Below are 57,671 nucleotides of genomic sequence, written 5' to 3'. Positions count from 1 at the left end.
TAATCCGAGCTCGGGACATTCCACTTCCAGTCCTTCATTGAACAGGAATGAAGCTACATTGGTTAGCCGGACCCATCTCACTTTTCCTTCTTCTATATCATATTCTATATTAACCAATCCGGCAGGTGCTTCCATTCTTACAAAACCTGGCTTTTTCGGTTTGATCAATCCTTTTTCGATAGCAATTGTGATCGTTCCTATAGTACCATGACCGCACATAGGAAGGCAACCGCTGGTTTCGATAAAAAGAACAGCGACATCATTCTCCGGATCATGCGGTGGATAAAGAATGCTTCCGCTCATCATGTCGTGACCTCTCGGTTCGAACATCAGGCCTTTCCTGATCCAGTCGTATTCCCGGAGGAAATGTTGTCTTTTTTCGCTCATATTCTCTCCCGCGAGTGACGGTCCGCCAGCATACACCAGCCTTACCGGGTTGCCACAGGTATGGGCGTCAATACATTTGAAAACTGATCCGCCCAGTTGACCAAAACCCCCGGCTTCAGCGCTTAGAGCTGCGGTTGTTTTATGCTGATTTATAGTCATATTTTTTTGTCTGTTCCGGCTACTCTGATTCCCGGATTTTATTGTTTACATTTGATTTCACAACGATTCTGCATTCTTCAGTATGGAAACCTACGGCAAAATATTGCTGATTGCCATGCCCATTTTTCTCGGGCTGGTTCTTCTTGAAAAATTATATGGTGTTATCAGGGGCAGGGATACTGTCAGGAATATGGATATGGTATCGAGCCTGAGTTCCGGTGTGACGAATGTTACAAAGGATGTTCTTGGTCTTAGCATCGCGATCATCAGCTATAAATGGATGGTAGATCATCTCGCCATCGTTCATATTCCCGGAGGGATTCTTACTTATATCGTTGCATTCCTTGCACTCGATTTTGCCGGTTACTGGGTGCACCGCATTGCACATGAATATAATTTCTTTTGGAACAATCATATCATACATCACAGCAGCGAAGAATTCAATCTTGCATGCGCATTGAGACAAAGCATTTCTGTTTTCTTCAGAATATTTGCTTTTCTGCTTTTACCAGCTGCGCTGCTTGGAGTACCGGAAATCGTTATAGCGGTTGTTGCGCCACTACATTTGTTTGCTCAATTCTGGTATCATACACAGCACATCAAAAAGATGGGGTTTCTTGAGTACATTATCGTCACTCCATCGCATCACCGTGTACATCATGCCATCAATCCGATTTATCTTGATAAGAATTATTCACAGATATTTATTTTCTGGGATAAGCTTTTTGGAACATTCCAGGAAGAATTGCCGGATGTAAAACCTGTGTATGGGATCACCCGTGCAGTTCAGACATGGAACCCGATCAGGATCAATTTTCAGCACATGGTATTGTTGATCAAAGATGCATGGCGGACCAACAGCCGGAAAGATAAATTCAGGATATGGATCATGCCGACGGGTTGGAGACCTGCTGATGTTGCTGAAAAATACCCGGTGAAGAAAATTGAAGATCCTTATAATTTCGAAAAGTATGATCCGCGCGCAAGCAATGCTTTGCACGTATGGGTTTGGGTTCAATTATTAGTCATCCTCGGATTCGTCAGTTATTTCTTCGGAAACATTGCTTCTGTCGGAACTCCACTGATGTTCTATTACGGTGGATTTATTTTCCTCAGCGTGTATGCACTAACGGATCTGATGGACAGAAGTCCCTATGCATTCTTCTGGGAAATCGGCAAGAATGGTTTCGGTTACTATCTTCTGCTACGCACCGGTGACTGGTTTGGTGCAGGGAACTTCGGTAATTACATCGTACCTGTTATACAGGGATATTTCATATTATCGACACTGGTTACCATTTACTTTGTACTGAAGCATTACCAGGAAGATCATTCCGCTTTACCTCAGGCTGCCCACTGATGTCAAAGAACTATTTGTTTTTTGCGATATACTGATCCGTCATCTTCGTCAGAATTTCCATCGTTACTGTTCCTTCTGATAAGATCATATCGTGAAAACTTCTTACGTCGAATTTTTCGCCCAGGACTTCGGTCGCTTTTTTACGCAGCGATTTTATTGTCAGCTCGCCCGTTTTGTACGCAAGAGCTTGTCCGGGCCAGGAGATATACCGGTTGATTTCGGTGTTCACTTCATGCAATGATAAAGCAGTGTTTTCGGATAAATATGTCACCGCCTGGTCACGCGTCCATCCTTTTGCATGAATACCAACGTCAATCACTAACCGACAAGCGCGCCACATGTCGTATGTCAGCTGACCAAAACGACTATAAGGATCTTTATAAAATCCCATTTCATAGCCAAGGAATTCGCAGTATAAACCCCAGCCTTCACCAAATGCATTCACATACAGATTTCTGCGGAATTGCGGAAGATTATCCAGTTCCTGTGTCAATGCAATCTGCAAATGATGACCAGGTACAGCTTCATGCAGTGTTAAAGCTTCGAGTGTGTACAATGTTCTGCTGGGTAAGTTGTAAGTATTTACCCAATAATGTCCAGCACGTTTACTTTTGATGGGAGAACCTGAGTATCTGCCGGCTGTGTACACAGGGGCAAGAGATGCGGGGACAGGTTCAACACCATAAGGCTGGCGTGGAAGTTTTCCAAACAACAACGGAAGCGAGTTGTCTGCTTTTTTTGCAATCCATGCTGCTTCTTTTAAAAGATCATCAGCTGTCTTCGGATAGAAACGCGGATCCGTTCTCAGGAATAAAATGAACTCCTGCAATGATCCTTTGAAGCTGGCTTTGGCCATCACATCCAGCATTTCCTTGTGAATGCGTTCTACTTCTCTCAGTCCTGTAATGAAGACTTCATCAGCATTTGTGTTTAACGTAGTGTAGTGTTTGATGCGTTCATTGTAAAATGCTCTGCCATCGGGCATTTCAGATGCGCCGAGAGTCTTTCGTGTTTTTGGCAGGTACTCATTTTTAAAAAAGTCACTGATCTTTTTGTAAGAAGGGACTACATCATTCATCACCACAGTTCTTGCTTCTGACACCAGCTTATCCCAATCCTGCGCAGCGATGCCTGCGGGTTTATTTTGAAAGGGCTTAAAGAATGCGCTGGAATCAGCAGTGGAAACAATATGCTGATTGTATGTACTCTCATAACCCGTGAAAATAACTGCTGGCTGACTTACGCCAATGCCGAGGCCCTTGCGCATCAATACCAGGTGTTCATCAACATAGCGCCTGATATCGCGCATCCTTTTTATATAATCTTCAAATTCCTTTTTTGTCTGAAGACTGCTGTTTCCCATTTGCGGGAGATAAGTATGAAAGCCACCATCGGCTAGCAATGGATTCAGATAGGATTTATACTTCCAGGTAGAGATATCATCCTCAAAACTGTACAGCAGCAATTCATAATTGATGCGATCAGCAAATGAAAAACCGGCAGTATCCAGCTTCCGCATTTCAGCATCAAGCCTTTGGAAAAAATGATAGTTTCTCTGGTAATCTTCTTCGCCATGGGAACCCAATGGCCTGCCTAGTGTACTATCCCGTTTTGTTTCAGCGGTATTGAAAGAATCAATACGGGTTAGAACATCACGAAGCTTTTTATTTTCGGGTAGTGGTGCCTGCTGAGCATGTCCGGCGACGGCAAACGTCATCAATAAAACCGACAGGCAGATCCTTCTCATTTCAGATGGAATTTTTTGTTGGTTCGTTATTTACCGTTCTGTAGATCTGCAGTGGATTTGCATTTTTAAGTTCATCAGGTAATTGACTGTCCGGCCAGTTCTGGTATGCCAGGGGACGTGCAAAGCGTTTGATGCCATCAGCACCCACTGAAGTAAATCTTGAATCAGTAGTTGCGGGGAATGGTCCGCCATGTTGCATTGCCAAACACACTTCAACACCTGTAGGTACTCCGTTTACAATGAAGCGTCCACATATATTGCTTACTTCGGAAATCAGATCCGGATAATCAAGCATATCTTTTTCTGTGGCCATCAGGGTTGCCGTAAGCTGACCTTCCAGTTTTGAAACAGCTTCCACCATTTCTTTCTCGTCGGCACATTCAATGATCATTGAATACGGTCCGAATACCTCTTCATGCAAAACTGTGTTATTGATAAATACGGACGCTGTTGTGGTTGCAACTGCAGCTTCGCCTTCCAGTTCTCCGGCTTTTACAGTGCTCTCTTTTATCAGCGTATTTCCCTGCTGTGAAAGTGCTTTGGATTTTTTCTCGTGATATGCCTTTGCAATTCCCGGATGTAACATTTTTGCCGGAGCAACTCCCGCAATTTTTTCTCCCAGCACTGTTTTGAATTTTTCAAGTGCGTCGCCTTTGATCCCGAAAATGAGACCCGGATTTGTGCAAAACTGACCAACGCCTAATGTTATTGAACCAGCATACATTTCCGCCGTTTTTTCCGGTTCTTTTTCCATTTGATCAGGTAAAAGAAATACAGGATTAACGCTACTCATTTCAGCAAACACGGGTATGGGTTCTTTTCGCTGATTGGCCCAGTCGAACAACGCTTTTCCGCCTGTATAAGAGCCGGTAAATCCAACCGCCTTCGTACGTTTATGAGTTACAAGTGTTTTGCCTGTTTCTGTGGAAGTACCAAAAACATGAATGAATAAATCTTCGGGCAGGCCACACCGTGAGATTGCTTTCTGGATAGCAGTTGCGACTATAGCTGAAGTTGCAGGATGAGCAGGATGCGCTTTTACTACAACAGAACAACCAGCAGCGAAGGCGCAGGCAGTGTCGCCGCCTGCAGTCGAATAAGCAAATGGAAAATTGGAGGCACCAAAAACAACTACGGGGCCAAGTGGCACCAGCATTTTTCTGATATCCGGTTTTGGTGGATTGCGGTTATTGTCTGCAGTATCAATTCTTGCCTCGAGCCAATCGCCCCGTTCAGCCGCTTCTCCATAACTTTTTAATTGAAATATAGTTCTGTTGCGCTCGTTTTTCAATCTTGCTTCGGGCAGATTGGTTTCCGCCATTGCAGTTGTAATTAGTTCATCGCCCGACGCATCCATCTCTTCCGCAATAATTCGCATAAACGCCGCGCGATCGGACAAAGGTCTTTCACGATAAACGAGAAATGCTTTCCATGATCTTTCCATCAGCGCATCTATTTCAGCAATCGGTGTATCCTTAAAATTCATAATTCAAAAATTTAGGCGGTAAATGTAAAACAGTTCGATTAGACGGTGTCTTATCAAAATTACCTGTTTGTACATCTGCATTGGCAGAGGCAAAACCAGTACATGTTTAAAACGAATCAAAGAGAAAGATAATCCGGCAGTTCGGGCCTTGTCCGGATACCCTCATTGATAACAGCCATCACCTGCTGCCTTTCCACTCCTGTAATTGGAAGCCTCGGCGCACGCACATATTCTGATCCGATACCTGTCGCAGTGGCAGCCAGCTTAATGTATTGGACAAGTTTAGGATGAATGTCCAGTTCCAGTAATGGCATGAACCAGCGATAGATCGAAGTTGCTTCTGCAATTTTTCCGGCTTTTACAAGTCGGTAAATCGCTACGGTTTCGTGGGGAAATGCATCTACAAGACCGGCTACCCAGCCATCTGCGCCCAGGCAGAGTTCTTCCATAGCAAGCGTATCAACGCCACAGAGCAATTTGAACCTGTCACCAAATCGGTTACGCATCCTGGTTACATTGGTCACATCCCGGGTCGACTCTTTTATTGCGGTGATATTTTCACATACGGCCAGCTCCGCAAACATATCAGGAGTTACTTCAATCTTATAATCAACGGGATTATTGTAGATCATTACCGGTAGGGAGGTCGCATTAGCGATCATTGTAAACCATGCAATGGTTTCTCCTTCATCTGATTTATATCTCATCGGCGGTAAGGCCATCAGTCCCTGTACTCCCCATTTTTCTGCATTTTTTACCTGGTTCAATGCTTCCCTCGCTGAACTTTCGGCAATATTCATTACAACTGGTATTTTACCACCGAGCTTTTTCAGCGAATATTCCACGAGCTGTTTCTTCTCTTCCGTTTGCAAGGTACTCGCCTCTCCCAATGTTCCGCCCAGAATGATGCCGTCAACACCAGCATCAAGCTGAGCATCCAGGTTCTTTCCGAAAAGATCCAGATCAGGTTCGTCATTCGCAGTAAAAGGAGTCAATAATGCAGGGAATACGCCATGCCAGGAGAAAGCCATAAAATTTATTTTCTGCAAACCTATTGTCTTTGAATCATTTGGAAACATGCATTTTTAGTCAGCATTGGTACTATTTTATCCTATTTTCCTGGTTTTGCCTGTCTGTTTGAACTAATTTAGCATTGATGCGCATCATTCCGTTTCAGATTCCCAGAACCACGTCAGAAGCATTCCGGTTGCAGACCGATGATCAGCCGAGGCTGTATGATCACCTGCATCAGCATACAGAAATTCAGCTTACTGCCATTGTTTCCAGCGAGGGTACTTTGCTCGCAGGTGAGTTTATGGGGCGCTTTAAACCTGGCGATGTTTTCCTGATCGGTTCAAATCTTCCACATGTATTCAGGAACGATCCGGAATATGGAAAAGGCCAGGCAAATGCAAAAACGATCTCTGTTTATTTTAATGAACACATGCTCGGCGAAACTTTCTGGAACCTTCCTGAGACAAAATCGCTGTTTCAATTATTGAATAATGCACAGCATGCATTTCAGTTGCAGGGCGCAAAGGCGGATCTCGTAATGCAGGAGTTGGAACAGCTTCAGGACAGTGAAGGCATGCATAAAATTCTTCTCTTCCTTCAGGTGCTTAGTCATTTTGAAGATGAAGAAGATTTGGTGATGTTGGCTGGGCAGCGAACCAGGAAGCATTTAAATGTATACGACCAGGAACGAATCAACAGGATTCTGGAGTTTACTTTTTCTGATTTCAATCGCGCCATTACTCTTGAGGAAGTTTCAGCGATCGCAAATCTTTCCGTCGCGGCATTCTGCAAATATTTTAAAACAAGGACCGGGAAATCATACATTACATTTCTTTCAGAGCTGAGAATACAACATGCGTGTAAGCTGTTGAAAGAAACAAAACACTCAGTTATGGACGTTGCATTCATGTCTGGTTTTTCTAATCTCTCGCATTTTAACAGAATATTCAGGAAATATTCTTTTATGACGCCCACGCAATTCCGTGCATGTTAGTTTGATGAAGCACAGTTATCAGATTACAGATCACGTCGCAACTTCTGTGCACTAATTTTATTGCACCCCGGGCTTATTTTTTCATCCGGTTGTTTCTGCGAAAGTTTTTTTTCTGTTGAACATCTAAAGTTTCATGAAACAACGGGGTCTTGTCTGCACCAATATTGCGGTAATCCTACTGCTCTTCAGTACAAATCTGATGTATGGTCAGGATTTACCTGCATTAAGAGGTATGATTACTGACACCAGCACAAAGACTGTGCTTACAGGCGCAACTATCAGGGTTGTTTCAAAAACCGATTCTTCAATTAAACACACCGTCGTAACTGACAGAACAGGTCGTTTTGAAGTTAAGTCATTATCTCCCGGAGATTATCGTGTTCATTTTTCTTTTATTGATTATTCACCTTTTATAAAAGAAATTGCCTATTCAGGTATACCCATCAATCTTGGCAATCTACCCGCTGAAAAACAAGCCAAAGATCTTGCAGGAATCACTATTGTAAGTAAAGCGCCGCCAGTGTCGCAGAAAGGCGATACACTGATGTACAGTGCCAGTCAATTCAAGGTGAATGTGGATGCAAATGCGGAAGACATGATTAAAAAAATGCCAGGGGTAAGCGTAGAAAATGGCGCTGTTAAAGCACAGGGTGAAGATGTTAGGCGCGTTACCATTGATGGTCGCCAGTATTTCGGGGATGATGCAACACTTGCTCTGAGAAATCTTCCGGCAGAAGTGATAGATAAAATACAGGTGTTTGACAGGCTCAGTGACCAGGCTCAATTCACCGGTTTTGATGATGGTCAGACTACTAAGGCCATCAATATTGTTACAAAAGCTGATATGCGTAACAGCCAGTTTGGAAAATTGTATGGTGGTTATGGTACTGATGACAGGTACAGCGCTGGTGGGAATGTGAATATGTTTAATGGGACGAGGAGAATAGCATTGATCGGTATGTCGAACAACATCAATCAGCAGAATTTTTCATCGCAGGATTTATTAGGAGTAACGAGTAATGGTTCCGGTGGTAATCGCGGTGGAAACAGGGGCGGCGGCGGCGGTCGCGGCGGTAATTTCGGCGGAGGTGTGGGTGGTAATTTTGGTGGTGGCAACCAGAATAATTTCCTGATCGGTCAGCAATCGGGTATCAGCAAAACAAATTCATTTGGTATTAACTACAACGATCAATGGAGTAAGAAAACGGAGTTCACCGCCAGCTATTTCTTCAATAACAATAACAACACAACAGAGGAATTAACCAACAGGCAGTATTTTTTAACTCCTGAAACATCCCAGTATTATGATGAATTAAGCAGTTCAAATTCTCAGAACTATAATCATCGCATCGAAATGCGGCTGGATCATAAGTTCGATTCAGCCAATCAATTGATCGTTACTCCTTCAATTAATTTTCAACGAAATAAGTCATATACAGAAATTGCAGGTAAGAACTATTTCACCGCAAATGATCTCATCAGTACATTGCTGAATACAAATCAGCGTACGACTTACGGATACAATATCAACAATAATATCCTGTACCGCCACGCATTTAAAAAGAAAGGTCGCAGTGTAAGTATTGGTTTCTATACGGGTTGGAATGAAAACAACGCTGATCAGTATGTCAATTCATTCAGCGTGTATTATGACGGCTCCGTTAAAAATGACTCTCTGCGCCAGTATAATGATCTCGACAGAAATGGAACCAATTACCGCGTGAACCTGGTGTATACCGAACCCATCGGTAAGAACACACAACTTCAGTTTAATTATAATCCATCGTGGTCCAAAAGTGTGTCTGATCAGATCACTTATCATTTTGACGACATGAGCGGTAAGTACAGTTATTTTGATACGAGTCTTTCAAATGCTTTTATCAGCAATACTACCACTCAAAATGGTGGAGTAAGTATACGAAAAGGTGATCGCAACAAGATGTTCAACATTGGCGTGTCTGTTCAGAATTCGACTCTCGACAACGATCAGCAATATCCTTTTGTAACCAACATCCGCAGAAACTTTTTTAATGTATTGCCAAATGCAATGATCAACTATAAGTTCAACGCAAAGTCCGGTATCCGGGTATTTTATCGTGCCAATACCCAACTGCCTTCTGTATCAAGTTTGCAGGAAGTGATTGACAACAGTAATCCATTGTTCCTGTCAAAAGGGAACAGCAATCTTCAGCAGTCGTATGGACACACACTTTCTGCACGATACAATTTCACGAACAGTCAGAAGTCACAAAGTTTCTTTGCCAACATTTTTGCCACCCGTACGGATAATTATGTTGCCAATGCAACATATATTGCTACACAGGACTCTGTACTAACGCCAACGGTTACCCTTTATAAAGGTTCTCAGTTGGCGACCCCTGTAAACCTGGATGGATACTATAATCTCCGTTCGTTTTTTACCTTCGGAACGCCAATGAAATTCATCAAATCCAATCTGAATCTGAATGCAGGCATCAGTTGGACGAAGGCACCTGGTATTGTGAACAATGTGCACAATGAAACATCAACCATAAACTACAATGCCGGTTTTGTAATTGCGAGTAATATCAGCGAGCGTGTAGATTTCAACATCAACTATAGTGCAAACTATAATGCTGTTGAAAACAGCTATCAGCCCAACCAGAACTACAATTATTTTTCGCATATTGCCGGTGCTCAGTTCAACCTGATGAGTAAAGATGGTTGGGTATTTCAGAATGATATTTCCAATCGTTTATATCGCGGCCTGACAGACGGGTTTAATCAGAATTTCTGGCTCTGGAATGTTGCCGTCGCCAAGAAGTTTTTGAAAAATGATATGGGCGAACTGCGGCTATCCGTCTTCGATCTGTTGAAACAAAACCGGGCCATTACCCGCAATGTCACTGAAAGTTATGTTGAAGACCTTCGCACCCGTGTTTTGCAGCAATATTTCATGCTTACCTTTACGTGGCGTTTTAAGAACTTCGTGAAGAAATAGCTTCGCAAACACAAAAGCGGGAACTTGGTCGAACAGCTTTTAATTGAACGTTTAAAGCAGGGGGAGGAGTCTGCCTTCAAGGATATTGTTGAATCCAGGCAGGGCATGGTCTATAATACCGTTCTTGGTTTGGTTCAAAATGCAGAAGATGCTGAAGATGTAACCCAGGAAGTGTTCATCAAAGTTTTCGAATCCATCCGGCAATTTAAAGGCGAATCGGCCTTTTCCACCTGGTTATACCGCATCGCCGTGACTACATCCCTGGAATTTCTCAGAAAGAAAAGGAGAAAGAAAAGGTTTGCTTTTGTGACCGGCCTTTTTGGCGATAATAACCAGCCTGCTTACGATCCCGCCGACTTTGTGCATCCCGGCATACAGCTGGATAATAGAGAGAATGCCCGGATGTTGTTCCAGGCTATAAAAAAATTGCCTGAAAACCAACGTGTTGCGTTTAGTCTTCACAAAGTTGACGGCCTGAGTTACCAGGAAGTGGCGCAGGTTATGGAAACGACGGTTGCCGCTGTGGAGAGCCTGATTCACCGGGCCAGGCAAAACCTTAAAAAAATGTTGAAAGACCATTACAATGAAAACCGTTAGCGCAATTTTTTTTTTAAATTGACATCTATATAAAAGCAGTATGAACAAGCACTCACATAACGAATCAGATTTCGAGAAAATCCTGTCCAGCCTGGACGGGTTAACTCCTGCTGAACCCAGGCCTTTCTTCTATACAAGGCTTCAGGCCAGGATGATGAAATCGGAACAGTCTTCAATTCAGAGGGCAATGAAGCTCGTTGCAAAGCCTGCATTTGTATTGGGTACCGGGATCCTTGTACTTCTTTTGAATGGTTATATACTCTTTAGTAAACTGGAACAGAAGCAGGTGCAGGCTGAAGAAAGTACCCAGATGCTTGCGAGTGAATATACCAGTCTGAATTCACACTGGAATGAAAATCTGGTTGAGAATCCATGAATAATCTGACAAAAAATAAATGGCTGTTGTTTCTCCTGGGCTTTTTGCTGCTGGCGAACATCACACTTTTGTTGTCCTTTTACGTATTCGGTGAAAGGCCCGCAGGCAGAGGCGATAAAGGCAATCGTTCGCCACAGCCTCCGATTACCGGTTTCCTTTCAAAAGAACTGAAGATGGATGTTGATCAGCAGGCCAAATTAAAATCGTTGAAAGATGAACGTTTTAAAGTTATAAAGCCATTATGGGAAGAGATAAGAAAAACAAAAGATAGTCTTTATCATCAGTTGAAAGATCCAGCTTTTTCAGAAGAAGAGCTTAACGCATTAACCACCCGCCTTTCAGAAAAGAATAAAAGATCCGATGAGTTGGTGTTCCGTTATTTCCAGGAAGTACGGAAACTATGTACACCGGAGCAACAAGTAGGATTTGATACGATTGTGCCGCAGATGCTGAGTCGTAGAGATCAATGGAATAAAGGTCCGCACAAACCAAACAAGTAATAATCCCGCCATTTTACCAGCTGTTTATTGAGCACATTTTTCCACCGGATAACATCCGGGATAGCAGGCTTTTATTTAATCTTTAAAAATAATACATATGAATAAGAGAATCGTCTGGCTTATTTGCTTTTTATTTATCGGTTCCCTCACAACGTTTGCACAGGGTGGTCAACGCAGAACAGTTGAAGAAAGAGTGAAGATGACCATGGATACTTTAAAAGTCAATCTCAAACTTGAAGATGCGCAGGTTAAGCCCACAGAAACTATTTTCACTGATTACTACAAAGAAATGGATGCACTGCGTGAAGGCGGCACACGTCCTGATCGTACAGTCATGGAAGCTAAGATGAACGACAGAGACGAGAAACTGAAAAAGGTTTTAAATGCTGATCAGTTCACCCAGTACAAGGCCTGGGAAAAGGCGCGAATGGAGAGGATGAGAGCAGCGAGAGGCCAGTAACGTGTAACGTTAAACGTAGAATGTTGAACGTAAGACCCTGCGGTTGGAAGCGATTGCTTTGATTGCAGGGTTTTTTATTTGGGTATAACGTATAACGTAGAACGTAAAACGTAGAACCTTGCGGTTTGAAGCGGTTGCTTTGATTGCAGGGTTTTTATTTGGGTTTAACGTTAAATGTAGAACGTAAAACAATGACCATGCATGTGATAACTTTTGCAAAAGACTCAACGCGGATCAAGTAGCAACATTATTTCCGTAAGGGCTGACGTTCTACGTTTAACGTTATACGTTATACTCTCTCCGGCATACTCAACACGAGTACATTTGAATTCCTCAAAACATTTGCAGTTTCGCTTCCTAAAAAAAGCTGATCGAGCCAGGAATGTCTATGCGGAAATGTAACTAAGACCTGAGCATCATTTTCCTGCATATAATCACGAATGGTTTCATAAACATGCAGGTTCGCCTTTTTGTTGATCATCACGGGCTTTGTACCAAATTGCTTTTCGATTTTTCTGATGAATTCATATTCGCCTTCGAGCTCGGTTTCATTTTTCAGATTGACATGAATAGCATTGATCGAAGAATTTAATCTGTCAGCGAAGTTCTTTATATAGGTAAAATGAGATTCAGGAATAGTATCACTAAGGTCGGTAGCAACAACGATTTTCTTAAATTCTTTTGCTTCAAAATCTTCCGGTACCGCGAGTACCGGAACCTCCGGATGTGTGATCAGGTATTTGGCGACACTTCCAAAACGAAATGGTTTTGACTTGCCCGTACCGCGATTTCCTACGATGATCAATTCAGAACCTGCCTGTTTTGCAAAACCCATTATTCCCTGGTAGTATCCACCAGCACTCGCATGAACCTTTATGTCATAATGGTATTCGCCTTTATGCTCGTTTACAAATTCCCAGAGATCGTCTTCGAAATTTTTCCGGTAAGCTTCATATCCTGTGAGCAGTTGGCCTTCTTCATCCGCGATAGCAAAAGGGACATCAAACAAATGGATCAGGTCCAGTTGTGCGAAAAAATGTTTATTGAATTCAAAAACGAATTGGAGCGTATGCGCTGATGTTTCTGAAAAATCGAGAGGAACCAAAAACTTTTTCATGCGGCAAAATTTAAAAATGATTCAAAATGCCGATGCGCTGTTCACCTATGCTCTCATTAACCGAAAAGATCACTGCTCAGGTATCGGTCACCACGATCACAGGCAATAAATACAATGACGCCTTTTTCAATTTCCATGCCCACCTTCAATGCAGCATATGCTGCGCCACCGGAACTCATACCTGCAAAAATACCTTCTTCTTTTGCAAGTCGTCTCGTCATTGCGACAGCATCTTCCTGTGAAATATCAATAATACGATCAACTCTTTCAGGTTCAAAAATTTTCGGAAGATATTCTTTCGGCCAGCGACGGATACCTGGAATAGATGCGTTCTCGGTCGGCTGACAACCTACGATCTGAATAGTGGAATCTTTTTCTTTGAGAAATCGCGAACATCCCATGATCGTTCCTGTTGTTCCCATCGAGCTTACAAAATGGGTTATCGATCCCTCCGTATCGCGCCATATTTCGGGCCCTGTGGATTTATAATGCGACAAAAAATTATCCGGGTTAGCAAACTGGTTGAGCAAATGAAACTCTCCGCTCGCACCTTTTTCATCTGCATAATCGCGGCAGGCTTCTATAGAGTCAAGCAAGGTGACCTTTGCGCCATAAGCTTCCATCGTCAGAACACGTTCTCTCGTGGATGTGGAAGGCATCGCGAGCTCTATCGATACTCCATATAAGTTGGCTAATAATGCAAGTGCGATTCCGGTATTACCACTTGTTGCTTCGATGAGTTTTGAATTCTTATTGATCACACCCCGCTCCATAGCCGAACGGATCATATTTAATGCCGGACGATCTTTTACACTTCCACCAGGATTGTTACCTTCCAGTTTTGCAAATATTCGTACTCCGGGATTTGTATTAAGACGTTGCAATTCCACCATCGGGGTATTGCCAATGATATCAAGAACGGAAGCCATGATGTTAAACTGATTTTATTCTTCTCTCTTCTACTACTACGTCCGGATTATGATACACAAATGATCCGGGAGGAACAGATTTGGTAAGCCAGACGTTTCCTCCGATAATGCTGTTTCTTCCAACAACGGTATCTCCTCCGAGTATCGTCGCATTTGAATACAGGATAACGTGGTCCTCAATAGTCGGATGCCTTTTTATTGATGCCATTTTCTTATCGACGCTTAGTGCGCCGAGCGTAACGCCCTGGTAGATTTTCACGTACTTACCGATTTTCGCTGTTTCGCCGATGACAATACCCGTGCCATGGTCGATCATGAGGTATTCATCGATCTGCGCAGCAGGATGAATATCGATCCCTGTTTTAGAATGCGCCTGTTCGGTGAGGATACGTGGGATCAATGGCACGTCAAGACGGTATAGATTGTGAGCGATACGGTAATAGCTAACCGCAGTAAATCCCGGATACGCGCGGATCACTTCGAATTCACTTTTTGCAGCGGGATCGCCGTTAACGATCGCTTCAATATCAGTATACAAAACCCTGTATAGTTCCGGAATGGATTCAAAAAAGCGTCTTGCAGTCTTTTTATTGTCGCATAGATCGCATTCTTTATTTGCCTGGAGTATCTGGTGGAGTTCTGCTTCAAGCAAACGGAATTCATTATCCAGTTCTGCTTCATCCTTATGCACCAGTGACGAAAGCTCGGGAAACAAAAGACTGATCAGCTTCGATGCCCAATCAGCAATCTTTTCATTGTCGGGAACATAGCCGACCTGGTTTTGTTTTTCAAGTATATGTTTGTATAGTGCACTGGTCATGGTTACCGGCTGTAGTTTGGAGTTAGTCATGATCTGTTAAATTTAGCGGAAAAGCGATTCCGATTTCCGCCGCTCATTAACCTTGGGATAAATTTCACTATTTCTATAGAATTTGTAGAGAATTGAGAAAAATACGTTGAATAAACGAGGTTACAACGCGGGAATTTTCAATGCAGAAAATGCTGCCAGATTTACTAATATAGCCTGCTTTCATGTACTTAAAGTAAATAGCCAACTTCTATAAAGCGATCTTTCGCCCCTTCAGGGCCTGGTTTTCTTTTTTTGATCTTTCGCCACTTTAAGGCTTTGTTCCAAATGTATATTTTCTCTATTATCTTACGCCCCTCCGGGTTCCTGGAAGTCAATTTTACGGCGCGTCAACTCTGATAGTGTAACGTATTTACGCTTGACCAAATACCTGCATTCCGGATTTTCTTAGCGAAACTTGCTTCACATACTATTAATAAAAATAGTTTTAACCTTCTTAGCCCTGAAGGGGCGTGAGAAAATAAAAAAGATGACCAAAAGATTTACCCACCCCTGAAGGGGCGTGAGATCACAAGCGAAGAGCGTTGTTACTAAGGATGAACTACCAGTAGCGAAAGTATATTCCTCCGCTCAATTAAACCATTGCTTACAATTTAAATTGCAACGTCGCGTACCAATTTCTGATATCCGCAGGAATTATCCCCGGCCCGGGATAACCATCAGCCCTGCGCGTGAAATATTTTGCATTTGCCAGGTTATTAATGCCTGCGTAAATCGTAAACCAACGCCAGTTGTAACTCGCGCTGAGATCCATTACGGAAAAGGCCGGAATCACACCATCAACTGCCGTAGGTGTTTGTTCCGTATTCGTTGCGTCAGAATATTGCTTTGCCTGGTATGAACACTGGTACGTAACATTGAAACGCTGGTTGCCGAAACTCACACCCGTTCTCACCATCACCGGCGGTACATTTTCTACAAGCTTATCAGCGATAGCAGTGTTTTTGGTATTCACATACCTTGCATTGATCAGCGAGAAATTGGTATACAACAACAATTTATATTTTGAACGCCCATGGCTCATCGCTTTCAGGATATCTCCTTCGAATAACATCTCAAGGCCAAGGTTCCTGCTGTCTGAAACGTTTGTGCGCAACCGGTAGGTCATGAAACTGGTGTCGGTTACGAATATCGAACCAATGCGATCATTGTATTTGAGATAAAACAAACTGATGTCGGTATAAAACCAGTTCCGGAAATTTCCCCGGAAACCCAATTCCATATTATAACCTGTTTCATCTTTCAGATTAGGATCAACTCTTGCATTCGTGTTGACAATCCTAAGATCATTAAAATTGATTGAACGATAATTCTGCGAAATGTTCGCATACAATTCAAGTCCCTGTCCCAATTTAAGAGAGCTTCCAAGGCCAAGCAAAACAAATGATCTGGGATCTGATGTTGATTCAGGAATTTTTTCGTCAGGGATGAAAATATTGTTTTTGTAATAGTATCCGTCCGCTTTTGTATTGATATGCTCGAATCTTATTCCCGGAGTTACACTCCAGTTTTTTGTGATGTTGAAATTATTTTCTGCAAACAGGGCAAGATTATTTCCTGGAAATTCATAGCTGGATTTATTGGGTTCTGTTCCGAGAAAGTAGAAATCAGGCCCGCTTCCATCATTGGCATCGCCTTGTTTCCTGTCGGTCAAACCACGGTACAGACGAACGCCTGCGAGAAATGTACTTCGCTGGTCGTTAAATAATTTATACTGGTGGATCAGTCGAAGCTCAGAACCAAAATTGCTGTAACGATCACTCATCAGATCTCTGTCTCCACCAAAATCCGGGCGATTAATATAAGTCAGAACACCCAGCGCATCGCGACCGCCCTGCAGGGTATAATTTCTCCAGTTAAATCTTGTGTTTTTATTGAAAGCATAATCAAAATTCAGGCTGATCAGGTTCCAGTTTACTTTGAACCAGTTCCGCGCGCGATTGGACACAGATGGGTCTTCTTCAAACTGCTGATCAGTTAAACCGCCCGGTTGTTGGGCGAGATAAGTCATCAAGGTGTATTCAGCCGTGACCTTGAATTTTGGATTGAATGCATACGACAGGTGGGCATAGGCGTTGTGCTGATCAAAATGACTATTCGGCCTCCAGCTGTCTCCCGTTTTATACTGGTAGAATGCATAGTAGTTTAGTTTATTCTTTGCTACTGTTCCACCAATACTATTGAAGCTGTTGAAAAAATTGAAGGATCCGAAACTCTGCCTGCTGGTGATTTCAAATGGTTTGTTTGTTGGTCCTTCCTTCATTACAAAATTCACAAGCCCTCCGAATTGCGGACCATATTGCAGACTCGCCGCGCCGCGAATGATTTCAATTTTTTCAAGTGCCTCAGTGGAAGGCGTATAATAGCTTTCCGGATAACCGAGGGCATCTGCACTGATATCATATCCATTCTGCCTGATGTTAAAATTGGAAGATCTGTTTGGACTTAAACCTCGACCGCCGATACCCAATTGCAAACCGCCACGATCATATTCCCAGATATTCAGTCCGGGTACCCGCGCATAGATCTGCCTTGTATTGTTGGTTGCAAGATTCGCATTGATATTTTTCAGGTTGATAAACTCCGTTTTTTTGCCGGCATATATTGCTGTACCGGATACATCATTGAGCTTGCCGGAAACAGACTCACTTCTGAAATCGCGAATGAGTATTGTTTCCAGGGCACGACCTGTATCTGCTTCCATATTGATATCAAGTACAAGATTCTTATCGACGATTTGTAAAGAGTGACTGTATTCCCTGAAACCCGAATAATACACTGTTAAAGTATAAGTACCGGGTTGCAATTTGCTGAAACGAAAAAATCCATTGTCATTCGATACGATTGGCTTTTCCTGTCCGGATAACACCACGGTTGCACCAGCGAGTGCTTCATTGCCTGATCTCAAAGTGCCTGACGCAGTAAAATTAGTTTGAGCCGACAATGCATTTATTGAGAGCAACACTATCAGAAAAAATACAACAACACTTTTCATTCAATAACAACTTTAATCTTTAAAAGGCAACACCCATTTATATTGATGCCAGCCTGTCTCTTGTTCATTCAGATCAACCTTGGGATCGATAAACGGCCGCGAAGGTCGTCCATTCAGCGCAACATATACTTCAGCATAAACCTGTGGATGTTTGATTCCGCGCTTTGAATATTCTGAGGCAAGAAAATGAGCATATTTCACCATCATATCCGGTTGAGTACTCATCATCTTTTCCTGCAGGGGTGTAAGAAAACTTTTATTATCTACTTCATAAGCAGATCCATTGGTTTTATCCTTCACAGTAAAATATGCCGTTCCCGCTTTTTCCATCAGCATAACCCGCCAGGAGAAACGATATCCTTGTTCATGCCAGAATAAATTTCCCGGATATGCAATAAAACGCAACGGCACCAGTAGTTGGATTAGGATATACACAATTGCACCAACTTTCAACAGCTCAGGAAACCGGTAGTGATAAACAGCTTTATTTTCTTCTGAAAGTCTGTTGCGATAAGCAGGAATTTTCGACAACATTTTATCATGAAATTCTCCGGAGAAAAATATCAGACTGCTAACGATCATTACATAAGGAAACATACCGATAGCTGGAAAGAATATCGCGGTTGCCCCATGAAATATCAGCACAAATACATAGGCGGATTTTCGTGTTTTCTTATTCAAAAGAAAAAACACAATGCACAGATCGTAAACAGCACCAAACCAGGAAAACAAATAAGCAATCCATTCACTGTACATAAGTTTGCCTATGATTGGTAAATGACTCTTCGCAGGTAACCATGTACGCATGGGTTCGGCGTGTATGAGCCAATCGCTGTTCAGCTTTGCGAGACCAGCGAATATATACACCACTGCCATCTGGAAGCGAATACTGCCGACAACCCAGGCTGGAACCAGCAGGCGGCGTGAAGATGGATTTCTTTTGCAATCAACAGAAAAATCAGCTGCTGCAGGAAGCCATATCATGATAAATGCGACCAGGCTGATAAAGTAGTAGTGATTGAGATAAGTGGTAATATCTATCAGTTCTACATACGTGAATCCAATAAAAAAAACGATCATGGATAACCGATAAAATAGCCCGATCGTTATCAGAACTGTTGATAAGATGATGATAAGAAAGAGAAGATGCATACCGGTTTCTCCGAGTGGTTTGACCCACTCAAAGCCTGTATATGTAAAATGGAATTTAGGCTCGATATATACTGTTGTGACCCAACCACGCCACCAGAACCTCAGGAGACTAAAAAACATCAGCACACCAAAAGTAATTCTGAAACTGACCAGCGGTGCAATAGGAACAGGTCTGTTCCAGAATGAAGTTGGATGATTAGTCACCATCATTATCCATATAGGTTATCTGAACGCCGGTGGCCGATGCCACATCAGTTTTAATCAGTGTTAAAAGCTTCTGAACCTGTTTGTATGCTTCTTCCACGAGTGGCGCATTGTTGATGAATGCCTCTGAAGTCGGTTGTGGAATTGCCTGCAACGCGGAGATCGCAGTTTCAAACTGGTTGACTACGGTGGTATTAAGTTGATCTTTTTTTAACAAGACCAGGTAGTCGGAGATTCCTTTGCCGCTATTACCTATAAAATAGTTTTTCAGGCTTTTGAGGTTAGCAACAGCAAGGTCGCCTGTAATGCCGGAATAGTATCCTTCGCACCGATCTGCAAAAACGATTCCGTTGGATTGTTTGCCAAAAGGCCACCCGATACGCGGTCCTTTCATCGCATCCAATTCAAATGCAAACTGATTTACAAGCGCACCAATGGAGCTTCCTACATCTGTTTTCAACGAAGTGATAAAACTATTGCGATAGGAACCTGTCCATTGAGTTTGTGCGTTTGCAGTCAATGCCTTTATCCTCGAAACAATATCTCGAACATATTTTTTTCTGTTTGCACTATTTGCATCACTGAATTTGGCTACAGCATTCTCAGAAAAAAGGAGATAGTCAAGTGTAGGAAAACCCTGAATACTATCCGAGCTCACAGGCAGATTGAAATTGTAATTGCCCGATTGAATACCTGCTTCAATTTTTGACGGAACAGCAGGAAATGTATTCAGATAGTTATTCAACAGTAAAGCTGCCGAAGGTCCGAAGTAAGCAACTGAAATATTCTGATAGCTTACATATACATTTTTAAAAGACGCTTTCAATGCATTGTGTTTCGTTTGATCAGGTGCATCGAGGAAGGCATGGACTGCAGTTTCCAGCGTTCCAATTTTATCGTTCAAATCAGTAAATGCCGGGATGATGATATTGTCCGAATAATTTTTCAGCATATCAGATTTGAATTCATCTACACCATCTCCTGGTTCCTCGTTTTCGCCACCACCGGTACTGCTTCCCTTGCTACATGCAATAAGCGTGAGCAAAGCAATCAATGTCATTGAAAAGATGGCGACTGTTTTCTTCCTGAACATTACACTTAACATTGAAAAAATTGATTTTATGGTTATCCGGCAAAATATCTACAGCTTTTGACCTGGATCAAAAGCTGTAGACCGGCGAAATGATTTTTTGCATTACTATGGTTGCAATTGGCCATAGCTCGTTGTCAAAATGTTTTGAGCTTCTTTCAGTTTTGTATTCGCAGCATCAGCAGCGAGCTCATAAAAATCGGTATTGAATATGTCAACCAGTTTCTGATAGTTGGCTGCTGTCAGCGGACTTGTTGCGGGTCGATATTTCAATGCAAGTATGAATCCATATCCTTCAGAAAGACTGTGAAATTTCTGGGAGAATTCTGTTTGGGTTTGCGGAATAGTGGAATAGGAGTAAGCCGCAGCAGCCAGTGTCTTCTCTACATATTCCTTAATCACATCGATCGCTTCATCTCTTGTTTCATAATCCTTTGCAGATATTGCCGCGCGACCTTTTCTGAATGCTTCATATATTTTGCCACCGGACTGAATAAATTTTCCTCTTTCAGCAAAGTATCCACCCAGGCCCAAAGGACGATCGGCTTTTACCGGTGCTGTTGAGTAGCTGAAAGATGAATCATAATCCGCGGGAATTCCAACATATCCAAATGCCAGGTCCCAGTGGTGTTCCATTGCAGTACCTAAACCGGTAACAACAGTGTTGTTGTCATCAAGGGGAACCTGGTTCAGGATGCTGATAATATTGTTCATAGTCAATCCACCCATCAAACCTTTGGCAACTGCCTGGTTAAACTCAAGTCCCTTATAGTTGAATATTCTTGTCCCGATTTTTCCGGCAACACCTTGTGAAGCAGGAGTGTTGTAAAATTGGCTTACGACAACCATTGAATCGGCCAATGATTTGAATGCTGCAGCATCAGCTGTTTTGCTCGCAAGGTTATAAGTTGTAAGGGAATTTAACTGATCGAAAGTGTATGGAATATTACTTGCAGTTTCAGCTGTAAATGAACTGTTTGTGTTATTCCACAGATTATTGATGGTATCCTGGCTTAACTGACGAACATTTGATTTCCCAAGTATGCCGGTATATCCAACCCACATGCTGATGCGTGAAGCTGCCTCTTTGTAATCAACATTTGTGAATGTATACGTCTCAGGAACAGTATATACAGGTTTATTTGGGGTAGAGTTATCTTTTTCGCTACAGGAAACAGCCAGAACAGATACAGCGCCGATAAATAAGCTTAAAGCCCGGTTTAGCATATATTTTTTGATTGAGCGGCAAAACTATTTTGAAACCCAAATTCGGGTTTACGAAATACGGAAAAGAGCAGACGGAATAAGGAAAAAATGGGTAAGCGTAACGGGATTGTCACGCCTTTGTCAACAAACTGATAGTTTGGTAGCTGTAAAGAATGGTTTTAAACCCTTGATTGTTAAATCAGGAGGTTTTCCGATAATTTAAAACAGCCCAGCCATTAAAGAAGACAGCAAATCCGCCCATGATCAGGAAATGATTTTTGATATCAGTTAAGCCACTTCCTTTTAGCGTGACCATCCGGATGACATCGATAAAGTAGGTAACCGGACTGGCATGAGCAATCCATTTTGCCCATCCGGGCATACTATCGATCGGAGTAAAAAGTCCACTCATCAACATAAAAATCATCACCATGAAAAAAGCGAGCGACATAGCCTGTTGCTGTGTGGTACTATAAGTAGAGATTAATAAACCGATTCCCAACAATGCGATAAGATAGACAGCCAAAAAACTATACAGTAGCAAAATGCTTCCCACCGGGATAATGCCATATACGAATCTTGCGATCACCCATAGGCCCAGGCTAAAAACAAAAATGCCAATCAACCAGAACGGAATCAGTTTACCAAGAATGAACTGAAATTTTTTTATTGGGGTGACATTAATCTGTTCAATCGTGCCTGCCTCTTTTTCCTTCACAATATTGAGTGCACACATATACGAACCGACCATGGTGACCAGTACGACAAGGATACCAGGAACCATAAAGAACCTGTAATTCAAAAATGGGTTATACCAGTTGACAGGAGCAACATCGATTACTGGATTATTCGCAGTAGCCAGAGAAGGATAATAACGCAAACGCAGATCTGCATTAAAATCCCTGATGACGCCGGCGAGATAAGAACTGCCTACTGTTGCTTTAATTCCGTTTATGGCATTCACTGCAAGAAATAGTTCCTGCTTGTCTTCACGCACCAGGTTCCTTTCAAAATGTTGCGGGATTTCCAGGATGAGATCCGCTTTGTCATTTTCGAACTTTGTAAATGTTTTGTCGTACGACGAATTGTAATCCGCAATATGAAAATAACCTGAAGATGAAATTTTCCCGATCAGTTGCTGAACCATACCGGAATGATCATGATCCACAATAGCAACATTGATATTTTTTATTTCGTAATCCGCAGCCAGAGGAAGTATCAGTAATTGAATGATAGGCACCATGATGATCATCCGGAGGATGGTTGTATTCCGGAATATCTGCCGGAACTCTTTTTGCAGGAGAAATCGAAGCGTTCTCAACTCAATCGGATTTTAAATTTTTGCAGGCTAACGAGTAACAGGAAAACAGTCATTCCCGCAAGAATGAGCGTTTCTTTCCACACGTGAGAAAATCCCAGTCCTTTGATCATGATGTTTTTTACAATCGTATAATACCATTTCGATGGAACGAGGTTAGATATTATTTGCAAAGGTTTTGGCATGTTCTCCAGTGGGAACATAAATCCGGTAAACATTACAGTAGGAAGTAGCAATCCCATAATAGAAATCATCATCGCAGTTTGCTGAGATGATGTGGAATTGGAGATCAGTAATCCCAGTGAAAGAGCGGTAATGATCAGTAGTGTACTTTCTCCAAAAAGCAGAAATACATTTCCTTTTACGGGAAGTCCCAGGAGGTAGACACTCAGCAAAAGAATTATAATGAGATTCACCAGCGATAGTAGCAGGTAGGGGATGGCTTTGGAAATGATTACCAATAGTGGATTCATCGGCGAAACAAGCAGCACCTCCATGGTACCGTTTTCTTTTTCCCTCACGATCGACGCTGAAGTCATCAATACACATATGAGCATGAGTACAAGTGCCATTACACCGGGAACAAAATTAGTTGCTCCTTTGAGGTCCGGGTTATAAATCATCCTGGCGGTTGTGCTGATATTCATTGGCGCATGTTGCAGAGGCTGCATGTCCTGTTGAAAGTCTCGGAGGATATTTGTCGCATAGCTGGTGAGTGTTGTTGCTGTATTGGGATCGGATGCGTCGGCGATGATTTGTACCTGCACCCTTCTTCCAGCTTCCAGATCAGTTTGAAAAGCAGAAGGAAAAATGACGGCAAGTTTAATATCCCCGGACTTGAAGGCTTGCTCTATTTCCTTATGCCCGAGTACAGATTGTTTTATTTCAAAATTTTTACTTGCTGCTATCTTTTCAGTAATGCGCTGTGTAATATCATCTTTTGAATAGTCGCATACCACGATCTTACTGTTTTTGATTTCATTGGTTAAAGCAAAACCGAACAATACTATCTGAATGATCGGCATGCCGAAAAGCAGCAACAAAGTTTTTCTGTCGCGAAAAACGTGATGAAATTCTTTTCTCAGAAATGAAAGAAATTGTTTCATTGGTCCTTGGTTTAATCTGCTGTTCGTTTTGCTCCTCTTGCCAGTTCAAAAAATACTTCGTCCATGGAATCGGTATGGTATTTTTCTTTGAGTATTGATGGTGTGTCGCACTCTTTCATTACTCCATCTACCATCATTGAAATGCGATTGCAGTATTCGGCTTCATCCATATAATGCGTTGTTACAAAACTCGTAATGCCTTTTTCCGACGCGTCGTATATCAGGTCCCAGAACTGTCTTCTCGTTACAGGGTCAACACCGCCAGTAGGTTCATCAAGAAAAACAATTTTAGGATCGTGAATGATCGCGACAGAAAACGCTAGCTTTTGTTTCCATCCCAGTGGTAAAGAACCAACGAGCTTATCCGCCTGCATTTCAAGACCGAGCTGGTGAATAAGGCTGTCGCTTTTACCTTTAATTTCTTTATCCGTCAATCCATAAATGCCACCATAGAATTTGATATTTTCTCGCGGTGTAAGGTCTTCATAGAGAGAAAATTTCTGACTCATATAACCGATATTGCTCTTTACCTTTTCAGTTTGTTTGTAGATGTCAAATCCAGCAACTGTGGCATGTCCAGAAGTTGGAGTCAATAGACCGCAAAGCATTCGGATGGCAGTTGTTTTGCCTGCACCATTGGCTCCCAGAAAACCAAATATTTCACCGGAGTAAACTTCAAAACTGATTTCGTTGGTAGCTATAAAGTCACCGAATTTTTTTGTGAGCTTATCTGTTTTTATTACTACTTCCCGGGTTATCATGATCTTTGGATCTGGTTGTTATGTGGCATGAGGCGGATAAAACAATCTTCGATCGTCGGCGTGATTGCTTTCAATTCTTTGATATGCAGATTTTCTTTTTCAAGCTGACCGATTAGTCTGGTTTGTGTACCAGCGGAATTGTCTTTTAAAGTGATGTGGTGATAATCGCCAAATGCATTACAGGTTTCAACTTCGGGATTCTGTCGCAGTTGTTTCAGAAGTTTTCCCATCTGGTCACCGCGAATAGCAAAAAGCGGATCGGGGAATTGTTGAATGATCTGAGCGGGTGTATCTACCGACATGATTTTTGCATCCTGGATCAATGCGATTCGTTCGCAGAGAGTTGCTTCGTCCATGTAGGGAGTCGAAACCATGATTGTAATACCCTGTTTTTTCAATCGACCCAGCATTTCCCAGAATTCTTTTCTTGATACTGTGTCGACCCCCGTGGTAGGTTCGTCGAGAAAAAGAATGGATGGTTTGTGAATGAGCGCACAACAAAGTGCCAGCTTCTGTTTCATGCCACCAGAAAGTTTTCCGGCACGACGATCTTTGAAAGGTTCGATCTGTACATAAATTTCTTCGATCAGGTATTTATTCTCCTTTATCGTTGTTCCGAAAACCGTCGCAAAAAAGTTAAGATTTTCTTCAACGGTCAGATCCTGGTACAGCGAGAATTTGCCCGGCATGTATCCAACTTTTTTGCGTATCTCCCTGAAGTCCCTCACAACATCAAGACCTAGTACCTGTGCGCTACCGCTGTCTGGAATAAGGAGAGTAGTAAGTATCCTGAACAGACTTGTTTTGCCGGCACCATCGGGCCCGATCAATCCAAAAATTTCGCCCTCATTTACGTCAAAGGAGATTTTGTCCAGCGCTGTAAGTTTGTTTTTACCGACCGGGTATGTCTTTACTAATTGGCTGATCTCTACTGCAGGCATCTGCTAAAAGTTTAATTCGCCGTACATACCGATTTTTAAAAAACCATCGTTGGGCACTGCCACTTTTATCGCATACACCAGGTCCTGCCTTTCTTCTTTCGTCTGTACTGTTTTTGGTGTGAATTCCGCTTTGCTGGAAACCCAGTAGATTATACCGTTATATGGTTTGAAACCACCTTTCCCATCGTCAGATTTCACATTTACTTTCTGACCCAGTTTTACCTGCGCAAGTTGATTGCCGGAGATGTAAGCTCTGAGTATTATCGTATCCAGATTTGCAATTTTGTATAAAGGTTTCCCAATGTTTGCGAGTTCGCCAGTGAATGCATATTGCGTGAGTACTGTTCCCTTTATCGGGTTTACAATATTTCCTTTGCTTATGAGATCCTGAATTTGTGCCACCGATTTTTCCAAAGGATCTTTTTCACTCATTACAGATTTATTCTGGACATTTACGTTTGATTTGTTCAGGGCTATCTGCTGCTGGTACACCTCCAGCTGACGTTTTGCTTCATCAACTTTTGCTGTGATATCATCGAGTTGTTTACGTGTGGCCGCATCCGCTTTCAAAAGATTTGTAGTGCGCTCCTGTTCCTTTTCCAGGTAGGCGATTTGTGTTTTCAAAACAGCAATCTGGTTTTCAATCACGATTGTTTGTGGAGTTGCGGTGTTCAATCGATCTCCAAGAGATTTAATCCTTGCTTCTGTTTGTTGCTTTTGCAATTCAAGATTGGTAACATCGATGTTACCAATAGTCTGACCCGGGTTCAACTGCTGGCCTTCCTTAATCTGCAATGAAAGAATTTGTCCGGCCTGCTGTGATGATACAATGACTTCATCTGCCTCAAAAGTGCCCGACGCATCAAAATCATCTTTATTGTTGCTGCAGGCGCTGAGTATGATTACGGATAACAGGATATAGCTCAATTTTTTCATGGTTATAGTTTTGACTGACCGAGTGTGAACTGGCGATTGAATTGGTTGGAAAGTGATTGTATTTTATGCAACTCCATATTAAGCCTGGCTTGCGAAAGGGTATTGATTTCCTTTAGCAGGTCATTGAGCGTGATCACACCATTTGTATATTTTGCTTCTGCAGTACGGGTGATGCTTTCTTTCAGGCGAACAATTTCCTCATCAGTATTGAGCAGTTGATCCATTTTCAATCTTTCGTTATCCTGTTGAATAACTGAAAAATTATTGTTGAAAAGAAATATTTCCCGGTTCACAGCAGTTTCCTGTTTCTTCAGTTCAAGTGAAGCGATTTCATTTCTATTGGTGTATAGCGATGAAAAATTCCAGTTTAGGCGAAGGCCTGCGACATAATAGGGGGCGAATTCATTCTTCAGCATATTCAATCCTGGTAATCCATAACCTCCCTGTCCGAAAAGACTGATTCTGGGGATGCTTTTGCTTTTTGTGAGCGCCATTTGCTGATCAAGAAGTATTTCCTGCTGAGCAAAAAGTTTCAATTCCGGTCGGTTGTTTTCATGGCTCAGCCAGTTGGTTTCAGCAACAGGTACAGTCAGTTGCTGATCACTGGTGATTTGCCTCCCTGTATATGCGGAAAGCATTTGCAGGTATGCTATACTTGCAGATTCGATTTCGTATTGCCTTTGACGTTGCGTGAGAATTTCTGCCTGCACCTGGTCCGCATCCGATCGGAATGCAGCACCGTTTTCTATCGCGCTTTCCACTCTTATTTTTGTACGGCTCAATTGGGTGATCAGGCTGTCAATCTGATCGTGCTGGATATTTAATAAAAGAACACCGAAGTAAATCTGGTTCAGTTTTTCGCGGATGAGATAAAGATCTTTCTGAATCGATGCGAGCTCAACCTGCGTATTGGCTTTCTGAATTTGTTTTTGCGCGTGTATTGATCCTCCGTCATAAATGTTCTGATATAGATCGGCGGCTATCTTATATTGATCCTTACTCAAAACAGGGTAGAGTATGGGTTGATTCGGAATATGCGGAAGTTGTGTTACATCCGACTGATAACTCGCCTGCCCGGTGATATTCAGTTGCGGATAGTTTCCCGTTCTAATATTAGCGAGAGTATAACTTTCCGATTGTCGGACAAGATCTGCTCGTTTGATTAGCGGATAATTTTTTTCTGCCCAGATATACACACTATCTAAAGTGATAATCTCTTGTGCTGACAATGGGATCGCACAGCAAACGATGGGTATAATAAGTACAGCAAATTTTTTAGATACAGATTGTCTGATCATACTCAACAATTTTATTTCGCGATATAATTCCAGATCATGTCAACAATTATTTTCTTTCTGTTCAGTACGATGTTTTTGAATTCATCATCGGTCCATTCATTCACCTTTTTCAAAAGAGGTTTGCCGAGGAATGGGAATATGGTTAGTCCCTGGATACTCATGAAGAGATCGTAAGCACGAATCGGGTGAATGTTTCCATTGTTTACTTCTTCTTCGATTTGTTTGTCGATGATGCTAAACAGTTTCGCGGGATTTAGTTCTCCGAGATGCGCGAAAACAATATCTCCATTACGGTTGATTTCATTTATTATGAAGATGGGCAGGTCGGGGAAATCCAGAAGCTTCTGTGTGTCGAGTTCAACAATCTTTTCAATTTTCTCCTTCAGCGTCGATCCGGATAAAATTGACGCGGCGATTCCACTGAAAAACTGCATGAATTCACGTTGAAAAACCGCTGTAAACAACTTCTCTTTGCTCCGGAAATAGTAGTTCACCATGGATTTCGTCGTTCCAGCGTCGCTGGCAATTTCCTGCACTGAGGTACCGTCCAATCCTTTCAATTTGAATAGCTTACGAGCCGATTCAAGCACCGCTAACTCCGTATTTTCTTCTTTTTTAGGCATTCGTACACTTGTTTCGAACAGTTGTTCGAATGCAAATATAGAAGAAATTTAATATTGATGAAGAAACCGCCGGATTTTTTTTAACTGAACTGGAATTCTTTTTCCGCTGAAATGTCTACATAAAAAAATCCGCCCGGAAAACTCCTGCTGTTTTGCAATGCTGTTTGAAGTGCTGAAAAACCATTCGATATTAATTTATACTAACGATCATGGATAACATATATGAAGATTATTGTTAACATCGATGCTGTAACTCAGCAAGTAGGAAACAGTATTTCATTCCTTATTGTAAATTCTTTTTTATATTTAGTTATACCTTCTGATCGCTCTTTCCTGCCCCTCCGGTTATTCTTTCAAACTTAAATATTGAGCAATGAAAACCATCACTATCACAGGAGGTAATATTTCTACCGGTGTATTAATTCTTTCAGATAAGGGTCACACCAAGGCTATAAAAGGTGAGCGAATAAGATGGAAAGTAAAGAATACTGCAGATCCCGTGGTATCCATTGAAGGTGTCCCTTTAAAAGCCAATACTACAGATATTTTTTCCGGAGATGATGGAGAACTTCCCAGAAAAGAAGACAGTAAAAACTGGCGTGCCGATATCGCTACTGATGTTCATACCGGTGATGTTTGTGATTACTCTATTGTATGGAAAGACACAGACGGCGTAAGTCACACTTTTGATCCTAAAATCTCAATCAATCCGTCATTTGCTCCTGCATTACTTGTAAGTGTAGTGGTAGGCGCACTCGCTCTCACTTATTTGTTATTCAGACGATTTAGAAGAAACAGATAAAGAGTATTTAACCCGACGATAGTTTACTTCTTTTCCCGTGATGATAAATATGATATTCAATTGACATCCGAATGATTTCTGGAAAAACACATATTGTTTTTATTGGGATGTTGTGGTTCTGTATTTCCCATGCATTTGCTCAGGATCAAAAAATTGCTGACAGTCTTGCGATTATTTACGAACAGAATAATCTTATTGGTACAGAGAAACTTGAATTACTGCGCAACCTCGCTTTCAACGAATCAAGGGATCTTAAAAAAGGTGTAGCGTATGCGGAAGAATTGATCAGTTTATCAGAAACAGCCGGAGACAAGACTTATTTACGACGAGGTTATTCATTAAAAGGAAATAAGGAGAGACTATTGGGTAACCTGGATAAGGCCCTTGCTGATTATTTCAAAAGTGCAGAGATCGCGAAAACAACAAAGCTTGCAAGAGGCGAAGCAGAAGCCTACGGAGCAATTGCTGACACTTATTCGATTGCCGATAATCATGCAAATGCAATGAACTATTACAATAAAGCCATTTCAATTTTGCGGCAGTCCAATGGCGATTCAGGTATTCTCGCGAGTATCATTTCCAACGCAGGAGATGAATACCTGGTCATCAAAAACTATGATTCAGCGCTGATTTATTTTAAGGAAGCTGAGGTGATTTTTGACAAACTCAATCACCTGACCGGAAAAGGATACAGCTTGGGAAACATAGGAATGGTATATGCGAATACCGGCAAAAATGAATTGGCAGAGTTGAAAATGAAACAAGCGATTGAGATACTAACGGAAACGCAGGATTATTACCCGATCTGTGTATACCTGACTTCCATTGCGGACGTATACCTGAACAGAGGTAATCAGAACACAGCAATGAAGTATACATCCAGAAGCCTTGAGTTAGCAGAGCGCTATGGATTAAAGGAGCAGATTGCGGACGCCAGTCTGAAATTGTCAATTCTTTACGAAAAATCGGGAAACACTGAAGCGGCTTTAGGACTCTATAAAAAACATATTATATACAGGGACAGCATGACCAACATCAAGGCTGTGCAAAAAATGGGCGATCTCAGGACTGATTATGAAGTTTCTCAAAAACAGCGGGAAGTGAATATGCTGAACAGGCAAAAAAAGAATGACAGGAATCTGGCAATTTCGCTCGGTATGATTTTACTTCTTGCTATTGTCATCCTGGCGATATTGGTTAGAAATTATCAGGGGAAAAAGAAAGCTTACCAGGTATTGAATCTGCAAAAACAGGAAACTGAGGCGCAGAAGTTGAAAGTGGAAAATACCCTGGTTGAATTGCAGCTTGCGCAGAAACAACTTATTCAAACAGCAAAGTTGGCCTCGCTAGGTGAACTTACTGTAGGAGTCGCGCATGAAATTCAGAATCCGCTGAATTTTGTTACAAATTTTTCTGAAGTAAGTGTTGAGATATTAAATGAACTAAAAGCTGGAATGCTGAATAAGTTAAATGCTTCCGACAAATCGGAAGCCGATGCCCTTATAAATGATCTTACTGATAATCTTAAGAAGATAAATAATCATGGCAAACGTGCAGATTCAATTGTGAAGGGCATGTTGCAACACTCGATGGCTAGCACAGGCAGAAAAGAGCCGGCAAATCTTAATTCTTTAATTGAAGAATACTACCGGTTAAGCTTCAACGCTATCAAGGCGAAGGATAAAGAATTCAAGGTTGATTGTATAAAAGCCCTGGATGAAAAGATAGAAACAGTTGAACTTGTACCACAGGATATCGGACGGGTATTGCTGAACCTGTACAACAATGCTTTTTATTCAATGAGGGAAAAGAAAAAAATGGCTGGTGATTCTTATGAGCCAGCAATTTCGATTAGTACCAACCGGATCGGCAACCGGGTAAAATTATCGATCAAAGACAATGGCCTTGGAATTTCACAAAAGGTTTTGGACAAAATATTTCAACCTTTTTTTACTACAAAACCATCAGGCCAGGGGACAGGACTTGGACTTTCATTAAGCTATGAAATCATCAATGCGCATGGAGGAGAAATAAGAGTTGAATCAAACGAAGGCGAGTTTGCTGAATTTATCATCTGGTTACCGCTGGGGAATGGAAAAAATAATAGCTGAGTTAAACATACAATTGAGCTCCTTCCGGATTAATTAAATCAGGTGCAGGATTTTTTCAGGGTAATTCGGCCACCAGCTCCACTTCGAGTTTCGCGTCTGCCATAAATAACCGTGTTATCTGCACCCATGTAGCCGCAGGGAAATCTCCTTTGTAAAATGCTTTTCTTGCTGCATTGTGGGTCTTCATCAGTTCTATATCAGTAGTGTAAAGATTTTCTTTGACGACATTCTGAAAACTTGCCCCGAAGCTTTTCAGTGACCTTTCCAATGCCCGGTAAACGCCGGTAATTCCCTCGGGGCTGATCTCCCGACTGACGGCTCCCGAGATATACAGCGTCTTTCCCACTTTTACAACCTGCGCATACCCCGCTGATGTATCCTGTTTCTGAGGATTATCCCAATGCCATTTTTCTTTTTTGATATCAGTTGTTTGTGCTAAGCATTTACCGGATGAGAGAATCAAAATGAAAAAAAGGAATTGTTTCATATCTCGATATTTTAAATGATTTACCCAGGTCATGTCAATGTACCATATTAGTAATGATGTTTATCCAAAAGAGAATAGAATATTTAAAGGGAAAGAATTGCTTTTAAATGGTGGGTCTAACGGGATCACCATTGTGCCGAAACTTCTTAAGTCAAATAATTCTCAAGGGCTGCAACTCCGTCATACAGGGAATCGTCGAAATAGATCCCTGCAAATAAAAAAACCCACCGGGATAGTTCCGGCGGGTTTTTGTAGCCCGTACGAGATTCGAACTCGTGATTCCTCCGTGAAAGGGAGGCGTCTTAACCCCTTGACCAACGGGCCGTTTTTCTAAGGGAGTGCAAAGATAATGTTCAACAGAATCCGTGCAAAATTTTTCGCAAAAACCTATTTAATTAAAATATCAGATGCAGAAAACTTCTCCTTTACCTGATTATTGATGTCCATTAAAATGGCAAATCTGTCCTGGCAGGTTGGTTAGCCTGTAGTTGCTTGCCGCAATAATCAGGGTGAGTTTGGAGATCATTAAAAAATTGAAGGAAACCACTGGAGAAGGGTATCCCGAAGGAAAAATCCGAAAGCGTTTCTTTTGCAAATAACGCAACACACTTAGCATTGGTGAGGTAAATCCTGAATATTTTTTTCCCGCTTTCTATTAAAGACCGATCAACTGAGCAAAAATTTTAATATTCATAATTCTCTTAATTGTTGTCCATTTTAGGCCGGAATCGGGTCTTAGCGATAATTTTCAAGCCTTAAAAATTGATGTTTTTGTAATCTTCGAATTAGTACCTTCGGCATCTATTTTTTTAGAAAAATCATTAAAATATGAGTACTGTTAAAGTTGCGATCAATGGATTTGGACGTATCGGCCGCCTGGTGTACCGCCAGATTTATAAAATGGAAGGAATTGACGTGGTTGCGATTAATGATCTTACCAGTCCTAAAGTACTGGCACACCTGCTGAAATATGATACTGCGCAGGGACGATTTGATGAAGAAGTAAAATCCACAGACAGCTCTATTATAGTTAATAAGGACGAAATTAAGATCTACGCTCAGAAAGATCCGGCGCAGATTCCCTGGGGTTCTCATGATGTAGATGTCGTCCTGGAATGTACCGGTTTCTTCACAGATAAAGATAAAGCTGCGGCTCACCTGAAAGCAGGTGCTAAAAAAGTAGTGATCTCTGCGCCGGCTACCGGAGACCTTAAAACTATCGTTTTCAATGTCAACCACGATATTCTGGATGGTTCTGAAACCATCATCTCCTGTGCTTCATGTACCACCAACTGCCTCGCGCCAATGGCGAAAGTGCTGGATGATACTTATGGAATTTTAGGTGGACTGATGACTACGGTACATGCTTATACAAATGATCAGAATACACAGGATGCTCCACATCCTAAGGGTGACCTGCGTCGTGCCCGTGCTGCAGCGCAAAACATCGTTCCGAACAGTACAGGTGCAGCAAAGGCGATCGGCCTTGTTCTCCCAAGCCTGAAGGGCAAACTCGATGGAACCGCTCAACGCGTTCCGACACTCACCGGTTCTCTTACTGAACTCACTACCGTTCTGGGTAGAAAAGTGACTGCGGATGAAGTGAATGCGGCGATGAAAGCAGCGTCAAATGAAAGCTACGGATATACTGAAGACGAGATTGTGAGCAGCGATGTAATTGGAATGAAATTCGGTTCTTTGTTTGATGCTACACAAACAAAAGTATTGCATGTGGGTGATGTTCAACTGGTGAAAACCGTGAGCTGGTACGATAACGAAATGAGTTATGTAAGTCAGCTGGTTCGCACGGTGAACTATTTTGCAAAACAGATCTCTAAATAATTTAAATCACCGGTTGCCGGATATTTCCGGGAACCGGTGTTAATTTCCCCTTATGTCCCGATTTTCGGAAACAAATTTCAACGGTTTGAAAGCGCTGGTGCGTGTGGACTTCAACGTTCCTCTCGATGATAAGTTTGATATTACTGACGACACACGTATGACGGCAGCCTTGCCTACGATCAATAAAGTTCTTAGCGATGGTGGATCCGTAATTTTAATGAGTCACCTGGGGAGACCCAAGGATGGTCCGAGCGACAAGTACTCTTTAAAACATTTGCTGCCTCATCTCAAATCACTTTTGAGTGGCAAAGAAGTGAAGTTTGCTACAGACTGCATCGGAGCAGACGCTGTTGAGGCTGCTAAAAATCTCAAACCCGGAGAGGTTTTATTACTGGAAAATCTTCGTTTTTATAAAGAGGAAGAGAAAGGCGACAAAGGGTTTGCTGAAAAGCTTAGTAAGCTGGGGGATGTTTACATAAATGATGCTTTCGGTACTGCTCATCGGGCACATGCTTCTACCGCAATCATCGCTTCTTTTTTTCCGAAAGACAAACGCATGTTTGGCTTATTGATGGAATCGGAAGTCAATAGCGGACAAAAAGTATTAAATAACGCAGAAAAGCCTTTTGTTGCAATCATCGGAGGCGCCAAAGTTTCTGATAAAATTCTGATCCTCGAAAATCTCCTGGAAAAAGCAACTGACATCATCATCGGTGGCGGTATGGCTTATACTTTCTGCAAAGCAGAAGGTGGAAAGATCGGAAAGTCGCTTTGCGAAGAAGATCGTCTGGATACTGCTCTTCAATTACTCAAAAAAGCAGAAGAAAAAGGTGTCAGCATACATCTTCCTTCAGATTCTGTGATCGCCAGCGAGTTTAATGCCAATGCACAAACGTCAACATCACCCTCCAATGCCATTCCTGATGACTGGATGGGGCTGGATATCGGTTCATATGCGTGCGAGCAATTCGCTAACATCATTCACAAAAGCAAAACGATTTTGTGGAACGGACCGATGGGCGTGTTTGAATTTGAAAAATTTCAGCATGGTACTAAGGAAGTGGCAAAAGCAATCGCTGAAGCAACGCAGAATGGCGCTTATTCACTCGTAGGTGGTGGCGACAGTGTTGCAGCTGTCAATCAGTTCGGTTACTCTGATAAAGTGAGCTATGTATCGACAGGAGGAGGCGCATTGCTCGAATTTTTCGAAGGAAAATCCCTACCCGGCATCGCTGCCATCAGCGAGTAACGTTATACGTTGAACGTTTAACGTTGTACGTGTCACGTGCAACGGTTTAAGCATTTATTATATCTATCATTCTCAATTCTAAAAATCACTAGCCATGTCAAAAAATCTGGGCTTAATTGTCGTTATTGTTGTTTTAGTGTTATTAGGTGGTTGCGGCTGCAGCGGTTATAATAAAATGGTTGGGCTTGACCAGAATGTAAAAGGAAAATGGGGCAATGTCCAGAGTGAATATCAACGTCGCTCCGACCTGATTCCAAACCTTGTCAGTACAGTTCAGGGTGCGGCAAATTTTGAGAAATCAACTTTGGAAGCAGTAGTAAATGCCAGAGCAAAAGCAACACAGACAACAATCGATGCAGGTGATCTTTCGCCAGAGAAGATAGCACAGTTTCAACAGGCGCAGGGTCAGCTTTCAGGCGCATTGAGCCGTTTGCTTGTAGCAGTTGAAGCATATCCCGAATTGAAGGCAAATCAGAATTTCGTAAATCTGCAGACACAGCTGGAAGGAACGGAAAACAGGATCAAAGTATCCCGTAATGATTTCAACACTTCCGTCCAGGAGTACAATACCGTCGTCAAAACTTTCCCGAACAATATCTTTTCAGGTATGTTCGGATTTAAAGAAAAAGGATATTTCTCGTCTGATCCCGGTGCTGAGAAAGCTCCTGAAGTGAAATTCAATTAAGCTGAACAAATAAATAATACAGCCTTGTCCATTTTTTCTTTCAGAAAGAAACAGCCTTTTTTTACTCCTGAAGAAGAAAACAGGATTGTAGAAGCGATTCGTAAGGCAGAGAAGCGAACCAGCGGCGAAATACGTGTTTATGTGGAAAGTCGCTGCCGGTTCGTGGATCCTGTTGATCGCGCTATTGAAATTTTCTATGGTCTGAAAATGGAGAATACCGACGACAGGAATGGTGTTCTCATTTATATAGCGATGAAAGATCACCAGATGGCAGTTTATGGCGATGAAGGCATTCACCTGCGGGTTGGATCCGCATTTTGGAATAAAGAGATTAAAACGATTCTGGAAGAATTTAATGCGGAGCATTATACCGATGGCTTAATCACCATCATCCACGATCTCGGAGAAGCGCTGACGAGCCATTTTCCCTATGAAAAAGAAGACCGTAATGAGTTACCCGATGACATCGTTTTTGGAAAATAAATGAAAAAACTTCTACTTCCCATACTGCTGTTGTTTGTTTCAATAGCCCAGGCCCAGATCGAAAAGGTAATTCCTGATCCAACTGTGCCTCCACGGCTCGTTGTTGATTTTACCAGCACACTGACATTTGATCAGAGGGAATCACTGGAAAGCAAGCTTGTCGCCTACGACGATAGTACTTCTAACCAGATTGTTGTTGTAATTGTACCGTCTACCGGTGATTATGATATTTCTGATTATGCGCTTGCGCTTGGCCGTAAGTGGGGTGTAGGGGGAAAGGAGTTTAATAACGGTATTGTTTTCCTGATCGCAAAAAATGATCGTAAGCTATGGATTGCTACCGGTTATGGACTCGAAGGGGCGATTCCTGATATTACAGCAAAAACGATCATCGATAACGAGGTAGTTCCCCAGTTCAGAGGAGATGATTTTTACCGGGGTATCAGCAACGGTGTAGATGCAATAATCAAAGCTGCTGCAGGCGAATATAAAGCACCGGCAGGCTACAGGAATCGCGGAAAGAAAGAGGGACCAGGAAACTTCATAGGTCTGATCGTCATTTTTATCATCATCATATTTATCATATCACGTCGCGGTGGCGGTGGAAGAGGTGGTTCTTTCATGAGCAGGCGTGGTTATCGCAATATGTCAGGTCCGATCTTCTTCCCGCCGTTGGGTGGAGGTGGCGGATGGGGTGGTGGAAGTTCCGGCGGCGGCGGTGGTGGCGGCTTTGGTGGTTTTGGTGGTGGGAGTTTTGGAGGCGGTGGCGCGGGAGGAAGCTGGTAAAAGTGTAAGGTCATAGGTATTAAATTATAAGTTCACCTCAGCGTGTGACAAATGTATCTAACAATGCGACGAGAGGTAACGTTCATGTTCCGGTAGGAAAACATAATGTTTATAATCGCTCGAAGGGCGTAGATGAGGTAGGAGGTGAGTGATAATTTTCAATTGAAAGTTATCTCTCGCAAGTGCCAGGATATTCGGGATTTTCAAAAATGGTTGTAAACTGCGGGTCTGGTTCCAGATCATTTTCTCCGCCTATTTGGCTTTGTTCGCTACAAAAAACAGATCAATTAAATCGAATAATGACATTTCCTATTAACCGGTAATAATTCTGATTTAAAAATATTCTTAGTCATTTTGTATATACGATGACCTTACGTTATCAGTACTTTTAACTTTCCGCTTTGTACTTTCAACTCCTTCTTACTCCTTACTACTCACTACTTACTTCGAAAAATGTTAGCTTTACAGGATATCGCTATATCCATGAGATTATTCCTGCTGATCGTCACTCTTGGAATTTTTGTTTCTCCGTCTGTTGCGCAGCATCATCATTACATTTATATCCAGACGCAGCCCCAGCAGCCTTTTTACGTCAAAATAAACAATGAGCCTTTAAGCTCGAATACGGCTGGCTTTCTGATCATTCCAAAGCTGATAGATACGACGCATGTCTTCATTATGGGTTTTCCTCAGAATGCATTTCCTGAATATCGCTTTTCATTAAAAGGCCTGAAACAGGATAAAGGATTTACGTTAAAAAATTTTGAGGAGAAGGGTTGGGGACTGATCGATAATCAGACGCAGGAGATACAAATGGGAGAGCGGGTGAATAATGAGAAGCAGGATGTGGAATATGTACCGGCACCACGTACTAATGATGCGTTTACATTGATCCTTGCAGCGGTAATTAATGATCCGGGTCTGCCTGGCACTGATCTCATGAGTTCAAATAACGCTTCGTTCGCAATAAATCTTCCACCCGTTGAAAAAAAGCAGCCACCTAAGGTTGAAGAAAAATCAACAGTAAAGAAGGAAATACCTGCTGAGGTAAAACCAGATACAAAAACAACCGCTCCGCCCGTGGTGATGGACCCGCCGGAAACAAAAAATTCAACAGCGCAGGTTGTCATGAACACTCCTGAAAATGCAAAGAACGGAAAAACCACAAAAGGAGATAAAGCAAAGCCGATCCAGGAACGATATGCCAATTCAACTCCAAAGCAGACCGAACCTGCTGCCGTTAAGAATCCCGCACAACCCGCTGCAGGCAAGCGTTCTGTCAATAAGATATCGGTGTTTGCATCACCTTCAGGAACTCAGTTTTTATTTGCTGACATAAGTGAAAATGGTAAAGCAGATACAGTTGATGTCTTTATCCCGAAAGAATCAGAAGCAGTAGCGTTGGAACAACCGAAACGGGTAACCGAAAAGGCAACGTCAACGGAGAACTTACAAAAGCAGGCACCCGTGATTTCTGAAAATGCAGCCATAGCGAGTCAGAAATCAACTGATGTTGTTCCGGATAGTGCAGGAAAAAATATCCCGGAAAAAACTGGCGCTGTACGAGCGGATTGCAAAAAAATGGCTACGGATAAAGACGTTCAATTGCTGAGAAGAAAGATCGTTGCTATCAGGGAAACAGATGATATGGTAGCAGCTGCGTTAAGGGATTTCAAAGCAAAATGTTATACTGCAGAACAAATAAAAAGTGTTTCCATCGTCTTTATCAGTGATGAGGGAAAGTACAAACTGATGGACGCTGCATATCCGTATGTGTATGACAGTTTCAACTATTCTTCCTTGGAATCATTACTGAGTGACACGTATTATATTACGAGATTCAGATCTCTCCTTAAATAGATTTTGCCAACTACAATCTCCTGCTGATGCCACGTTATTTTCTCGAAGTACGCTATGATGGCAGTAGTTTCAGCGGATTCCAGGTTCAGAAAAATGCCAGAACAATCCAGTCAGAAATAGAAAAAGCTGCAGGCACACTGTTACGCATAACCGTAAATTGTACGGGCTCTTCCCGTACAGATGCAGGGGTTCATGCCATGCAGAATTATTTCCATTTCGATGTGGAGCAGACGCTTGAACCGGGCTTTGTATATCATCTCAATGCAATCCTCCCGAAACAGATTGCCGTAGTGAATTGTACTGCTGTCAGGAAGAAATCCCATTGTCGGTTTGATGCAGTGGCACGTTGGTATAAGTATATGCTCAGTAATCGCAAGGATCCTTTCCTTGTTGATCGTGCATGGTTTTATCCATACCCGATGAATAAAGAATTGCTTGACACGGCAGCTGGGATGGTTAAGCAACAGACAGACTTTACTTCGTTCTCCAAGAGGCATGCTGACACAAAGACGACGATCTGCAGTATATCCAGAAGTGAATGGTTTCAGGAAGAAAACGGATGGGTTTATCATGTAGAAGCAAACCGCTTCTTAAGAGGTATGGTAAGGGGTTTAGTAAGTACTATGGTGCAGGTAGGGAGGCAGAAGATCAGTCTGGAACAATTCAATTCAATACTTCATCACACAGATAATGCCCTGACCAGCTTTACGGCCCCGGGTCATGGGCTATATCTTATGCAGGTCCGATTCCCTGACCAGTATCTCGAAATGAGTGAATAATTGTTGCCTTGATTTTATTCATCAGTACGTAAAAGATTCAACAGATTTTCTCATAAATAGTGTTAATGCTTGGATGGTATCAGGCCGGATGGAGAATCAGGTGTAAATGATATGGTTGAATTTACGGTGGAGGATATGATGATTGGAATTGATATCAAAATTTCTTTTAAAATTTTTTTCGGCTGGAATGCCTGTAAATACTGGGGTTTTGGGAGATGTGAATAACTGCGTGTTACAAAAATTTGGAGTGAATGGATAACCCATCCTATATTTGCAACCCGCTTCGAAAAAAGCGCAGTTCTTCGACAAAAAATCTGGTTCAGTTTTCGAAAAAATTTCGAAAGAAAAATGGGAAAAAATTGAAAAAAGATTTGGTAGATAATTAAAAGCTCCTACCTTTGCACTCCCAATCAAAAAGAGGGCAGCGGAAAAGCTGAAAAGATCTTTGAAAGTTTGGAAAGCAGTAACACATTAAGCCTTGATTTATCAAGGGAAAATGGTAAGGCGAATCAACAATTTAACTTTTGAATTGAGCAAATCGATTCTACATTATTTACAATGGAGAGTTTGATCCTGGCTCAGGATGAACGCTAGCGGCAGGCTTAATACATGCAAGTCGTGGGGCAGCACAAATAGCAATATTGGGTGGCGACCGGCAAACGGGTGCGTAACACGTACGCAACCTTCCCGTTACTGGGGAATAGCCCAGGGAAACTTGGATTAATACCCCATATTATATAGATCAGGCATCTGGTTTATATCAAAGCTTCGGCGGTAACGGATGGGCGTGCGGTTGATTAGGTAGTTGGCGGGGTAACGGCCCACCAAGCCTACGATCAATAGCTGATGTGAGAGCATGATCAGCCACACGGGCACTGAGACACGGGCCCGACTCCTACGGGAGGCAGCAGTAAGGAATATTGGGCAATGGACGCAAGTCTGACCCAGCCATGCCGCGTGAAGGATGAAGGTCCTCTGGATTGTAAACTTCTTTTATCTGGGGCGAAAATCGGGTATTCTTATCCGCTTGACAGTACCAGAGGAATAAGCACCGGCTAACTCCGTGCCAGCAGCCGCGGTAATACGGAGGGTGCAAGCGTTATCCGGATTCACTGGGTTTAAAGGGTGCGTAGGTGGGCAGGTAAGTCAGTGGTGAAATCCCCGAGCTTAACTTGGGAACTGCCGTTGATACTATCTGTCTTGAATATCGTGGAGGTTAGCGGAATATGTCATGTAGCGGTGAAATGCATAGAGATGACATAGAACACCAATTGCGAAGGCAGCTGGCTACACGGTAATTGACACTGAGGCACGAAAGCGTGGGGAGCAAACAGGATTAGATACCCTGGTAGTCCACGCCCTAAACGATGATCACTCGACATCAGCGATACACTGTTGGTGTCTGAGCTAAAGCATTAAGTGATCCACCTGGGAAGTACGATCGCAAGATTGAAACTCAAAGGAATTGGCGGGGGTCCGCACAAGCGGTGGAGCATGTGGTTTAATTCGATGATACGCGAGGAACCTTACCAGGGCTAGAATGCTGGGAGACCGTCCCTGAAAGGGGATTTTGTAGCAATACACTGCCAGTAAGGTGCTGCATGGCTGTCGTCAGCTCGTGCCGTGAGGTGTTGGGTTAAGTCCCGCAACGAGCGCAACCCCTATCACTAGTTGCCATCAGGTAATGCTGGGAACTCTAGTGAAACTGCCGTCGCAAGACGCGAGGAAGGAGGGGATGATGTCAAGTCATCATGGCCTTTATGCCCTGGGCTACACACGTGCTACAATGGGCGCTACAAAGGGTTGCAACATGGCAACATGAAGCTAATCCCAAAAAAGCGCTCTCAGTTCGGATCGCAGTCTGCAACTCGACTGCGTGAAGCTGGAATCGCTAGTAATCGTATATCAGCAATGATACGGTGAATACGTTCCCGGACCTTGCACACACCGCCCGTCAAGCCATGGAAGCCGGGTGTACCTAAAGTCGGTAACCGCAAGGAGCCGCCTAGGGTAAAACTGGTGACTGGGGCTAAGTCGTAACAAGGTAGCCGTATCGGAAGGTGCGGCTGGAATACCTCCTTTTTAGAGTATGATCGTCTTTTTAGTTATTGCTTTCCTACACTTTCTTAGTAAAAACTAGTTCTTTTAAAAGTAAAACCCGATAAGGGGGCTACAAAGATCCGTAGCTCAGCCTGGTTAGAGCACTACACTGATAATGTAGGGGTCACCAGTTCAAATCTGGTCGGGTCTACTGGAAGTTGAAAGCTGAAAGTTTAAAGTTGAAGATTGAAACTGTAAGGTTTTGATGAATGACTGCTGACTTGAGGCTCAAGACTTAAACTTGGGGGGTTAGCTCAGCTGGCCAGAGCATCTGCCTTGCACGCAGAGGGTCATCGGTTCGACTCCGATACTCTCCACAAGAATAGTGGTGGGTATAGATTAGAGAAAGTTCTTTTGAAATATTGATGTTGACGAAAGGTCTGGGGTTCATAACCTAAACATCAGCTGAATCCGCGAAGGCGGAAAGCTCTTTGACATATTGGGAAAAAATTAAGTTGTAAAATCGAGTGACTTTTTGTTAGTGGTGGTAACACTGCTACAATTTCAAATTTTTTAAAGCAAGCAAGGGCACATGGTGGATGCCTTGGCTCTGAGAGGCGATGAAGGACGTGGTAAGCTGCGATAAGCTACGGGGAGCTGCACACAAGCGTAATATCCGTAGATTTCCGAATGGGACAACCCAGCATACTGAAGGTATGTTACTCCGAAAGGAGAGCCAACCCCGAGAACTGAAACATCTAAGTACCGGGAGGAAAAGAAAACAATTGTGATTCCCTGAGTAGTGGCGAGCGAAAAGGGAAAAGCCTAAATTCTGGCAGCGTGCTGCCAGGAGGTTGTAGGGCTGCATTTAGAAGCTGTTATCAAGCTGAATCTTCTGGAAAGTTGAACCATAGCAGGTGATAGTCCTGTAAGCGTACATTAACAGTAACGAGCAGTACCCTGAGTAAGGCGGGACCGGAGAAATCCTGCCTGAATCTGCCGGCACCATCCGGTAAGGCTAAATACTCCTCAGAGACCGATAGTGAACCAGTACCGTAAGGGAAAGGTGAAAAGCACCCCAAACAGGGGAGTGAAATAGTACCTGAAACCGTGTGCCTACAAGCGGTCGGAGCGCGCAAGCGTGACGGCGTGCCTTTTGCATAATGAGCCTACGAGTTGCTCCTCACTGGCAAGGTTAAGTTTTTTAATAACGGAGCCGTAGCGAAAGCGAGTCCAAATAGGGCGACTAGTCAGTGGGGGCAGACGCGAAACTTTGTGATCTATCCATGAGCAGGTTGAAGTTCTGGTAACACAGAATGGAGGACCGAACCCATTAACGTTGAAAAGTTATGGGATGACTTGTGGATAGGGGTGAAAGGCCAATCAAACTGAGAGATAGCTCGTTCTCCCCGAAATGTTTTTAGGAACAGCCTCGGATATAGAAGTTTACTAGAGGTAGAGCTACTGATTGGGCTAGGGGGCTTCACCGCCTACCAAACCCTGACAAACTCCGAATGCTAGTAAATATCTCCGGGAGTGAGGCTGCGGGTGCTAAGATCCGTGGCCGAGAGGGAAATAACCCAGATTAGCAACTAAGGTCCCTAATACGTAGTTAAGTTGATCAAACGAGGTGGGGTTTCTATAACAGCCAGGATGTTGGCTTGGAAGCAGCCATTCATTTAAAGAGTGCGTAACAGCTCACTGGTCGAGAGACCCTGCACGGAAAATGATCGGGCATCAAACTACGAACCGAAGTTCTAAGATTGCCACTTGGTGGTATATCGGTAGGGGAGCATTCTGATCCGCTGCGAAGGTGTATGGTAACGTATGCTGGAGCGTTCAGAAAAGAAAATGTAGGCATAAGTAACGATAAATAAGGTGAAAAACCTTATCGCCGTAAGTCTAAGGTTTCCTGATCAACGTTAATCGGATCAGGGTTAGTCGGGTCCTTAGGTAAACCCGAAAGGGGTAACTGATGGAAAGCTGGTTAATATTCCAGCACCCACTGTAGTTTCGATGGGGTGACGGGGTAGTGAAAGAACCGCGTGGATACGGAATTCCACGTTAAAGCACGTAGTTATATTCTGATCAGGTAAATCCGGTCGGGATGACGAAATGTGATAGTACAGCAAAGCTTCGGCTGCGCTGATAGTGTTCCTAATCAAACCTCCAAGAAAAACCTCTAAGGTTAGGCTACAGCGGCCCGTACCGTAAACCGACACAGGTAGACGGGATGAATATTCTAAGGCGCTCGGGTGAGCCGTGGAGAAGGAACTCGGCAAATTAACGCTGTAACTTCGGGATAAAGCGTACCGCAGTGATGCGGTCTCAGTAAAATGGTTCAACCAACTGTTTAGCAAAAACACAGGGCCCTGCAAAATCGTAAGATGACGTATAGAGCCTGATACCTGCCCGGTGCTGGAAGGTTAAGGAAGGGTGTTCGACGCAAGTCAAAGCTCCTGACTGAAGCCCCAGTAAACGGCGGCCGTAACTATAACGGTCCTAAGGTAGCGAAATTCCTTGTCGGGTAAGTTCCGACCTGCACGAATGGTCTAATGAGTTGAACGCTGTCTCCTCCACGAGCCCGGTGAAATTGTAGTATCGGTGAAGATGCCGGTTACCCGCCACGGGACGGAAAGACCCCGTGAACCTTCACTACAACTTTGCATTGATTTTGAGTTTTAGATGTGTAGCATAGTTGGGAGACTTTGAAGCGGTGCCGCTAGGTGCCGTGGAGTCATCGTTGAAATACCAACCTTCTGACACTTAGAGTCTAATCCCTGACGGGAAACAGTGCATGGTGGGTAGTTTGACTGGGGTGGTCGCCTCCTAAAAAGTAACGGAGGCTCGCAAAGGTACCCTCAGTACGGTTGGTAATCGTACGCAGAGCGCATTAGTATAAGGGTGCTTGACTGTGAGGCACACAAGCCAAGCAGGTGCGAAAGCAGGCTAAAGTGATCCGGCAGTTCTGTATGGAAGGGCTGTCGCTCAAAGGATAAAAGGTACTCCGGGGATAACAGGCTGATCTCCCCCAAGAGCTCATATCGACGGGGAGGTTTGGCACCTCGATGTCGGTTCGTCACATCCTGGGGCTGGAGAAGGTCCCAAGGGTTCGGCTGTTCGCCGATTAAAGTGGCACGTGAACTGGGTTCAGAACGTCGCAAGACAGTTCGGTCCCTATCTGTGGTGGGCGTTAGGAAATTGCAAGGACATGACCTTAGTACGAGAGGACCGGGTCGTACGTACCGCTGGTGTATCTGTTGTGCCGCCAGGTGCAATGCAGAGTAGCTATGTACGGACAGGATAAACGCTGAAAGCATCTAAGCGTGAAACCTTCCTTAAGATGAGTTTCCTTTTAAGGGTCGTCAAAGACTATGACGTTGATAGGCTACAGGTGTAAAAGTGGTAACACTAAAGCCGAGTAGTACTAATTGCCCGTACGCTTTAATTTTATTAAATATTTGCTATTTATAGCAGGTCTTTTTAAGTCACTGATTTTACAACTATCCCAATATGACTTTATTTCACGTTTAACGTTCATCGTTTTACGTACAACGTCTTATGGTGCTTTTGCCGAGGGTGTTCACCTCTTCCCATTCCGAACAGAGAAGTTAAGCCCCTCATGGCCAATGGTACTGGGTTGCGGCCCGGGAGAGTAGGTAGGTGCCATATTTATTTAAAAAAGCCTTTCAGATCTGTTTCTGAGAGGCTTTTTTATTTTCCGTATGTCCATGACACCTCGCAGGTTTAAAACCTGCCAGGTTTTCTAAACCTGGGAGGTCTAAGACCTCCCAGGTTGTTTATAATACATCGAGCTTTTCTGTAAAAATCTCCTGCCACAATTGTACCCCGGCATCAGATCTGTTTCCTCATTTGACTTCAGGGTTGATCAATTTTCACTCTACAAAAATTCAAACTATCCTGCAGGTTGCTGAACCTTGCAGGTCTTAAAACCTGGCAGGTATTTAAAACCTGGGAGGTCTAAGACCTACCAGGTTGTACCTTAAACCTCTTGGAGGTTCAGGTTCAGATTCCATCCAGGTGACAGATAATACCAGCGAAAGGCTTTTCATATTGGAGCGGACTATCGTTTTTATCTGAGAGAAAATAAACACAAAACACCACATGGTGTTTATATCGGACCCTATTATTCATACAATAGTTTTTCATGCGGGAATGACTGGTATATGAACACAAGCTCATTTGCAGGTAATGTTGGGAAAGATCTGATTCTTAGTATTCACACCGTTGGTGTGCAACTTGGTTACCAGTTCATATTCTGGAAAAGACTTGCAGTTGACTTCATTATGTTTGGGCCTGGCGTGGGCATGTATAATCTGAAAGCGGGTATCAACACTGAGTCCTGATCACTAATCCTTATTTTTTCAGAAGCCCAATGAGCTCCTGGCGGACAAATTTCCCGGCTACAATAAGGTAATCTACGAAGGGGAATTTGAGAAGAAAGGTTCTGCCCGAACCACAACTTTGGGCTACCGATTTATGATCAATGTTGCGTTCCGCTTTTAAGAAGAAGTTAAAACTGCGAAAGATTTCCGTTAAACGGTTAAATGGTCCGTTTCCGCATAAGTGCGGATATATTAATAAATGAAAATATACCTTTAGCAATCTAAAACTGCTACAATGAAAATCATTTTTTCAGTACTCCTTATTTTCTGCATTCTCCCGGCATTTAGTCAGGGTGTTCGTTTAAACGGATATGCCTCATATACTTTTGATGATAATGTGGATTCTTACTACGATCCGAATGCTTATTACAACGGCAAAATAAAAGGTGGTTTTATGTGGGGTATAGGACTGGAATATATGCTTCGTGAGAATTATGGGCTTGAATTAAGTTATTTAAGACAGGATACGAAAGCTCCGCTTAATTACTACAATGCAGGTCCTAAGTATACGGATTTCGATCTCGGCGTGAACTATATCATGCTTGGTGGAAATCGCTATCTCCGCAAACCCGAAGGTAAAGTGGAGGGACTTTTTGGGGTTCAATTAGGGATGAACATCATGAACCTGGAAAATCCGGATAATAAAAACAGTTCGAGTAAAACATTTTTTGCCTGGGGCCTTAAAGCAGGCGCAACATTCTGGGCATCAGAAAAAGTCGGTATCAGGCTGCAGGCGAATCTGCTTTCTGCAGTACAATCTGTGGGTGGTGGTTTCTACTTTGGAACAGGGGGTGCCGGTGCGGGCGTTGCCTCCTACTCAACAATCTATCAGTTTGGCCTGGGTGGCGGTATCGTCGTGAATCTTTCAAACAAGAAATAACCAAACATCTTTTTCTCAGATATCTTTAAAGCGCCTGGCACCGGCCAGGCGTTTTTATTTGTGCATCACATGGTCCCGAGATAAGCATATTTTTCACCGGGAAATGTGGAATTCATTTCAGATTCGGGGAAATAATTTCCATTTTTTGATGCATGATCCACTGGAGGATGGTGTCTCGGCCTGTTAGCATAGCCCTTGCATAATTAATTGCATGAAACTCCAGGATTATCTCAAATTGTCGCTTGTACAGCAGGAACTGGTGATGTGGTGCCTTGGTGTTACCGTATCCTTCCGTTCAGATTCCTTCTATGTTTATCAACTCTTCCAGGTCGAGTCCTTTTATGTGGAATTGATCTATAGAAAGATCAGCCGGTCTATAGAAACTATTTTTCCTTTTGAGGATACAAAATACCTTGATCCTTACCTCGAGGATATGGTCATCCGAATAGAGTAACCCTTTAATCAGTGCTGTTTTCCCGGATGGGTTCCGGAAAACTGCAAACCCGTCCTCCTGGAACTACATATAAATCACCGGAGATAAAAATTTTTGCCTTGGTTATCGGCAGAGCCGTGTTCCTGCTATCCTTTTGAGATGACATTACATGTCTGTGGCACTGGCAGTTATTCCCCCTGGTCAAATCATATCCTTGTCCTGGGAGAAAAGAGTATTCCTGTGAGCAAGTTGATTGCAGGGATGTATCCTACGTTGCGAATGCAGGTGGCAATCAGTTGCTACTTGTTGCAGCCATTGAACATTAATCGCAGATAGTTACTCTTCTGTAACAGGAAATATTGTCGGCTGGTAGTGAAATGAATTGAAATGGGTTCTGAATTTTTATAAGTAATGGATACGCTCTTTAGCTGCACAACACATCAGGAGGATTATAATTTATAGAGTTTAAAGTTGCATATCCCAGCGGAAGATTTTCGCCAGACACCATGTTGTTAAATATCAGAATGGATGTTGTATATGCCGCTGAATTCAGTCGCGCTCAAGGAATGCAAACCGTTTGATCCGTGCAGCAATATCAATGCGCAATCATTGGTCGATTATTTCCGATCATTACAACAGCAATAATCTGCTGATGATTGATGAAGTAGAAGATTGCCTTTGTTCCAGATCAGAATTTATAGTTGACAGATAACGATATGCCGTAATCGAATTTGCCGCTGTTTGGGTCCGGAGGGCGATTATCGTAGTTCGAGTACAGGTTAAGATTGACATAGAAATTATGAATCAGTTCATGGGAATAGTTAATCGACCCATCATACCTCACCCTTCCCCATTGCGACAAACTCACAAAGAAGGTCTGGTAAATCCCCAACTGCATATTGAATTTGCGATATTCAAAAAAGTTTATGCGGAACATGTACGGCATTTCCAGGGTAACGGCATCTGTTCCTTCCGTACTTCGTTCCTGGCCAAGTGAAATACCGCTGACAGCCCATACCTGCCAGTTGTTTTTGAGAACCAGTTTGTTGCCGGCTCCCAACATTTCCTGGAACCTTCGGGATATACTTAATTGAAGATTTCGTTGGTATAATAACTGACCTGCGAGAAACCATGGCATCTTCAGGTCAAAGGAGCCAAAAAGCTGTATATTTTCATTGTCGCGCGAGAATGATGAAGTATCGATTGAAGCTAGCATGTTCGCCGTCAGCTGGTACTGTGTTCTGCGATAGGTATAATAAACATTGGCATTTGAATTTAGCTGCCCGATGCCACTGGATTTTGAGAAGCTGAATCCAAGGCCGAAATTCCCGGTAAGTCTTTTGAAAAAGTTCTTCTGAACCGGAGATAACAAGGCGATATCAGTAAGATTGAGGATCACCACAGAGCTTCCATCTACTACTGCCACCTGCCCAGGTTTGTCAGTCTTTCGCAAGGGCGAATAAATTACATGCTTGTCTGTTGTTTCAATTCTGAAAAGATGAGGCCCGGTAGTGACATGTTTGATTTTGTATGCTTTGATGCTTAAAATCTTCAGATCCTTATCATCGATTTTAATGATGCCAAGATTTCCGTTCTTGATGTCACCAATTAACACCTGCCCGTTAAATAAGAAAATGGAATCTCTTTCCTGCGATTTGCCATAGAATCCCAAAGCCAGCAATGATAGAAGAAGAATTATTTTTCGCATAAGCATCTGCACAAACTTACTTGGATTTTGCTGTCAGAGTCATTCCTGCAGAAGTTTCGAAATAAAGAAGCGAATAAATTTCTCTGCCGTTTGATTTTAACATCGGTTTAAAAAGAAATATTTTCCGCCCTTCATCGACTGTTCCGATATTTAAAAATGCAGAAATATTGGCTAATTTAAATGATTAATTATCTACCGTGAGCCTGTATTGAATGGGTAGATTAATTTTTTCTTCACCAAAGTATGTCCGGCTGTTGCAAACTTACAGGCGGGCAATTCGCTGACTAAAATATGAAGTGTCTTCATCCTGGTCATTTATACAGAGGGGTGCTGATAAAAGCATCTTGTAAAGCTTTTGGTGTTGCATCAACAGCAAAGTGGACAGTTACTGTTCGTGAACTATTATTAACCAAACCAGCTCCGGAATATTTCATGTGATTGGCGATCCAGGTACCCGAAGACTTATGCCACCCGGGAAGCCTGGTTTTGTAACTGGATAGTAATGCATCCTGTCATAGTCTTTCGGTTTTGCGTCTGCGGTAGCACTTGTAAGGGTCGAGCAGGTGCTTCCAGTGAAGGCAAGAGTGCTAAGATGGTAATGTTTTCATTAACGACGATTTCTGTGTTATCGGCTTTCCTCACCTTTTTACTGAAAAAAGTGAATCTTACTGATGTGTTTATTGATTTCGTTTCTTTTTTGCCTCTTCTTTAAATTTCTCGCGCAGTTCTGCTTTCTTATCCTGGTAGGTTTTGTACTGATCCGGGTTTAGTACCGAAGAAAGTTCGCTGTCCTTTGCTTTGTCGTTTGCTTTTACAGCTTTTCCTTTTTGCATTTTTGATCCGGAGCTGTTTTTTATTTCTTCATTCTTGTTAGCGTACTTTAAATTGATCTTCTGAACTTCAGGCAGCTGTGCATCAGTGAGAGAAAGATTTGTATTCATCCATTCCGTTAACCGAGCTGCACGTTCTGCAGGAGTTTTACTCGTATCCTGGGAATGTACCGCCTGAAATATCACCACCAGCAAAGTGGAGAGGACAAAACTGCAGATGGTTTTTTTCATAATGAAAATTTTGTTTTGAGCTATTTAATTAGAAGACAAAGCCGATATGTACGATATACCTGAATCCGATGCTAGTTGTTTTTAACGCCCCGTTTGCATCAAGTTGTTTATCACTTAAAACATAATTCATTCCCGGGAAGCGCTGAGTGAGCATATCTTCCACCGCGTCCCTTAACTGGGCACGTTGCTCATCCGTAAGAGTTCCACCAAATTTGGCTTCGATTTTATACACGGATACACCAGGGCCGATCATTACCAGGTCAATTGCAAATCTTTTCCATAGTACAAACTGGTAACCAAGTTCGCCGCCAAATGTGTGAATAGAAAATCTCGTGTCAGATGTACCAACTTGTGCTTGTCCGCCCGTTTTCGTAAAAGTATATTCATTCTCTCTCTCAAAATTGTTATAGGAGTAGTAGGGCCCGATATATAAACCATGAGGAGCGAAGTGTTTGTTTTCTTTCTGAAGATAAAAACGGTAGTCCAGCGAAAAATTAATTCCTGAATTCTTTCGATCTTTTTGCAATTGAAAACTATCATTCGATATGGTGATCAATTTTGGTAGCGACGCCCTGCCAATATTCATCGACATGCTTTGTCTTTTATTAATAAGACGTTCGTACCCGAAAACAACGTACCGATCAACACCAAACAAGGCGGCTCCCGACAAGTTATACCTGATTACATTTTTCAACTGCCTGCGTTTACTGCTGTCCTGTGATTGTGAAAAGCCATGGTATGCATTGAAGCAAATGATAACACAAACCAGGCCTGCAATCGCTGGCTGAAGCTTTTTCATTTTTTACTGTTAAAATGTTTTGACTGTGGTTTCATAACGGAAGTAATTTTCAACCGATGTAACCAGAGGTCCTTATAAAATTATCTCCTGGGAATTATGGATACGAACTAATAAGGTGTATAGGGAAGGAATATTATATTATCGCATTCACCAAGGCAATCAAACGTTTGGCAATATCAACGGCAATTAATAAAACCGAAAATTGTTTCTATTATTTGCCGTTAATACTCTTTCTGATAATAGCAGTACATAAAATTATTCAATTTCTTTTATGAAAAAGTTTTTTTCCAGACTGATCGGTTTTGATTTGACATTTAAAATTATTCCGCCGCTTCAGAAAATGCCCAGGTTATTTACAACTTCTTTATCGCAGGAATGTTCCAGCTCCCATCCAGCATTTCTGTTTTTGGCCAATAGACTCTTAACAACACATTGAAGTCTCCTTTTGGTGCAGGAAGCCAGTTGCTTTCCACCGCTTTCCCAGGTGATTCATTCTGTATAATTATATCGACGGACCCGTCGCTGTTTTTTTTCAGATTACTTCTGTCGCCGATCGCATTTCTGTTGATAGCGTTAGCGACCATATACCCATCAGGATCGTACATAGTCAATGACCAGAATGCGTTTGCCGGAGGTGTTTTGCCTTTATCAAAATGCAGAACATATTTGTTCGCTCCATTCAATGCATTGCCATTTGCATCGACAGATGTTGAAGGATAGATTGCGTCTTCCGGCAGGTTAGCTCCCAATCCCATATAGGCAATCAATGCCCTTTCATTATAATTTGTCCCGTAAGTGCCAATGCCTTTTCTTGAAATGCGCCAGCCATTTTCAAGATTTTGCTGACCACCTTTCAGCAACTGATCAAATGCATCGAAAACTTCTGAAGGAAGATTTTTTATTTTATCAGCAACTCCGGCAGGTAAAGTACTAAGCTCAAATTTTTTCCCCGGCACTACACCTATCTTGACAAATTCTTCCAAAGCAGTTTTGTCTGCCGCAGGAGGAGGATTTTTTTCGAGTAGCTGATTCATGTAATTGAAAAAATCTTCTGTTGATAAACCCTTCACGTAGGCATTTGGATCTCCTTTGGGAACCGAAGGATCGGGTTTGATTTCCGGAGGTGAAAAGGTTTTGCCCCAGAAACTCAGCGGTACAAGCTTGTATTTATGTTGCAAAGGCACTACAATTTTATCGCCATCAGCTTTACTGTTAACCTGCGTTCTTCCTACGAGCCAGACATTATTTGTCGGCGATTTTATTTCTTTCATTCCCTGCGGAATAGTACCTGTCCATTTGGGTCCGGTAACCAGATAAATTCCCGCTTCATTTCCTGTTGTTCTTGTACCTGGAGATGCAAATACATTTGTATAAGCATCAAGCATTGGCATCATGTAATATCTTCCATTAGTAGAAGGAAGAGAAAGAACAACAGGTTGTTCCGAAAGATCCAGCATTGCCGTTGAATAATAGGTATCTGCATTTGGACGAACCACAGATCTGAAATTCGCATCAGGAAAGTTTGATTTGTGATTGAATGTATTGGGTGGAGTAAAAAGTTCACCCGCAGATGGATCCTCAAATTGCCTGCGCGAAACATCCAGTATTACCAATGGCATCCCGTAGATATAGGCCTCTTTCGCAATCCGGACAAGATTGCTGTCTGCATTTGCTACATCCGATGCCACAGTTGCTTCCTCTGTATTTGACTTGTCAGAACTATTTTGATTACATGATATCAGAAACATCAACATAAAAAAAGACAGCGCGACTTTCAACATGATAATAATTTAGATGGTAAAATAGATTATTCTCCTTGCAATTGCTATCAATACATTTTCATTAACTCGTTCATCATTTATCCGGAATCAACACAGATATTGCCTCTACTGCATACCTCTGTTAAAGCCCGTACATTCAGCCCTTCACATTTCGGCATTCGTACTTAGTTCCAGACGACGCCTCAACTGCTACTGCAGCTCACTTATTTTAAATTAGTCAATTGTCCTTCGAAATTCATAGTTCGAATTTACTTCGGAAAAATAACTTTCCAGTCGTTCTTCATATCCACCAGTTTCCAACCATATTTTGGTGCGTCGGTTAAACCTTTATCCAGTTTCCCGATAGGTGAATTGCGATCGTATTTCCATTCACGCACTGAATCCGTATGATGTACAATAATTGCTAATCGTGTGCCCGTTCCCGTTGTTGTCCATTGCAGCATCTGGTAATCACCATCAGAATTGCCGGCGGCAAAAACTGGTCGCTGACCGATATGACGATAAATACCGACAGGCTTTCCAGGTCCGTCATCAAGAAAATCAAATTGCGCCAATCTGTTGATGGATGGAACGCTGTCTTTGTTTAGTCCGTACTGCGCTTTTAAAGAACTACCTACTACCTGGTAGTTGGGAATACCATAAGTTTTTTCTGTCCAAGCACGCATGAAATCAATATCACCACCGGATACAATAAAAGTTTTGAACTGATTTTCGCGGAGGTATTGCAACAATTCCAGCATCGGCTGATAAACCATACTGGTGTAGGGCTTTTTAGAAATGGGATGCCTTGCAGTGTCCATCCATTGCTGAACAATCGTTGTAAACTCAGCGCCTGTCATACCTGCAGAACTTGCATTCATTATTCCAATCAATGCCATCTCGCCCTGGGCAAACACTTTTTTCATATCACCTGCCAGGAGTGATTTAAAAGGCTCTTTATTCTTCCATTCGGGATGTTCAGGCGCAATCTGACGGATACGATCAAACGCAAATATCATCTGGAAATAAAGGGGCTGTTCCGCCCAGAGTGTTCCGTCATTGTCGAAGACGGCAATGCGATCTTCAACCGGAATGAATGCTGCATCTCCCTGTGCTGTGACCTTCCTGACGTAATCGGTAATTGCCGTTTTTGTATCTCCATCATTCCAGCTGGATAAATGTGCTACCGAAACAGGCGCAGCATTGCTTGTAGAATCAATTGTTTCAGTCTCGCTCCCCTCAGATTTGCTTTTACATCGAGTTATTGAAAGGAAAGATGCAGTCAGAATCAAAATCCATTGTAAAGTTTTTTTCATAACTGATGTTTGTGCATTGGCAAAAATCAATTTAAATACCTGGTTGTATGTTTTTCAATAGTGACGATATTTTTCAGCTTTCCTTGTTCCAAACTTCCTTAACCCGAAGAACCAGCCCCGCAATTGTGCGGGACTGGCCGGGCCTCTTAATGATTATTATTTCTTCTTTTTCTTCGCAGGTGCTGGTGCTGCAGGTTTAGGCGCAGCTTCCGCTTCCTGGATGAGCTGAGGCATTATCCTCTTCAACTCACCACCGACTTTGATTCTTTTCAACGTTTCTTCTACAATGGTGGTCGGCGTGAAACTTGGTGGGAATGAGCGTGGTGGATAATCTTTGAATGTTTCCACAAATGCAAATACTTTTTCCATACTACCGTATATAAGGAAAGCCCGGCTTAAAAGCCAGTCCCAATATGTATTGGATGTAATGTCAGCCCGTTCAAAAGGATCCTGGTAAAGATTATATATTTTGGAAAGACGGAGCTTTGTAAATGGTTCTCCCCAAACAAGTAAGGTTCCCGGTGCACGCTGCTCTTCATATACATACTTATAATCACCATCGCGGAAAGCGACCAGGGCGCCATCATCATCTGTATAAAAGAAATTGTCGCGTGCACTTTTAACACCATTGTTGTTTCCAGCAGTTCCCTGTACCGACGTAAGAAATTTTGACTGATCGTATCCGTCCAGGTGAACTTTATAATTGATTCCATTGGCGGTATATCCGGCAGCCAGTTTGGCTTTGATATCAGGTTCTCCTGCGATGGCAGCAAACGTCGGGAGCCAGTCATTATGACTCATGACCTCTGTTGTTACAGTTCCTGCCTTGATGTGACCCGGCCATCTCACGATACAGGGTACACGAAATGCGCCTTCCCAGTTCGTGTTTTTCTCGGAACGATATGGAGTCATCGCTCCGTCGGGCCAGGTGTTCATGTGAGGCCCGTTATCGGTTGAATAAACAACGATGGTATTATTCGCAATTCCCATGTCATCCAGTGCTTTCAGAATTTTTCCGATAGTTTCATCATGCTCTATCATACCGTCAATATATTCGCTGTCGCCGTGTGTGTACCTGCCTCGATGATCTTTTCTTACATGTGTTCGAAGGTGCATCCTGGTGGCATTGAACCAGGTGAAAAAAGGTTTTCCCGCCGCATGCTGGCGTTTCATAAAATCGATCGCGGCATCGGAAGTTTCGTCATCTACAGTTTCCATTCTCTTTATATTCAATGGCCCGGTATCTTCTATTTTTTGTTTACCTACTTTTCCGAAGCGTGGGTCCACAGTAGGATCATCCACACTCGTAGCGACACAACGAAGCACCCCCCTGGGTCCGTATTTTTTCAGATATTCCGGATCTTTTGGATAATCAGGTTGTTCAGGCTCTTCTTCTGCATTGAGATGATACAGGTTTCCAAAAAACTCATCAAAGCCATTCACTGTAGGTAGCGACGGATTTCTGTCGCCGACGTGATTTTTCCCAAACTGCCCGGTTGCATAGCCTAGATTTTTCATAATCCCTCCGATAGAAGGATCCAGCTGGCTCATACCCATGGGAGCGCCGGGAAAGCCAACCTTGGTCAGGCCTGTTCTGATACCATGCTGACCGGTGAGAAATGCAGCGCGGCCTGCAGTACAGGATTGTTCCCCATAATAATGTAGAAATTTTAAACCCTCATTAGCAAGCCGGTCGATGTTTGGTGTTTCATATCCCATCACTCCGCCAGAATAGGAACTAATATTTGTAGTTCCGATATCATCACCCCATAATACCAATATGTTCGGTTTTTGACTTTGTGCAAACAACGCCGGCGTCGCGGCCAAACCCAGCGCCAGCAATTTTAGCGACCGGGAAAAATGAGGTGATTTGTTTTTTGACTTCATGTGTTTTTGGTTTAAAATGTGCTTATAAAAATGATTGTTAAGTCCTGAGTTTTATTTACGCCAGTAGCTTCCAAAAACAATATAATATGCCCAGTTGCCCGGTCCACGCGCAATATCAATCCCGCAACGGAGTTTGAACTTCCTCGCCAATAGATACCTGAACCCTGCCCCGTAATTGTATACCAACTCTGCATCTCCAAACTCACTGTAATCATTAAACGCTTTTCCAAGACCACCGAAGGCCAACAGGCTCCAGCGTCGCACAAAATCCCAGCGCTGTTCAGTTTCGGCAAGGATGTTCACTTTGCCCTGGTAACGCATCGTGGGAATACCGCGTAAATCAATATAGGGCACAATGAAAAAAGGAGGATCGCCAAACATCTGCTGATAGTCCACACGAAAACCGCTGATCCAGTTTTTCCCTGATTCTTTTCGATGAAAGACAGGAACATACCAGTACATATAACTGTTGAGCCGTTGATAGTCGTAACTGCTGCCAAAAATGTTGTCACTGAAGTTGACATGCGCATGCAACTTAACTCCCCGGTCAGGTGTGAAAATATTATCTCTTGAATCGTATTCACCTACCACACCCAATTCTCCCACATTGCTTTTTACTTCTTTGTCTTTGACAAAATCCGGGAGTTGAGATCCATTCTGCAACTTCAGCTTTACATTAAGAGACAGGTATTGTATTCCCACCTGGAAACGGGGATCATGCAACTGTCTGCCGAGGTACCCATAAGCCAGGATTGTTTTCAGGTTGAAGCCGAATTGTTTTTCGCCCTGGCTGGCTATCTCACGATAATAGTCCATGTTAACATTCGCGTATCCGCCACCGATCTTGTAACGCAATCGCAGCTTTGGAATAGTGGCCATTCTTCCTCCACCTAAAAACCAGGTTTTATTTAAGGTATATGCTGCAGCGGCAGCAGTGATATCCGGAGGGACAGGTGTAGCTTTCCCATCAGTTACTATCGGGGGTTTCTTTTTAAGAAAGACCGGTGCAATGCCAAACCCAAAATTACCCAGCGCAGGTTCAGTGATAATTACCGGTACGGGAATAAATCCGTTCGCATTGATGATCCAGTCGCTGAGATCGAGTTTGTGATCAAGTGAATCTTTTAAACTGAATTTTGTTTTTCCCTGGCTCATTGCCATGGAAGGACAAAAGACAATTGTAACGAATAAATGAAGTGTGACTACGGGATTTTTCATTTTGATATTCACGGGTACTTCAACAGATGTTTTTTTGTATGCTGAATTTCTGAATGGTCTCTGATTTGATTTGCAGTTCCAATACCTGCTCTGCTATTATCCTTTTGAGCCTGGCATTTTCTTCACGGATATGTTTGAGCTCGGCCTGGAGATCATTAAGAAATGTTTCCCTCGGATGCATTCCGTCCTTAAATTCATTTCTCCATCGTAATAAAACACTATGGGCGAGGCCATATTTTTCCCTGGTAGCAGTCATTCCATTTTCACCTGCCTCCAGAATAATCCGAAGTTTTTCCTCCAGTTTGAATGTTCTTCTTTGTTTTGTCACCGGGTGATTTTTTTCACTTGATAGAATTATTGTTAGGGTAATGGAGTTCCTGGAGCTCCCGGCGGAAAGCCTGCCATGATCTTTGCGATAAATTCAGGTATCTGCTGATCAGGATTTTTTAACGGTCGATCGATCCTGGCTGTGCCC

At 42.7% G+C, this 57,671-nt stretch carries 48 protein-coding genes, 3 tRNA genes and 3 rRNA genes (2 of these 54 only partly in view); 24 read left to right on the top strand and 30 right to left on the bottom strand.

The annotated features are described in order from the left end of the window. A protein-coding gene (locus tag P2W82_RS16185; protein WP_336516952.1) for a 4-hydroxyproline epimerase crosses the window boundary here: on the bottom strand, nucleotides 1-546 show its 5' portion. 522 nt of this gene lie to the left of the window's left edge; the window shows 546 of its 1,068 coding nt (coding positions 1-546); its start codon is at nucleotides 544-546; the stop codon falls past the left edge of the window. Nucleotides 547-628: 82 nt separating this feature from the next. Between P2W82_RS16185 and P2W82_RS16180 the strand changes: the two genes are divergently transcribed. Continuing rightward, nucleotides 629-1,906, top strand: a complete 1,278-nt coding sequence (locus P2W82_RS16180; protein ID WP_336516951.1) for a sterol desaturase family protein — start codon at nucleotides 629-631, stop codon at nucleotides 1,904-1,906. A 10-nt stretch (nucleotides 1,907-1,916) separates the two neighbouring features. Here the strand turns inward: P2W82_RS16180 and P2W82_RS16175 are convergent, their stop codons facing one another. The 3 genes from P2W82_RS16175 to P2W82_RS16165 form a co-directional block, all read right to left on the bottom strand. Continuing rightward, nucleotides 1,917-3,653: a DUF885 domain-containing protein gene (locus P2W82_RS16175; RefSeq protein ID WP_336516950.1), complete on the bottom strand. Its 1,737-nt coding sequence runs from the start codon at nucleotides 3,651-3,653 to the stop codon at nucleotides 1,917-1,919. Between the two features lies 1 nt (nucleotide 3,654). Next, nucleotides 3,655-5,139: an aldehyde dehydrogenase (NADP(+)) gene (locus P2W82_RS16170; protein WP_336516949.1), complete on the bottom strand. Its 1,485-nt coding sequence runs from the start codon at nucleotides 5,137-5,139 to the stop codon at nucleotides 3,655-3,657. A 116-nt stretch (nucleotides 5,140-5,255) separates the two neighbouring features. Continuing rightward, a complete protein-coding gene (locus P2W82_RS16165) occupies nucleotides 5,256-6,170 on the bottom strand; it encodes a dihydrodipicolinate synthase family protein (protein WP_336516948.1) in 915 nt (304 codons plus the stop codon). 125 nt (nucleotides 6,171-6,295) lie between these two features. On the opposite strand from P2W82_RS16165, the gene P2W82_RS16160 reads away from it, so the two are divergent. The 6 genes from P2W82_RS16160 to P2W82_RS16135 all read left to right on the top strand — a co-directional run bounded on the left by P2W82_RS16160 (nucleotide 6,296) and on the right by P2W82_RS16135 (nucleotide 12,060). Next, nucleotides 6,296-7,147, top strand: a complete 852-nt coding sequence (locus P2W82_RS16160; protein ID WP_336516947.1) for an AraC family transcriptional regulator — start codon at nucleotides 6,296-6,298, stop codon at nucleotides 7,145-7,147. Between the two features lie 133 nt (nucleotides 7,148-7,280). Beyond that, nucleotides 7,281-10,127, top strand: coding sequence for a TonB-dependent receptor (locus tag P2W82_RS16155; protein ID WP_336516946.1), 2,847 nt, complete (start codon nucleotides 7,281-7,283; stop codon nucleotides 10,125-10,127). 24 nt (nucleotides 10,128-10,151) lie between these two features. Then, entirely contained in the window at nucleotides 10,152-10,724 is a 573-nt protein-coding gene (locus P2W82_RS16150) for an RNA polymerase sigma factor (RefSeq protein ID WP_336516945.1), read from the top strand. A gap of 40 nt (nucleotides 10,725-10,764) precedes the next feature. After that, entirely contained in the window at nucleotides 10,765-11,100 is a 336-nt protein-coding gene (locus P2W82_RS16145; protein ID WP_336516944.1) for a hypothetical protein, read from the top strand. Next, the gene (locus P2W82_RS16140) at nucleotides 11,097-11,600 is read left to right on the top strand and encodes a Spy/CpxP family protein refolding chaperone (protein ID WP_336516943.1); all 504 of its coding nucleotides are present in this window, start codon (nucleotides 11,097-11,099) and stop codon (nucleotides 11,598-11,600) included. Before P2W82_RS16145 ends, P2W82_RS16140 begins: the two co-directional genes overlap by 4 nt. Before the next feature lie 97 nt (nucleotides 11,601-11,697). Further along, complete coding sequence (locus P2W82_RS16135; protein WP_336516942.1) at nucleotides 11,698-12,060, top strand: hypothetical protein; 363 nt, start codon at nucleotides 11,698-11,700, stop codon at nucleotides 12,058-12,060. A 289-nt stretch (nucleotides 12,061-12,349) separates the two neighbouring features. Here P2W82_RS16135 and P2W82_RS16130 read toward each other — a convergent pair whose 3' ends face one another. The 14 genes from P2W82_RS16130 to P2W82_RS16065 form a co-directional block, all read right to left on the bottom strand. Further along, nucleotides 12,350-13,177 carry a universal stress protein gene (locus tag P2W82_RS16130; protein ID WP_336516941.1) on the bottom strand — a complete coding sequence of 276 codons (828 nt, stop codon included), beginning with the start codon at nucleotides 13,175-13,177 and terminating at the stop codon, nucleotides 12,350-12,352. 56 nt (nucleotides 13,178-13,233) lie between these two features. Then, entirely contained in the window at nucleotides 13,234-14,106 is an 873-nt protein-coding gene (cysM, locus tag P2W82_RS16125; RefSeq protein ID WP_336516940.1) for a cysteine synthase CysM, read from the bottom strand. 4 nt (nucleotides 14,107-14,110) lie between these two features. Beyond that, entirely contained in the window at nucleotides 14,111-14,956 is an 846-nt protein-coding gene (epsC, locus tag P2W82_RS16120) for a serine O-acetyltransferase EpsC (RefSeq protein ID WP_336516939.1), read from the bottom strand. Nucleotides 14,957-15,560: 604 nt separating this feature from the next. Then, complete coding sequence (locus P2W82_RS16115) at nucleotides 15,561-17,969, bottom strand: TonB-dependent receptor (protein WP_336516938.1); 2,409 nt, start codon at nucleotides 17,967-17,969, stop codon at nucleotides 15,561-15,563. A 12-nt stretch (nucleotides 17,970-17,981) separates the two neighbouring features. Further along, entirely contained in the window at nucleotides 17,982-19,331 is a 1,350-nt protein-coding gene (locus P2W82_RS16110) for an HTTM domain-containing protein (protein ID WP_336516937.1), read from the bottom strand. Beyond that, on the bottom strand, nucleotides 19,318-20,430 hold the full coding sequence (locus P2W82_RS16105) for an imelysin family protein (protein ID WP_336516936.1): 1,113 nt from the start codon (nucleotides 20,428-20,430) through the stop codon (nucleotides 19,318-19,320). The genes P2W82_RS16110 and P2W82_RS16105 overlap by 14 nt, the downstream gene beginning before the upstream one ends. A gap of 93 nt (nucleotides 20,431-20,523) precedes the next feature. Next, nucleotides 20,524-21,642, bottom strand: coding sequence for a DUF4856 domain-containing protein (locus tag P2W82_RS16100; RefSeq protein WP_336516935.1), 1,119 nt, complete (start codon nucleotides 21,640-21,642; stop codon nucleotides 20,524-20,526). A gap of 178 nt (nucleotides 21,643-21,820) precedes the next feature. Further along, nucleotides 21,821-22,942 (bottom strand): ABC transporter permease, encoded by a 1,122-nt coding sequence (locus tag P2W82_RS16095; RefSeq protein ID WP_336516934.1) that lies wholly within the window; start codon nucleotides 22,940-22,942, stop codon nucleotides 21,821-21,823. Further along, nucleotides 22,939-24,045 carry an ABC transporter permease gene (locus tag P2W82_RS16090; RefSeq protein ID WP_336516933.1) on the bottom strand — a complete coding sequence of 369 codons (1,107 nt, stop codon included), beginning with the start codon at nucleotides 24,043-24,045 and terminating at the stop codon, nucleotides 22,939-22,941. Before P2W82_RS16090 ends, P2W82_RS16095 begins: the two co-directional genes overlap by 4 nt. An 11-nt stretch (nucleotides 24,046-24,056) precedes the next feature. Beyond that, nucleotides 24,057-24,806 (bottom strand): ABC transporter ATP-binding protein, encoded by a 750-nt coding sequence (locus P2W82_RS16085; RefSeq protein WP_336516932.1) that lies wholly within the window; start codon nucleotides 24,804-24,806, stop codon nucleotides 24,057-24,059. Next, a complete protein-coding gene (locus tag P2W82_RS16080) occupies nucleotides 24,803-25,747 on the bottom strand; it encodes an ABC transporter ATP-binding protein (protein ID WP_336516931.1) in 945 nt (314 codons plus the stop codon). The genes P2W82_RS16085 and P2W82_RS16080 overlap by 4 nt, the downstream gene beginning before the upstream one ends. Before the next feature lie 3 nt (nucleotides 25,748-25,750). After that, a complete protein-coding gene (locus tag P2W82_RS16075; RefSeq protein WP_336516930.1) occupies nucleotides 25,751-26,683 on the bottom strand; it encodes an HlyD family secretion protein in 933 nt (310 codons plus the stop codon). A 2-nt stretch (nucleotides 26,684-26,685) separates the two neighbouring features. Continuing rightward, on the bottom strand, nucleotides 26,686-27,981 hold the full coding sequence (locus P2W82_RS16070; protein WP_336516929.1) for a TolC family protein: 1,296 nt from the start codon (nucleotides 27,979-27,981) through the stop codon (nucleotides 26,686-26,688). 11 nt (nucleotides 27,982-27,992) lie between these two features. Then, on the bottom strand, nucleotides 27,993-28,604 hold the full coding sequence (locus P2W82_RS16065; protein ID WP_336516928.1) for a TetR/AcrR family transcriptional regulator: 612 nt from the start codon (nucleotides 28,602-28,604) through the stop codon (nucleotides 27,993-27,995). Between the two features lie 373 nt (nucleotides 28,605-28,977). On the opposite strand from P2W82_RS16065, the gene P2W82_RS16060 reads away from it, so the two are divergent. After that, nucleotides 28,978-29,406, top strand: coding sequence for a hypothetical protein (locus tag P2W82_RS16060; protein ID WP_336516927.1), 429 nt, complete (start codon nucleotides 28,978-28,980; stop codon nucleotides 29,404-29,406). Between the two features lie 71 nt (nucleotides 29,407-29,477). Further along, entirely contained in the window at nucleotides 29,478-31,517 is a 2,040-nt protein-coding gene (locus P2W82_RS16055; RefSeq protein ID WP_336516926.1) for a tetratricopeptide repeat-containing sensor histidine kinase, read from the top strand. 55 nt (nucleotides 31,518-31,572) lie between these two features. On the opposite strand, the gene P2W82_RS16050 is transcribed toward P2W82_RS16055, so the two are convergent. Then, nucleotides 31,573-32,004 carry a RidA family protein gene (locus tag P2W82_RS16050; protein WP_336516925.1) on the bottom strand — a complete coding sequence of 144 codons (432 nt, stop codon included), beginning with the start codon at nucleotides 32,002-32,004 and terminating at the stop codon, nucleotides 31,573-31,575. A gap of 252 nt (nucleotides 32,005-32,256) precedes the next feature. After that, a tRNA-Glu gene (locus P2W82_RS16045) sits at nucleotides 32,257-32,328 on the bottom strand. Between the two features lie 504 nt (nucleotides 32,329-32,832). On the opposite strand from P2W82_RS16045, the gene gap reads away from it, so the two are divergent. From gap to rrf, 12 genes are all read left to right on the top strand, one after another. Next, nucleotides 32,833-33,846, top strand: coding sequence for a type I glyceraldehyde-3-phosphate dehydrogenase (gene gap / locus P2W82_RS16040; protein ID WP_336516924.1), 1,014 nt, complete (start codon nucleotides 32,833-32,835; stop codon nucleotides 33,844-33,846). Nucleotides 33,847-33,898: 52 nt separating this feature from the next. Beyond that, nucleotides 33,899-35,095, top strand: coding sequence for a phosphoglycerate kinase (locus P2W82_RS16035; protein ID WP_336516923.1), 1,197 nt, complete (start codon nucleotides 33,899-33,901; stop codon nucleotides 35,093-35,095). A 94-nt stretch (nucleotides 35,096-35,189) separates the two neighbouring features. Further along, entirely contained in the window at nucleotides 35,190-35,780 is a 591-nt protein-coding gene (locus tag P2W82_RS16030) for a LemA family protein (RefSeq protein ID WP_336516922.1), read from the top strand. A gap of 24 nt (nucleotides 35,781-35,804) precedes the next feature. After that, on the top strand, nucleotides 35,805-36,263 hold the full coding sequence (locus P2W82_RS16025; RefSeq protein WP_336516921.1) for a TPM domain-containing protein: 459 nt from the start codon (nucleotides 35,805-35,807) through the stop codon (nucleotides 36,261-36,263). Next, nucleotides 36,264-37,049 carry a TPM domain-containing protein gene (locus tag P2W82_RS16020; protein WP_336516920.1) on the top strand — a complete coding sequence of 262 codons (786 nt, stop codon included), beginning with the start codon at nucleotides 36,264-36,266 and terminating at the stop codon, nucleotides 37,047-37,049. It begins immediately after the preceding gene. 483 nt (nucleotides 37,050-37,532) lie between these two features. Further along, complete coding sequence (locus P2W82_RS16015; protein WP_336516919.1) at nucleotides 37,533-38,909, top strand: DUF4476 domain-containing protein; 1,377 nt, start codon at nucleotides 37,533-37,535, stop codon at nucleotides 38,907-38,909. 26 nt (nucleotides 38,910-38,935) lie between these two features. Beyond that, complete coding sequence (gene truA, locus P2W82_RS16010; RefSeq protein ID WP_336516918.1) at nucleotides 38,936-39,688, top strand: tRNA pseudouridine(38-40) synthase TruA; 753 nt, start codon at nucleotides 38,936-38,938, stop codon at nucleotides 39,686-39,688. A 555-nt stretch (nucleotides 39,689-40,243) separates the two neighbouring features. Then, nucleotides 40,244-41,770, top strand: a 16S ribosomal RNA gene (locus tag P2W82_RS16005). Between the two features lie 94 nt (nucleotides 41,771-41,864). After that, a tRNA-Ile gene (locus P2W82_RS16000) sits at nucleotides 41,865-41,939 on the top strand. A gap of 92 nt (nucleotides 41,940-42,031) precedes the next feature. Continuing rightward, nucleotides 42,032-42,105 (top strand) — tRNA-Ala (locus tag P2W82_RS15995). 195 nt (nucleotides 42,106-42,300) lie between these two features. Beyond that, nucleotides 42,301-45,179 (top strand): 23S ribosomal RNA (locus P2W82_RS15990). 109 nt (nucleotides 45,180-45,288) lie between these two features. Continuing rightward, a 5S ribosomal RNA gene (gene rrf / locus P2W82_RS15985) occupies nucleotides 45,289-45,400 on the top strand. Together the 16S, 23S and 5S rRNA genes with 2 tRNA genes alongside form the textbook arrangement of a ribosomal RNA operon. A 354-nt stretch (nucleotides 45,401-45,754) precedes the next feature. Here rrf and P2W82_RS15980 read toward each other — a convergent pair. Beyond that, nucleotides 45,755-45,883, bottom strand: coding sequence for a hypothetical protein (locus P2W82_RS15980; protein ID WP_336516917.1), 129 nt, complete (start codon nucleotides 45,881-45,883; stop codon nucleotides 45,755-45,757). A 32-nt stretch (nucleotides 45,884-45,915) separates the two neighbouring features. On the opposite strand from P2W82_RS15980, the gene P2W82_RS15975 reads away from it, so the two are divergent. The 3 genes from P2W82_RS15975 to P2W82_RS15965 all read left to right on the top strand — a co-directional run bounded on the left by P2W82_RS15975 (nucleotide 45,916) and on the right by P2W82_RS15965 (nucleotide 47,468). Continuing rightward, entirely contained in the window at nucleotides 45,916-46,095 is a 180-nt protein-coding gene (locus P2W82_RS15975) for a hypothetical protein (RefSeq protein WP_336516916.1), read from the top strand. 274 nt (nucleotides 46,096-46,369) lie between these two features. Continuing rightward, nucleotides 46,370-47,014 (top strand): outer membrane beta-barrel protein, encoded by a 645-nt coding sequence (locus P2W82_RS15970; RefSeq protein ID WP_336516915.1) that lies wholly within the window; start codon nucleotides 46,370-46,372, stop codon nucleotides 47,012-47,014. 211 nt (nucleotides 47,015-47,225) lie between these two features. Then, nucleotides 47,226-47,468, top strand: a complete 243-nt coding sequence (locus P2W82_RS15965; RefSeq protein ID WP_336516914.1) for a hypothetical protein — start codon at nucleotides 47,226-47,228, stop codon at nucleotides 47,466-47,468. Nucleotides 47,469-48,135: 667 nt separating this feature from the next. Here P2W82_RS15965 and P2W82_RS15960 read toward each other — a convergent pair. From P2W82_RS15960 to P2W82_RS15920, 9 genes are all read right to left on the bottom strand, one after another. After that, nucleotides 48,136-49,155 carry a DUF481 domain-containing protein gene (locus tag P2W82_RS15960; RefSeq protein WP_336516913.1) on the bottom strand — a complete coding sequence of 340 codons (1,020 nt, stop codon included), beginning with the start codon at nucleotides 49,153-49,155 and terminating at the stop codon, nucleotides 48,136-48,138. A gap of 677 nt (nucleotides 49,156-49,832) precedes the next feature. After that, on the bottom strand, nucleotides 49,833-50,216 hold the full coding sequence (locus P2W82_RS15955) for a hypothetical protein (protein WP_336516912.1): 384 nt from the start codon (nucleotides 50,214-50,216) through the stop codon (nucleotides 49,833-49,835). A gap of 28 nt (nucleotides 50,217-50,244) precedes the next feature. Further along, nucleotides 50,245-51,015: a hypothetical protein gene (locus P2W82_RS15950; RefSeq protein WP_336516911.1), complete on the bottom strand. Its 771-nt coding sequence runs from the start codon at nucleotides 51,013-51,015 to the stop codon at nucleotides 50,245-50,247. A 353-nt stretch (nucleotides 51,016-51,368) separates the two neighbouring features. Continuing rightward, complete coding sequence (locus tag P2W82_RS15945; RefSeq protein ID WP_336516910.1) at nucleotides 51,369-52,796, bottom strand: DUF1254 domain-containing protein; 1,428 nt, start codon at nucleotides 52,794-52,796, stop codon at nucleotides 51,369-51,371. 248 nt (nucleotides 52,797-53,044) lie between these two features. Next, complete coding sequence (locus tag P2W82_RS15940) at nucleotides 53,045-54,091, bottom strand: HAD family hydrolase (RefSeq protein ID WP_336516909.1); 1,047 nt, start codon at nucleotides 54,089-54,091, stop codon at nucleotides 53,045-53,047. A 156-nt stretch (nucleotides 54,092-54,247) separates the two neighbouring features. Beyond that, on the bottom strand, nucleotides 54,248-55,978 hold the full coding sequence (locus tag P2W82_RS15935) for an arylsulfatase (RefSeq protein ID WP_336516908.1): 1,731 nt from the start codon (nucleotides 55,976-55,978) through the stop codon (nucleotides 54,248-54,250). Nucleotides 55,979-56,029: 51 nt separating this feature from the next. Next, nucleotides 56,030-57,196: a BamA/TamA family outer membrane protein gene (locus P2W82_RS15930; RefSeq protein WP_336516907.1), complete on the bottom strand. Its 1,167-nt coding sequence runs from the start codon at nucleotides 57,194-57,196 to the stop codon at nucleotides 56,030-56,032. 19 nt (nucleotides 57,197-57,215) lie between these two features. Next, nucleotides 57,216-57,524, bottom strand: coding sequence for a transposase (locus tag P2W82_RS15925; RefSeq protein ID WP_336516906.1), 309 nt, complete (start codon nucleotides 57,522-57,524; stop codon nucleotides 57,216-57,218). A gap of 32 nt (nucleotides 57,525-57,556) precedes the next feature. Beyond that, nucleotides 57,557-57,671 carry the final stretch of a DUF4136 domain-containing protein gene (locus P2W82_RS15920; RefSeq protein ID WP_336516905.1) on the bottom strand. It continues 464 nt past the right edge of the window, so 115 of the gene's 579 nt are visible here — the last part of the coding sequence; its start codon lies off the right edge, out of view; it ends in the stop codon at nucleotides 57,557-57,559.

Source organism: Pollutibacter soli (assembly GCA_029269725.1).
GTDB lineage: Bacteria > Bacteroidota > Bacteroidia > Chitinophagales > Chitinophagaceae > Pollutibacter > Pollutibacter soli.
Note: the sequence above shows the minus strand (reverse complement) of the source record. Positions and strands in the feature narration are given on the sequence as shown.

Bases quoted from the DNA above. Each gene is read 5' to 3' on its own strand.
- P2W82_RS16145 (WP_336516944.1), top strand. From the start codon at position 10,765: ATGAACAAGCACTCACATAACGAATCAGATTTCGAGAAAATCCTGTCC.
- P2W82_RS16085 (WP_336516932.1), bottom strand. From the start codon at position 24,806: ATGATAACCCGGGAAGTAGTAATAAAAACAGATAAGCTCACAAAAAAA.
- epsC (WP_336516939.1), bottom strand. From the start codon at position 14,956: ATGACTAACTCCAAACTACAGCCGGTAACCATGACCAGTGCACTATAC.
- P2W82_RS16075 (WP_336516930.1), bottom strand. From the start codon at position 26,683: ATGAAAAAATTGAGCTATATCCTGTTATCCGTAATCATACTCAGCGCC.
- P2W82_RS16035 (WP_336516923.1), top strand. From the start codon at position 33,899: ATGTCCCGATTTTCGGAAACAAATTTCAACGGTTTGAAAGCGCTGGTG.
- P2W82_RS16170 (WP_336516949.1), bottom strand. From the start codon at position 5,139: ATGAATTTTAAGGATACACCGATTGCTGAAATAGATGCGCTGATGGAA.
- P2W82_RS16115 (WP_336516938.1), bottom strand. From the start codon at position 17,969: ATGAAAAGTGTTGTTGTATTTTTTCTGATAGTGTTGCTCTCAATAAAT.
- P2W82_RS16135 (WP_336516942.1), top strand. From the start codon at position 11,698: ATGAATAAGAGAATCGTCTGGCTTATTTGCTTTTTATTTATCGGTTCC.
- P2W82_RS16080 (WP_336516931.1), bottom strand. From the start codon at position 25,747: ATGCCTGCAGTAGAGATCAGCCAATTAGTAAAGACATACCCGGTCGGT.
- P2W82_RS15980 (WP_336516917.1), bottom strand. From the start codon at position 45,883: ATGAATAATAGGGTCCGATATAAACACCATGTGGTGTTTTGTGTTTAT.
- P2W82_RS15960 (WP_336516913.1), bottom strand. From the start codon at position 49,155: ATGCGAAAAATAATTCTTCTTCTATCATTGCTGGCTTTGGGATTCTAT.
- P2W82_RS16020 (WP_336516920.1), top strand. From the start codon at position 36,264: ATGAAAAAACTTCTACTTCCCATACTGCTGTTGTTTGTTTCAATAGCC.
- P2W82_RS15945 (WP_336516910.1), bottom strand. From the start codon at position 52,796: ATGTTGAAAGTCGCGCTGTCTTTTTTTATGTTGATGTTTCTGATATCA.
- P2W82_RS15950 (WP_336516911.1), bottom strand. From the start codon at position 51,015: ATGAAAAAGCTTCAGCCAGCGATTGCAGGCCTGGTTTGTGTTATCATT.
- P2W82_RS16110 (WP_336516937.1), bottom strand. From the start codon at position 19,331: ATGATGGTGACTAATCATCCAACTTCATTCTGGAACAGACCTGTTCCT.
- P2W82_RS16100 (WP_336516935.1), bottom strand. From the start codon at position 21,642: ATGCTAAACCGGGCTTTAAGCTTATTTATCGGCGCTGTATCTGTTCTG.
- gap (WP_336516924.1), top strand. From the start codon at position 32,833: ATGAGTACTGTTAAAGTTGCGATCAATGGATTTGGACGTATCGGCCGC.
- P2W82_RS16175 (WP_336516950.1), bottom strand. From the start codon at position 3,653: ATGAGAAGGATCTGCCTGTCGGTTTTATTGATGACGTTTGCCGTCGCC.
- truA (WP_336516918.1), top strand. From the start codon at position 38,936: ATGCCACGTTATTTTCTCGAAGTACGCTATGATGGCAGTAGTTTCAGC.
- P2W82_RS16090 (WP_336516933.1), bottom strand. From the start codon at position 24,045: ATGAAACAATTTCTTTCATTTCTGAGAAAAGAATTTCATCACGTTTTT.
- P2W82_RS16180 (WP_336516951.1), top strand. From the start codon at position 629: ATGGAAACCTACGGCAAAATATTGCTGATTGCCATGCCCATTTTTCTC.
- P2W82_RS15970 (WP_336516915.1), top strand. From the start codon at position 46,370: ATGAAAATCATTTTTTCAGTACTCCTTATTTTCTGCATTCTCCCGGCA.
- P2W82_RS16165 (WP_336516948.1), bottom strand. From the start codon at position 6,170: ATGGCTTTCTCCTGGCATGGCGTATTCCCTGCATTATTGACTCCTTTT.
- P2W82_RS15935 (WP_336516908.1), bottom strand. From the start codon at position 55,978: ATGAAGTCAAAAAACAAATCACCTCATTTTTCCCGGTCGCTAAAATTG.
- P2W82_RS16060 (WP_336516927.1), top strand. From the start codon at position 28,978: ATGAAAACCATCACTATCACAGGAGGTAATATTTCTACCGGTGTATTA.
- P2W82_RS16055 (WP_336516926.1), top strand. From the start codon at position 29,478: ATGATTTCTGGAAAAACACATATTGTTTTTATTGGGATGTTGTGGTTC.
- P2W82_RS16015 (WP_336516919.1), top strand. From the start codon at position 37,533: ATGAGATTATTCCTGCTGATCGTCACTCTTGGAATTTTTGTTTCTCCG.
- P2W82_RS16105 (WP_336516936.1), bottom strand. From the start codon at position 20,430: ATGTTAAGTGTAATGTTCAGGAAGAAAACAGTCGCCATCTTTTCAATG.
- P2W82_RS16155 (WP_336516946.1), top strand. From the start codon at position 7,281: ATGAAACAACGGGGTCTTGTCTGCACCAATATTGCGGTAATCCTACTG.
- P2W82_RS16160 (WP_336516947.1), top strand. From the start codon at position 6,296: ATGCGCATCATTCCGTTTCAGATTCCCAGAACCACGTCAGAAGCATTC.
- P2W82_RS16065 (WP_336516928.1), bottom strand. From the start codon at position 28,604: ATGCCTAAAAAAGAAGAAAATACGGAGTTAGCGGTGCTTGAATCGGCT.
- P2W82_RS15940 (WP_336516909.1), bottom strand. From the start codon at position 54,091: ATGAAAAAAACTTTACAATGGATTTTGATTCTGACTGCATCTTTCCTT.
- P2W82_RS15955 (WP_336516912.1), bottom strand. From the start codon at position 50,216: ATGAAAAAAACCATCTGCAGTTTTGTCCTCTCCACTTTGCTGGTGGTG.
- P2W82_RS15965 (WP_336516914.1), top strand. From the start codon at position 47,226: ATGAAACTCCAGGATTATCTCAAATTGTCGCTTGTACAGCAGGAACTG.
- P2W82_RS16140 (WP_336516943.1), top strand. From the start codon at position 11,097: ATGAATAATCTGACAAAAAATAAATGGCTGTTGTTTCTCCTGGGCTTT.
- P2W82_RS16050 (WP_336516925.1), bottom strand. From the start codon at position 32,004: ATGAAACAATTCCTTTTTTTCATTTTGATTCTCTCATCCGGTAAATGC.
- P2W82_RS16070 (WP_336516929.1), bottom strand. From the start codon at position 27,981: ATGATCAGACAATCTGTATCTAAAAAATTTGCTGTACTTATTATACCC.
- cysM (WP_336516940.1), bottom strand. From the start codon at position 14,106: ATGGCTTCCGTTCTTGATATCATTGGCAATACCCCGATGGTGGAATTG.
- P2W82_RS16130 (WP_336516941.1), bottom strand. From the start codon at position 13,177: ATGAAAAAGTTTTTGGTTCCTCTCGATTTTTCAGAAACATCAGCGCAT.
- P2W82_RS16030 (WP_336516922.1), top strand. From the start codon at position 35,190: ATGTCAAAAAATCTGGGCTTAATTGTCGTTATTGTTGTTTTAGTGTTA.
- P2W82_RS15930 (WP_336516907.1), bottom strand. From the start codon at position 57,196: ATGAAAAATCCCGTAGTCACACTTCATTTATTCGTTACAATTGTCTTT.
- P2W82_RS15975 (WP_336516916.1), top strand. From the start codon at position 45,916: ATGAACACAAGCTCATTTGCAGGTAATGTTGGGAAAGATCTGATTCTT.